The sequence below is a fragment of the Streptomyces sp. NPDC003943 genome, assembly GCF_053605265.1.
Genome location: NZ_JBSGIW010000033.1, coordinates 1 through 57,030 on the forward strand (window position 1 = coordinate 1; position 57,030 = coordinate 57,030).

Consider the following 57,030-nt stretch of genomic DNA (forward strand, 5'->3'; position numbering starts at 1 on the left):
CGGGTGTACTGCACGTGGCCCGGCGTGTCGGCGAGGATGAACCGGCGGCGCGGGGTCGCGAAGTAGCGGTAGGCCACGTCGATGGTGATGCCCTGCTCGCGTTCGGCCCGCAGGCCGTCGGTGAGGAGGGCCAGGTCGGGGGTGTCCTGGCCGCGGGAGCGGGAGGCGTGCTCGACGGCTTCCAGCTGGTCGGCGAGGACCGACTTGGAGTCGTGGAGCAGCCGGCCCACCAGGGTGGACTTGCCGTCGTCGACCGAACCGGCGGTCGCGAAACGCAGCAGGGTGGTCGCCGCGAGCTCCGCGTTGCCGGCGGTCGGCTGGTCGGTAGTCGTGCTCATTAGAAGTACCCCTCGCGCTTACGGTCTTCCATCGCGGCCTCGGACAGCTTGTCGTCCGCCCGGGTGGCGCCCCGCTCGGTGAGCCGGGACGCGGCGATCTCGGTGATCACGGCCTCCAGCGTGGTGGCGTCGGAGTCCACCGCGCCGGTGCAGGACATGTCGCCGACCGTGCGGTAGCGGATCAGCCGCGTCTCGACGGTCTCGGTGTCCTTCGGGCCGCCCCAGTCGCCGGCCGTCAGCCACATGCCGTTGCGCTGGAACACCTCGCGCTCGTGCGCGAAGTAGATCTCCGGAAGCGCGATCTTCTCCCGCTGGATGTACTGCCAGACGTCCAGCTCGGTCCAGTTGGACAGCGGGAACACGCGGACGTGCTCACCGGGGGCGTGCCGGCCGTTGTAGAGCTGCCACAGCTCGGGGCGCTGACGGCGCGGGTCCCACTGCGAGAACTCGTCACGGAGGCTGAACACCCGCTCCTTCGCGCGGGCCTTCTCCTCGTCGCGCCGCCCGCCGCCGAACACGGCGTCGAAGCGGTGCTGCTGGATGGCCTCGGTCAGCGGGACCGTCTGCAGCGGGTTACGGGTGCCGTCCGGACGCTCCTTGAGCGCGCCGCGGTCGATGTACTCCTGCACCGAGGCGACGTGCAGCCGCAGCCCGTGCTCGGCGACCACGCGGTCGCGGTACTCGATGACCTCGGGGAAGTTGTGCCCGGTGTCCACGTGCAGCAGCGTGAAGGGGATCGCCGCGGGGGCGAACGCCTTCAGCGCCAGGTGCAGCATGACGATGGAGTCCTTGCCGCCGGAGAACAGGATCACCGGCCGCTCGAACTCGCCCGCCACCTCGCGGAAGATGTGGACGGCCTCCGACTCCAGGGAGTCGAGGTGCGACAGCGCGAACGGGCTGTCGGTCTCCTCGTGGACGTGAGCCACGGTGGTGGTCATGCGAGACCCCTCTCGGTGAGCAGCGTGAAGAGCGTCGCTGCCGACTCCTGCACGGTCTGGGTGTGGGACTCGATCCGCAGATCGGGGTTCTTCGGCTCGTCGTACGGGTCGTCGACGCCGGTCAGCCCGCTGATCTCGCCCGCGGCCTGCTTGGCGTAGAGGCCCTTCACGTCACGCACCGAGCACACCTCCACCGGAGTGGCCACGTGCACCTCGACGTACGCGGTGCCCTCGGCGGCGTGCCGCTTGCGGACCGCCTCGCGGCTGTCCTCGTACGGGGCGATGACGGGCACGAGCACCTTCACGCCGTTGGAGGCGAGGAGCTCGGCCACGAAGCCGATCCGCTGCACGTTGGTGTGCCGGTCCTCGCGGCTGAAGCCGAGGCCCGCGGAGAGGAACTCGCGGATCTCGTCGCCGTCGAGCACCTCGACGCGGTGGCCCTCGCCCCGCAGCCGGCCGGCCAGCTCGTACGCGATGGTGGTCTTGCCCGCGCTGGGCAGACCCGTGAGCCAGATGGTGGCACCGGTCACGTGCTTCTCCTGGGTTTCCTGAGTGTCCGTCATCCGTGCAGCCCGCACTCGGTCTTGGCGCGCCCGGCCCAGCGGCCGGCCCGCGCGTCCTCGCCCTCGAGCACCCGGCGGGTGCAGGGGGCGCAGCCGACGGAGGCGTAACCGTCCATCAGGAGCGGGTTGGTGAGGACGCCGTGCTCCGTGACGTACGCGTCGACGTCGTCCTGGGTCCAGCGGGCGATGGGGGAGATCTTCACCTTCTGGCGCTTCTCGTCCCAGCCGACGACCGGGGTGTTCGCCCGGGTCGGGGACTCGTCGCGGCGCAGTCCGGTGGCCCACGCGACGTACGCGGTCAGGCCCTCCTCCAGCGGCTTGACCTTGCGCAGCGCGCAGCACAGGTCGGGGTCGCGGTCGTGCAGCTTCGGCCCGTACTCGGCGTCCTGCTCCTCGACCGTCTGGCGCGGCGTGATCGTGATGACGTTGACGTCCATGACGGCGTCGACGGCGTCCCGGGTGCCGATGGTCTCGGGGAAGTGGTAGCCGGTGTCGAGGAAGACGACGTCCACGCCCGGCATGGCGCGCGAGGCGAGGTGCGCGACGACCGCGTCCTCCATGGAGGAGGTGACGCAGAAGCGCTTGCCGAAGGTGGTGGCCGCCCACTGGAGGATCTCCAGCGCGGAGGCGTCCTCCAGCTCGCGGCCGGCCTGCTCGGCGAGTGCCTTCAGGTCGGCCGCGGTCAGCTCCTCGGCGGACTGATCGACCGTCATATCTCGTTCCTTCCAGGGTGATTGACCGGAAGTCCGGGGGCGAGCAGCCCCAGGAACTTCAGCTGGAAGGCTCGGCTGCACGCGGCGCATTCCCAGGCGCCATGGCCCTGCTCGTTCGGACGCAGGTCCTCGTCCCCGCAGTAGGGGCAGTGGAAGGGGGCGGCTCGCTCGCTCACGACAGCGCCTCCTCGGAGGCCCTGGCCGCCCAGGTGGCGAAGCGCTCGCCGTCCGCGCGCTCCGCCTGGAAGCGCTTGAGGAGCCGCTCGACGTAGTCGGGAAGCTCGGCCGACGTGACCTTCAGGCCACGGACCTTGCGGCCGAAGCCGGCCTCCAGGCCGAGCGCGCCGCCCAGGTGGACCTGGTAGCCCTCGACCCGGTTGCCCTCGTCGTCCAGGACCAGCTGGCCCTTGAGACCGATGTCCGCGACCTGGATGCGGGCGCAGGCGTTCGGGCAGCCGTTGATGTTGATGGTGATCGGCTCGTCGAACTCGGGGAGACGGCGCTCCAGTTCGTCGATGAGAGAGGAGCCGCGGCCCTTCGTCTCGACGATCGCCAGCTTGCAGAACTCGATGCCGGTGCAGGCCATCGTGCCGCGCCGGAACGGCGAGGGGGTGACCCGCAGGTCCAGCGCCTCGAGCGCGGCGACGATCGACTCGACCTGCGCCTCCTCGACGTCCAGGACCAGCATCTTCTGCTCGGCGGTCGTACGGACCCGGCCCGAGCCGTGCGCCTCGGCGATCTCGGCGATCTTCGTCAGCGTGGCGCCGTCGACCCGGCCGACGCGCGGCGCGAAGCCCACGTAGAAGCGCCCGTCCTGCTGCTTGTGGACGCCCACGTGGTCGCGCCACTGGCCGACCGGCTGCTCGGGGGCGGGTCCGTCGGTCAGCTTGCGCTTCAGGTACTCGTCCTCCAGGACCTGGCGGAACTTCTCCGGGCCCCAGTCGGCGACGAGGAACTTCAGGCGGGCGCGGTTGCGCAGCCGGCGGTAGCCGTAGTCGCGGAAGATCGAGATGACGCCCTCGTAGACGTCCGGCACCTCGTCGAGCGAGACCCAGGTGCCCAGCCGCACGCCCAGCTTGGGGTTGGTGGACAGACCGCCGCCGACCCAGACGTCGAAGCCGGGACCGTGCTCGGGGTGGTTCACGCCGACGAAGGCGATGTCGTTGATCTCGTGCGCCACGTCGAGCAGCGGCGAGCCGGAGACCGCGGACTTGAACTTGCGGGGCAGGTTGGAGAAGTCCTTGTTGCCGACGATCCGGCGGTAGATCTCCTCGATGGCGGGCGTGCCGTCGATGATCTCGTCCTCGGCGATGCCGGCGACCGGCGAGCCGAGGATGACGCGCGGGGTGTCGCCGCACGCCTCGGTGGTGGACAGGCCGACCGCCTCCAGGCGGTTCCAGATCTCCGGGACGTCCTCGATCCGGATCCAGTGGAACTGGACGTTCTGCCGGTCGGTGATGTCGGCGGTGCCGCGCGCGAACTCCTGGGAGATCTCGCCGATCACCCGCAGCTGCTCGGTGCTCAGCCGGCCGCCGTCGATGCGGACGCGCAGCATGAAGAACTCCGCGTCCAGCTCCTCCGGCTCCAGGACACCGGTCTTGGTGCCGTCCAGTCCCTCGCGGCGCTGGGTGTAGAGGCCCCACCAGCGCATGCGTCCGCGCAGGTCGTTGGGGTCGATCGAGTCGAATCCGCGCTTGGAGTAGATCGTCTCAATACGTGTCCGCACATTGAGACCGTCGTCATCCTTCTTGAACTGCTCATTGCCGTTCAGCGGGGTGAAGTGCCCCGCGGCCCACTGACCCTCGCCACGGTGGCGCCCGGTCTTGCGGCGGGCGGTGGCGGGAGTGGGGTTTTCCGGGGTGGCGGCCATGGCGATATGTCCTTCGGGACGGCGAGAGGGCGGCTCTGACCTGCACACTCGCGCGTGGGTCGGAGGGTGGCGCGGCAGTGCGCAGCGAAACAGGACGTCAGGAAGAGTGCGGCGGTGCTGGTTTTCTCAGCGCGCCGAACAGATGGCGCTGGACATGCGGCCGAGGTCGACGTGCCGCCGACTCACCAAGGCAGTTCCAGTTCCAGACATGACGGAAGCGTGTCACGGGACTTTGGACCCAGTCCAGCTTCGTCCAGGATGTGGACAGGAGTGTCTCGCTTTACGAGACGGTGTGGCATGGGTCACGTGAAAGGGGCCCAGTTCAGGGCCCCTTTCACGTGCTGTGTGCGGATGGCTCAGGCGTACGCGCCCGGCCACGGGCCCGGCGTCTCGGCCTCCTCGGTCTGTTCCACCTTGGTGTCGAAGAGCCGGAAGCCGCGCCGCTCGTAGTTCGCCATCGCGTGCTCCCCGTCGAGCGAGCAGGTGTGCAGCCACACCCGCTTGGTCGGCGTCCGCTCCGGCCAGCGCTCGGCCAGGTCCCAGGCGCGCTCCACCCCGTACGAGAGGAGGTGCCCGCCGATCCCGCGGCCCCGGAACGCGGGGATCAGGCCGAAGTAGACGATCTCCACCACGCCGTCGTCCTGCGGGTCCAGCTCCACGTACCCGGCCGGCGTCCCGTTCTCGTACGCCACCCAGATCTCGGCGCCCGGCTTCTCGACGATCTCCTGCCACTGCGCGTACGTGAGGGAGAGCCGGTCGGTCCACCTGATGTCGCCGCCGACCGCTGTATAGAGGAAGCGGCTGAACTCCGCCGACGGCTCCCCGGCGCGCACGACCTTCAGGTCCCGGCCCTCGGGGGCGGGGACCGGGCGAAGGTCGGACGGCGAGGTCTGTTCCAGGGACCAGGTGGTGAGAGTGATGCTCTTGGGCGTGATGGGCGTGCTCATGGGCTTATCGCATCATGCGGAGCGCCGGATTCCCAGGGCGTATCTCACTGCCGGGCGTCATTCGCGGGCGGCCGCGGCCTCGGTGAGCAGTTCCGCGGTACGGGCGTCCGCCGGAAGGAAGGCCTCCAGCCGCAGCTCGGCCACCGTCACGTCGGCCGCCGTGCCGAAGCGGGTCAGGGTGGTGAGCAGCCGCAGCTCCTCGTCGCCTGCCGCGGTGCGCAGTCGCAGCGGCACCGCGAAGCCCACGTACTCCGGGCCGGGGTCGCGGGGCCGCTCCGGGACGAGCGCGGTCAGCTCGGCGATCCGAGCCGTGAGCCGGTCGTCCGGATTGCGGACAGATTCGTTCCGCATCGAGTCCAGGATGTGCCAGGCCCACTCCTCCAGGTTCACGATCCGGGGCGCGAGCCCGCGCGGGTGCAACAGCAGCCGGGCCACGTCCACCGGGGCCCGCAGCAGCTCCGGATCGGCCGTCGCGGTCAGCGCGGCGAAGGCGGCGTTGGCCGCCACGAGGTCGGCGTAGCGGTCCACGATCACCGCCGGGTACGGCTCGTGCGCCTCCATCACGCTGATCAGCGCCGTGCGCACCGGCGCGAGCGCCGGATCGTCGAGCCGGGACTCGCGGTACGCGGGGGCGTAGCCGGAGGCCAGGAGCAGGGCGTTCCGCTCGCGCAGCGGCAGCTCGAGCGACTCGGCGAGCCGCACCACCATCGCCCGGCCCGGCACCGACCGGCCGCTCTCGATGAAGCTCACGTACCGCTGCGTGGTCCCGGCCCGCGAGGCGAGCTCCAGCTGGCTCATCCGCCGCCGGCTCCGCCAGGCGCGTAACGACGGACCCACGCCGCGTGCGGGTGTCGCCGTCCCGGCGGCTGCCGTCGTCACCGTGATCTCCGTCGTGGGTGTCGTCTGCGTCGTCACGGCCCTGTGTCTACCGGAGCGGGCGCCGCCCGGCCATTCCCTGCGGGGAATTGCCGGGACGCCCGGCAGTCCGGAATCTGGACGCACACACCGACCGGACAGCCGAACGAGGAGACCCAGCCATGTCGTACCCCGACCCGCAGACCGTCGCCGACCGCTACGCCGCCGCCTGGAACGAGCCCGACCCCGAGCTGCGCCGCCGCGCCGTCCGTGAGCTGTGGCACGAGGACGCCGTCCACGTCCTCCAGCCGCCGCAGGAGATGCGCGAGGCCGCCCGCGTCATCGGCTTCGCCGAGCCCGAGCTGCGCGCCCGCGGCCACGCCGAGCTGGAAGCACGGGTGAACCGCGCGTACGAGGAGTTCGTGGCGCCCGGCACCATGACCTTCCGCGCGACGCGGGACGCGGAGCGCCTCGGGAACGTGGTCAAGTTCCACTGGGAGGCGGTGCTCGGCGAGACCGGGGAGCCGGGCGGCCGCGGTCTCGAGTTCGTCGTCCTGGCGGAGGACGGCCGGATCGCCGAGGACTACCAGTTCATCGAGAGCTGAGCACGCTGGGCATCCTGTCCAGGATGTGGACAGCGGGGTCGATCTCCCATTGCCTCCGGGGTAATCGACCCCACCCCGGCCGGCCGCGAAAGTGATCACACCGGAACGGCGGAGAGCGAAGGACTGATGGGCTTCATGCCGGGCTCGCGACTCCCCCAGAGCTTCGCCTGGGAGGTGCCCCCAGCACCGTGCCTCGCACCGTTGTCGTCGGCCGCCGATGCTCCGCATGGACTCCCTCCGCCGCCTTGCGATGCGTCCCCCAGGCCCTGCGGGCCTGGGGAGACCCCATGCACCAGACGCCGCTCCCGGAGCCGCTACGCCGTCATCGCGGCACGGGCGGCCACCACCGCCGGGGCCGTCGACTGCGGGAGCAGGTCCGCGGGGTGGGCCGGGCGGTGCAGGGCGACCTCGACCTCCTCGCTGAAGCGGTACGGGCGGTGGGCCAGGACGCCGGCCAGGTTGCGGCGGACGCGGGACATCTCGGCCCGCACCGTCACCGTCCTCGTCCGGTCGCCGAAGACGTCCTCGGCGAGGTCGGCCGCCGTGCGCCCTTCCGGGTGCAGGGCGAGCACGTAGAGGAGTTCGGCGTGCCGGGGGCTGAGCTCCTGCGACCAGCTGCCGGCCGCGCCCGAGACGGCGATCGTCGAGCGGCGCGGGCGGCTGAGGTCGAGGACGACCCGGCTCGCCGCGCCGGAGGCGGGGTCGGCCGTCGGGGGCTCGTCGTCCACCCTGAGCAGCCAGCCCCCGGGCAGCGGCTCCACCCCGCACATGCCAAGGGACGGCAGCCAGACCCGCCCCGCCCGGAAGGACTTGGGCAGCGCCAGCCGGTCCACCGGCGCCATGCCGGTCACCGCCGCCGTCCAGCCGTGCGGGTCCACGGCGATGGCGCGGCCGCCGACCCGGCAGAGGATGGGCGCGGCGACCGAGCGGAGCCGCTCGATGGACCGCAGGTGGCGCTGCCGCATCTCCGCCTCGGCGAGCTGCGCGACGGAGGCGACGAGCGCGAGCGTCGTCGGGTGGAAGCTGGACGCCGGGCCGCTGACGTCGACGATCCCGAGCAGGCGCTGGTCGCGCGGGTCGTGGACGGGGGCGGCGGCGCAGGTCCAGTTGTGCAGCTGCTGGACGTAGTGCTCGGCGGAGTGCACCTGGACGGCCCGGCCCATCGCGAGGGCCGTGCCCACCGCGTTGGTCCCGGTGTCGCTCTCGCTCCAGGCGGCGCCCTCCTCCAGGCAGATGCCGTGGGCCTGGCGCATCACCGACAGATTGCCCTCCCGCCACAGCACCCGGCCGTGCTCGTCCGTCACCACCATCATCTGCATCGAGGCGTCGGCGATCCGCGCGAGCCCGGCGCTGAGCGTGCGCATCACCTCGCCGAGCACGGTCGTGCGGCGCCGCTCCTCCAGCTCGTCGCGGCGCAGCAGCACGCTGCTGGTGCCCTGGTCGGGCTTGAGGCCGAGCCGGAACATGCGCTGCCAGGAGGCGTCGATGACCGGCCGGGGCGCGACCGGCGGGGTGCGGCCGGCCAGCGTCTCCTCGCGGACCCGGTGCAGCAGGCGGGTCGCCTGGGCGGCGTCCATGGTGGTCAGCCGGATCAGGTCGAGCTCGGTGTTGTTCAACGGTCCCTCCCAGCCACCCGCGGTGCGGTAGTAGGTGCGGTGGTGCGTGGTGTGGTGCGTGTGTGGTGCGTGCCGTGTGGCGTGCTGCGGTGCGTGCGGTGTCGTCGCGGTGGTGCTGCCGTATCGGTTCTGCAGGGTGCGCGCCACCCCGTGGCGCGCGTCCAGGCGCCCATCGTGCCGCTCCGCGGGGCGACACGCCGGGTGCTTCCCGTAATCCTGCAACCCCTTGCAACTCTGGCAACCCCCGCCCTCGTGCACGAGGCTGGAACCGAAGCGGAGGGTGGTGCCGTGTCGGCGCAGCACCACCCTCGGCTTTTCCGCGCGTGCCGACCCCCTCAGGTCCACCCCTGGCGCGCGCGGCACAGCGCCTCACTCACCTGAACGAGGGGCCCTCCGTACAGGCGTTCACGCCAGCGGCCGGGCCCGCTCCACCACCGCGCCCAGGTCCAGCGTGTGCGGCAGCGTCCCGAACGACGCGCCCCAGTCCCCGCCGAGCCGCGACGCGCAGAACGCGTCCGCCACCTCCGCCGGCGCCCACCGCACGAGCAGCGCGCCCTGCAGCACCCGCGCCATCCGCTCCACCAGCCGGCGCGCCCGTGCCTCGATCCCGTCCAGATCGGCCAGCTCGGCCAGCAGGTCCCGGATCGCCCGGTCGAGCCGGTGGTCCGCGCCCCGCGCCCGCCCCACCTCCGTCAGGAACGCGTTCAGCGCGCCCGGCTCCCGCTGCAACGCCCGCAGCACGTCGAGCGCCTGGACGTTCCCGGCGCCCTCCCAGACGGAGTTCAGCGGCGACTCGCGCAGCAGCCGCGGCAGGCCCGACTCCTCCACGTACCCGTTACCGCCCAGGCACTCCAGGGCCTCCGCCACCACCGGCGTGCACCGCTTCGTCACCCAGTACTTCGCCACCGGCACCGCGATCCGCAGCAGCGCCCGTTCGTCCTCCGTGCCGGAGTCGGCGGCGTCGTACGCCGCCGCGAGCCGCATCCCGAGCACCGTCGCCGCCTCCGACTCCAGGGCCAGATCGGCGAGTACGTTGCGCATCAGCGGCTTGTCGACGAGCAGCCCGCCGAAGGCGGCGCGGTACGAGGTGTGGTGCACGGCCTGCGCGACCGCCTGCCGCATCAGCGCCGCCGAGCCGAGCACGCAGTCGAGCCGGGTCGCCGCCACCATCCCGATGATCGTGTGCAGGCCGCGCCCCTCCTCGCCGACCGGGCGCGCCCAGGTCGACCCGTCGAACTCCACCTCGGCGGAGGCGTTCGAGCGGTTGCCCAGCTTGTCCTTCAGACGCTGGATCGCGAACGGGTTGCGCGTGCCGTCCGGCAGCACCCGCGGCACCAGGAAGCAGCTCAGTCCCCCCGGGGCCTGCGCGAGGACCAGGAACCCGTCCGACATCGGCGCCGAGCAGAACCACTTGTGCCCCGTCAGGACGTACCCGCCGTCGTCCGCCAGCGGCTCCGCCCGGGTCGTGTTCGCCCGTACGTCGCTGCCGCCCTGCTTCTCCGTCATGCCCATCCCGAGCAGCACGCCCGTCTTCTCCAGCGGTGGCCGCAGCTCCTGCTCGTACACCCGGGAGGCGAGCAGCGGCTCCCAGACGGCCGCGAGCTCCGGATCCGCGCGCAGCGCAGGCACCGCCGCGTGCGTCATCGACAGCGGACAGCCGTGCCCCGCCTCCACCTGCGAGGCCAGCAGGAACGCCGCCGCCCGGCGCACATGGCCGCCCGGCCGGCCCCACGCGCTGCCGCTGAGCCCCGCCGCCACCCCGCGGCCGAGCAGCCGGTGCCAGGACGGATGGAACTCCACCTCGTCGATCCGCCGGCCGTACCGGTCGTGGGTCCGCAGCCGCGGCGGGTTCTCGTTCGCGAGCCGCCCCCACTCCAGGGCCTGCGCCGAACCCGCCGACACCCCGAGGGCTGTCAGCTCCTCACCGGCCTCCGCCGCCGTCTCCGGCGGCAGGTGCCGCCCGACGGCCTCGACGAGTGCCCGGTCGCTCGCGTACACGTCGTACCCCACCAGCGGGGGAGCCTGGTTGGTCACGGTGTGGGTCCTTGGTGCCATGCCGATACGGTAAGGAGGTGCAGGCAGCAAACGAAACACCCGGCCGTGGCGATCGGGGCGAGGAACCGGAGCGGACGGGGCGGTCCGACCGGCGCCGGTGGCGCAGGCTCCAACGGGCCCGCGTCCTCTACCGCAACGTGTCCAAGCGGAAGATGGTCTGGCTGCTCCTCAAGGACACGGTCAACTCGTGCATCGAGTACCGCATCCTCGGCCTCGCCGCCGAAGCCGCCTTCTTCACCCTGCTCTCGCTGCCGCCGCTGCTGCTCGGCCTGATCGCCCTGCTCGGCTACGCCGACGAGTGGACCAACACCGACACCGTCGCCAGCATCCAGCAGAACATCCTGCACGCCGCCGGCACCGTCCTCTCCGACAAGGGCGTCAACGAGATCGCCCGCCCGCTCCTGGAGGACGTCACCAAGGCCAAACGCCCGGAGATCATCTCCCTCGGCTTCGCCATCGCGATCTGGTCCGGCTCCCGCGCGGTCAACGTCTTCATCGACACGATCACCGTGATGTACGGCCTCGACGGCCACCGCGGCATCGTCAAGACCCGGCTGCTGTCCCTGCTGCTCTACATCGTGGCCCTGCTCATCGGCGCGGTCGTGCTGCCGCTCGCCGTCGTCGGCCCTGACCGCCTCGTCCAGATCCTGCCCTGGGGCACCGAGGTCGTCTCGGTCCTCTACTGGCCGACGGTCATCCTGCTGTCCGTCGTCTTCCTGACGACCCTGTACCACGTGTCCGTGCCGGTCCGCTCGCCGTGGATCGAGGACATCCCCGGGGCCTTCGTGGCCCTCGGGATGTGGGTCCTGGGCAGCTTCCTGCTGCGCATCTACCTGGTCAGCCAGGTCGAGGGCCCCACCATCTACGGCTCCCTCGCCGCCCCCATCGCCGTCCTCCTCTGGATCGGCATCTCCGCGTTCGCCGTCCTCGTCGGCGCCGCCGTCAACGCCGCCATCGACCGCGTCTGGCCCTCCGTCGCCACCGCCGCCGCCCGCGAGGCCGGCGAACGCGCCCGCGCGGCCCAGGCCGCCGACCTCGTCGCCCGGCTGCGCGCCGAGGAGGACGACGTGGACGAGGACGACCCCGACATGCCGTCCGAGTTCCCGGAACGCTGGTCGAAGTTCCTGCCGCCGGACGACGTGAAGTCGCGGCTGCACGCGACCCGCGAGAAGGAATAGGCCCCGCGGCCTACTCTGGGCGGGTGTACGAGGAACGCCCCTCGCGGCTCGCCGGAGCGGTCGTCTGGACCCGGGCCGTCGCTCAGGAGACGGTCGTCCGCCCGGTGCTGCCCGACGGGTGCATGGACCTGATCTGGGCCGACGGCCGACTGCTCGTCGCCGGGCCGGACACCCGGGCGTACGTCCCCGGCAACCCCGCCGCCGGGTACGCCGGCGTGCGCTTCGCGCCCGGCGAGGCGCCCGGGGTGCTCGGCGCGGAGGCGAGCGAGCTGCGCGACCGGCGCGTGGACCTGGCGGAGCTGTGGGGCGCCCGGGCGGCGCGGCGGCTCGCCGACGAGGTGACCGGGGCGGCCGACCGGGCCGCCGCCCTGGAGGAGCTGGTGCTGCGCCGGGCCGCCGGGGCGCCCGCGCCCGATCCGCTGCTGCGGGCGGTGGTGGCCCGGCTGCGGGCGGGCGGCTCGGTCGGGGCGGCGGCGGACGAGGTGGGCCTCGGCGCGCGGCAGCTGCACCGGCGCTCGCTCGCCGCGTTCGGCTACGGGCCGAAGACGCTGGCCCGGATCCTGCGCCTGCAGCGGGCCCTCGCCCTGGTGGCGGCCGGGGTGCCGTACGCGGAGGCGGCGTACCGCGCGGGCTGTACGGACCAGGCCCATCTGGCCCGCGAGATGCGGGCCCTGACGGGAACGACCCTGACCGGCTACCTCTCCGGCTACCAGTCCGGTTACCGGTCCGCGTACAGCGAGACCGCCGCGCCGTCCGGGTCGAGCACCACCGCGTAACGCTGCCCCCAGACCGCGTCCCAGGGCTTCAGGTGCCCGCGGTGACCGGCGGCCGTGACCGCCTCGTACACCGCGTCGACCTCCTCCGGGCCCGCGCAGCGGAAGGCGAGCGCCACCCGGTCGCCGCCCGCGGGCCGCGACCGCTCGGGGTCGAAGGAGCGGACGACGTCCTCGGTGTCCCACAGCACCCGGAGACCGCCGGGCAGCGCGACCTCCACGTGCGGGGCGCTCTCGGCCCCGGCCGGGACGTCCAGCCCCAGCAGGCGGTAGAAGGCGAGCGAGGCGGCCATGTCGGCGGTGACCAGGCCGATGACGTCGAGGCGGGGCACGGGGCGTGCGGGTCGGTTCGTGTTCGCGTTCATGGCCCCATGCTGGAAGGCCCCGGGCCGACCCGTCTTGTACGGATCGGACACCGGGGCCTTCTGGCTGCCGGGAGCGGACCGGGCTACTTCAGGTAGACCAGGCCGTCCGTGGTGACCGTCGGCCGGCCGTACGTGCCCACGACCACGATCTTGACCGTGTGCTTGGCGCTGGACGCCCAGGTCTTGGTCCAGATCGCGTTGCGGTACATGGTCGTCGCCGACTTCAGGTCGACCGTGGTGACCTTGACCCCGTCCACGTACACGTACGCCTGGCCGGAGGTGGTGGACCGGGAGACCACCCAGGCCGCCGAACGGCCGGTGAAGGTCCAGGTCAGGGACGCGTTCTTGGTACCGCTCGAGTACGAGTAGCCGCCCAGGTAGCTGGACGAGGAGCGGGACGACCAGGTGCTGTACTTCGCCGCCGCGCTCTCCTGGAGGATCGCCGGGGTGGCGCCGACGGTGGCCGCGCCCTTGTTGCCCGCCTGGTCGTAGGCCGACAGGGTGAAGTAGGTCGTCACGCCCGGCTTGGCGCCGAGGACGCCGGAGACGGTCGTGGCCGGGCCGTAGGTGACGGCCGGGGTGGTGAGCCGGACGTCGCGCAGGGCCAGCGCGTCGGTCGCCTTCCAGCGCAGCTTCACCGGCGCGGACGTGGTGTTCACCGTGCCGCCCGTCAGTTCCGCGGTCGGCTTGGTGGAGAAGTAGGGCGCGGTGGTGTCGCCGACGACGGTGACGGCCGCGCTGGTCGCCGTCTTCCCCGACTGGTGGGTGGCGCGCACCTGCACCGTGTGGGAGCCGGCCGCGACGGCCGTGGAGGCCGAGGTCGCCGAACCGGCGACGGTGGCGACGGCCTTGCCGTCGACGAGCAGCTCGTTCCTGGCGATCAGCGTGGCGGGGGTGGTGGCGCTCCAGCTCACGGTGACCGGGCCGCGGGTGTAGTACTTGCCGCCGGCCGCGCCGGCGCCCGAGACGGACTTGACGGTCAGTCCGGCGACCGGGCCCGCCGCCCAGGAGCGGATCGTGCCGAGCTGGCCGTACAGGTTGTTGCCCGGGCACTCGGTGTTGTAGCCGTCCCGGTGGCCGAAGACCGTCGGGAAGGTGAGCTTGTCCCCGGAGGCCCAGGTCTTGCCGAAGTAGTTGCCGCCGGCCGCACCCGGGGTCAGCGTCGTGGTGCTGTTGGGGTCGATCCCGTACTGGCCGAGCTTCCACGCGGCGAGCCGGGCCACCGAGGTCAGCGCGGCGGCCGTCGGGGCGGCGGTGTTGTAGTCGCCGAGCATGGAGATGCCGGCGGTCTCGGAGTTGAAGCCGTAGGTGTGCGCGCCGAAGACGGGGCGGTCGACACCGCCCTTGCGGCCCTCGTAGAGGACACCGCACTTGTCGACCAGGAAGTTGTAGCCGATGTCCTTCCAGCCGTTCGACTTCACGTGGTACGTGTAGATGCCACGCACCAGCGCGGGGCCGTCGGCGCACGTGTACGTGTTGGAGTCGACGGTGTGGTGGACCACGACCGCCTTGACCGGGCCCGGCAGATAGGCCGGGGCCTCGGGGCTGATGGACTCGTCCGCGCCCCACTGGGCGCGGGACATGATGGGCGGCTGCGGCACCGTGGACGGCGGGGCCGGCGGCACGGAAACGGTCGGGGTGGCGCTCGCCGTCGCCGAGGCCGAGTCGGTCGGCGCGGGCGAGGTGGTCGCCGTGTCGGTCGGGGCCGCCGTGTCCGTCGGCGTCGCGGCGGTGTCCGACGGCGAGGCCGTCGCGGTGTCCGTCGGGGCGGGGTCGGTCGTCTGGTCGGGCGTCGGCTCGGTGGTCGTGCCGGTGCCCGGGTCCGTGGTGGTCGGAGTGTCGGTCGGGGTCGGGTCCGTGGTCTCGGCGCCGGCCGCGCCCTCCATGACGTACGCGGCCGTGTCGATCGAGCTCGTCCTGGACCTGCCCGGGTCGATCATGTCCAGTCGCAGCCCGGCCGGGAGCTTGGCCGTGGTCTTGCCGCCCGCGACGACCCGGACCTCCACGCCGTCGGACGGGCCGACCCACGCGGGCTCGGTGCCACCGCGCCGCGCGCCCTTCTCGACCTGCTCGTTGTCGCCGTCGAGGTGCACCCAGCGGCCCCACGTGTCCGTGCCGGCCTTGCGGGCGCGGGCCTCCACGCTGCCGGTGATCTTGGCGGACGGATCGGACCAGGTGACGCCGAGCATGCTGAACGGCTTGGTGTCCTGCTGTGCGAGGGTCGCGCTGTGCCCGTTCGCGTCCGTCTTCAGGCCGAGTGACCTCGCCTCGGTGTGGACCGGTCCGGAGCCGCCCTCGTCGTCGAGGGAGCCGGTCGGGTTACCGGTCACCCCCTGGAAGACGAGGATCCCGGACAGACCGGCCGCGACCGCCGCAGCCGTACCCCATATTCGACGCCGCCGCATGCGGCCCCACCCCATCGTTGTGTCAGTGGCTGGATAGGTACGTTCGATTGCCTGATCGGCGGGAGGAACATACCGGAGGGTCGAACTTCGGTTGCCACCGGGGGAGGTGCTGGGGAGGTGTCGGGGAGGGCGGCGGGAGATTAGGGGGAATAGGGGAGGTTATGAGAAGGGGTTACGTCAGGGGTTCGGCCGGGTCCGGGTCCGGGGCGGCGACCGCCCCGGCGCCGGCCGGCGGGGTTTTCAGCGCGCAGCGGCCAGTGCGGTGACCGTGTCGGCGGTCCGCCGGGCGTAGCCGGCGTCCAGGGTGGTGCGGTCGAACAGCAGCCGGTACCACATCGGCCCGTAGACGAGGTCGATGAGGAAGTCGGTGTCGTCGTAGGCGATTTCACCGCGCTCGCGGGCCCGCTCCATCAGTGACCGCACCACGTCGCGCCGGGGCAGGATCAGGCGCTCCCACATCGTGCGGGCGAAGGTCTCGTCCTGGATGCCCTCGGCGGCGAGCGCCCGGTTGAGGACGCCGCTGACGCCCTGCTGGGCCTCGAAGGTCGCGGTCAGCAGCTCGACCAGGTCGCCGTGGAGGGTGCCGGTGTCCGGGACGGGCAGCCGGCCGGCCGCGATGTCGGTGAGGACCTCCAGGATCGCCTCGCCCTTGCTTCGGTAGCGCCGGTAGACCGTCTGTTTCGAGACGCCCGCGCGGGAGGCGATGCCCTCCATGCTCACCGCCCGGTAGCCGTTCTCGCTGACCAGGTCCTTGGTCGCGCGCAGGATGGCGTCGTCCACGCCGGGGTCTCTGGGTCGTCCGCTCATGGCCCCACCTTAAGTCATTGACATACGGACCGCTCCGTATTGTAATGACATTACGAACCGAACCGCACCGTATTGAAATGGGGGTGGATGGGATGGCCGCGATGCCCGCCCGTCGTTCCGGGCCGGCCCTGTGGGCCCTGGCCCTCGGCTACTTCTCCTTCGGCACGTCCTCGCTCGCGGTGGTCGGGCTCGGCGCCCCCATCAGCGCGGACCTGCACGTCACACAGGCCCAGGTCGGCCTGCTCGTGACGGTGTTCGCGCTCACCTTCGCCGTCACCGCCCCGCTGGCCCCCGTGGTCCTGGGACGCCTGGGCCGCAAGAGCGTGCTGCTCGCCGGCCTCGCGGTGATGGCCGCGGGAGGCGTCGCCGCCGCGCTCGCCCCCGGCTACGGCGTGCTGTGCGCGGCCCGGGTGCTCACCGCGCTGGGCGGGGCGGCGTTCGGCCCGGCCGCCTCGGCGGCGGGCTCGCTCCTCGTCCCCGAGGAGCGCCGCACCCGTGCGCTGGCCACCGTCTTCGCCGGGATGACGGCGGCGACCGTGCTCGGTGTGCCGCTGAGCACGAGCCTCGGGCAGAGCGCCGGATGGCGGTGGACCACGGCCGGCATAGCCGCCCTGACCCTGCTCTCGCTGGCCCTGGTCGCCGTCCTGGTGCCCGCGCTGGAGCGCGGCACCCCGGCCACCGCTGCCGCCTTCCGGCCGGTGCTGCGGACGAAGGGTGTGCTGCCCGTGATCGTGACGACGCTCGCGTTCATGGCCGCGCAGTTCACGGTCTACGGCGTCGCCGGCGCCTACCTGGTCGACCGCTTCCACGCCACGACCGGGCAGGTCGCCCTGCTGCTGCTGGTGTTCGGCGTAGCCGGCGTCGTCGGCAACGCGGTGGCCGGCCGGGTCTTCGAGCGCCTCGGCGGCCCCGTCACGATCACCGTGGCCCTGGCCGGCCTCGCCGTCGCGTTCGCCGCCCTGCTGCTCGCCCCCGCCGGCTTCCCGGCCGCCGTCGCCGCCTTCACCGTCTGGGCCGTCTTCAGCCAGCTCTTCCAGGCCCCCCAGCAGGCCCGGCTCGTGGCCCTCGTCCCCGACCAGCGGGCCCTCGGCCTCGCCCTGAACGCGTCCTCCCTCTACCTCGGCATGAGCGTGGGAAGCCTCCTCGGCGCCACCCTGCTGCCCGCCACCGGTGCCGCCTGGCTGCCGGCCGCCGGACTCGTCCCGCTCGCCCTGGCCGCCTGGGCCCACCGGGCCTCCGGCCGCCACCAGCCCAGCACGCCCGCGTCGCCCCAGCCCACCGCCAAGGCCCCGGCGACCGCCGCCGGCCGCTGACCGTCCCGTAGCCACCCCCAGAACCGAACCGAGACAGGAGCATCCACATGACCAGCGAGAAGAACGCCGCCCTCGTCACCGAATTCATGGAGACCGTCTGGAACCAGGGCCGCACCGAATCCGCCGCCACCTACGTCGCCGCCGGTCTCCTCCAGCACAACCCCAACCTTCCCGACGGCCTCGACGCCCTCACCGGCCTGATCGACATGCTGCGGGGTCAGATGCCGCAGCTGCGCTTCGACATCCGCCGCACCGCCGCTGACGGCGACCTCGTCTTCGTCCACAGCCACTTCACCCCGGCCCCGGGCGAGGCGGGCCAGGCCGTCGTCGACATCTTCCGCGTCGAGGACGGGCTGATCGTCGAGCACTGGGACGTCCACCAGGAGATCCCCGCCACCACCGCCAGCGGCCGGCCCACCGTCTGACACCCCATGCAGTTCGGCATCTTCACCGTCGGGGACGTGACCCCCGACCCCACCAACGGTCGCACCCCGACCGAGCACGAGCGCATCAAGGCGATGGTCGCCATCGCGCTCAAGGCCGAGGAGGTCGGGCTCGACGTCTTCGCGACGGGCGAGCACCACAACCCGCCGTTCGTGCCGTCGTCACCGACCACCATGCTCGGCTACATCGCCGCCCGCACCGAGAAGCTGATCCTGTCCACGTCCACCACGCTGATCACCACCAACGACCCGGTGAAGATCGCCGAGGACTACGCGATGCTCCAGCACCTGGCCGACGGCCGGGTCGACCTGATGATGGGCCGCGGCAACACCGGTCCCGTGTACCCGTGGTTCGGACAGGACATCCGCCAGGGCATCAACCTCGCCAAGGAGAACTACGCGCTGCTGCGCCGGCTGTGGCGCGAGGACGTCGTCGACTGGGAGGGCACGTTCCGCACGCCGCTCCAGGCCTTCACCTCGACACCCCGGCCCCTGGACGGCGTTCCGCCCTTCGTCTGGCACGGCTCCATCAGGTCCCCCGAGATCGCGGAGCAGGCCGCCTTCTACGGCGACGGCTTCTTCCACAACAACATCTTCTGGCCGGCCGACCACACCAGGCGCATGGTGCAGCTCTACCGGCGCCGGTTCGCCCACCACGGCCACGGCACCCCCGAGCAGGCGATCGTCGGCCTCGGCGGCCAGGTCTTCATGCGGAAGAACTCCCAGGACGCGATACGGGAGTTCCGTCCCTACTTCGACAACGCGCCGGTGTACGGCCACGGCCCGTCGCTGGAGGACTTCACCGAGCAGACCCCGCTGACCGTGGGCTCGCCCCAGCAGGTCATCGAGCGGACCCTGTCGTTCCGGGAGACCGTCGGCGACTACCAGCGCCAGCTGTTCCTGATGGACCACGCGGGCCTGCCCCTGAAGACCGTCCTGGAACAGCTCGACATCCTCGGCGAGGAGGTCGTGCCCGTCCTGCGGAGGGAGTTCGCGAAGGGACGTCCGGCCGACGTGCCGGAGGCCCCCACGCACGCGTCGCTCCGCGCCGTCGGGGAGGTGTCCGCCGCATGAGGCTGACCGTGGTCTCCGCCGGGCTGAGCACCCCCTCCTCCACCCGCCTGCTCGCGGACCGGCTGACCGAATCGGCCCGCGACGAACTCGCCGCCCGGGGGCACGAGGCGTCGACGGAGGTCGTGGAGCTGCGCGAACTGGCCGGCGACATCGCCAACCACCTCGTGACCGGATTCCCGCCCCCGCGACTGAGCGCCGCGATCGACGCGGTGACGGCGGCCGACGGCCTGATCGTCGTGACCCCCGTGTTCGCGGCTTCCTACAGCGGACTCTTCAAGTCCTTCTTCGACGTGATCGACCCGGACGCCCTCACCGGCAAACCGGTCCTGACCGCGGCGACAGGCGGTACGGCCCGCCACTCCCTGGTCCTGGAACACGCCGTCCGCCCGCTGTTCGCCTATCTCCGCGCCGTCGTCGTCCCCACCGCCGTGTTCGCGGCCTCCGAGGACTGGGGCTCGGGCGGAGACGAGTACACCGACGGCCTGCCCGGCCGGGTCCGGCGCGCGGGCGTCGAGCTCGCCGCGCTCATGGCGGCGCGCCCGGTCGGGGAAGAACCCGAGGACGACGTCACCGCCCTCGAACGGCAACTGGCCGACCTGCGCTTCGACTGAGACGGGCCCCCGGACCGGGCGACGCCGGGGTGATTCACATGGTTCATACTGTTCCGCCGTATGAGCGTGAACCGAGTGACGACCAGGACCGCGCCCGAGGAGCTCGACGGCGTACGGACACCCCTCCGGGGCAGGGACGCCGAACTGGCGTTCATCGAGGAGCGGCTCGACGCGCTCGGCCGGGGCCAAGGCGGGATCGTCCGCGTGGAGGGCCGCGCCGGAATCGGCAGGTCCAGGATCCTCGCCGAAGCCGCGGCGGCCGCGAGGCGGCGCGGGACGCGGGTGTTCGAGGGGGCGGCGGACCCCGACGAACAGTTCGTACCGCTCGGCCCGCTCCTGGAAGCCGTACTCTCCGGCGACGAACCGCTGTCGGGCGCCCAACGTCTCCGGGACCTCGCCACGACACCCGGCCAGCGGTTCTGGCTGCTTCAGGAGCTGGGGGACCGCCTGCGGGAGGCGGCTCGGAAGGGACCCCTGCTCGTCGTCCTCGACGACCTCCAGTGGTGCGACGACCTGACCCTCCTCACCTTCCACACCCTCGCGGCGGGACTCTCGTCGCACCCGATCCTGTGGCTGGTCGCCGTACGCGGCGGCAGCGTGCCGTCCGGGGTGCGCACCACCCTGGACCGGATCCGCCAGGCGGGCGCACACGAGCTGGTCCTGGAAGCGCTGGAGGACCGTGCGATCGCCCGGATCACCGAGGACGTCCTCGGCGTCCCTCCCGGCCCGGACGTCCTCCGCCTCGCCCGGCGCGCCGAGGGAGTGCCCCAGCTGCTGGTCGAGCTGCTCGGCTCGCTGCGGGAGGAGGAGGCGGTGACGATCGAGAACGGCATGGCCGGGCTGCCGGCCGGACCTCCCGCGCCACGGCAACTCCCCTCCGTCGCGCGCCGCCTCGACCAGCTGTCCGACGAGGCGCGGGAGCTGGTGCAGACCGCGGCCGCCGTGGGCGGCACGGTCACCGTCGCGCTGCTCGCCGAACTGCTCGGCAGGTCCTCGGCGGCGCTCATCACAGCCGTACGCGAATCCCTCGACGCCGATCTGCTCGCCGAGAGCGGCGATCGCCTCGCCTTCCGCCACGACCTGATCCGCGAGGCGGTGGAAGCCGGCCTCCCCCTGCCCCTGCGTCGGGCCCTGCGCCGACAGGCCGCCGGGCTGCCGCAGGGGACACCCGCCGATGCCGCGGAGGCCGAGGGGTCGGCGCCGGGGGAAGCCGCGGAGGCCGACCGGCTGCGCACCGAAGCGGCGGAACTCGCTGCCACCGCTCCCGGACCCGCCGCGGAGCGCAGCCTCGAGGCCCTGGAACTCGCCGGCGCGGACGCTCCGGAGCGGCCGCGGATCATCGCCGAGACGATTCCGCTGCTCTGGCAGACGGGCCGGGCCGCCCAGGCGCGTGAGCTGGGCGCCTCCGCCCTGGCGGCCGGCGGTCTCGGACCCGAGGACGAGGCGCTCATACGCCTCGCCCTGGCCCGCCTCGCCGGACCCTTCGACTTCTCCGAGGCGGTCCGGCAGGCCCGCGCCGGCGCGGCACTGCCCGGGATCTCCGCGACCGTGCGGGGACGACTGCTCGCCATGCTCGCCGTCGGCCTGTCGATGTCGGGCGAGCACGCGGCGGCCGAACAGGTCGCCGCGGAGGCGTGGGAGACCGCGGCGGCGGCGGGGGACCGCAGCGCCGAGGCCACCCTGACGACGGTCCGCTCGGCCATGAGTTTCCACCGCATGGACCTGACCGAGGCGTTCCGGCAGGCCGAGCGGTCGGCCGCGCTGGCCGACGCCCTGGGCGTCAGCACCTCGCTGTGGGTGCCGGAGGCCTTGTGGCACGCCCTGCTGTCGAACACCACCGGACGCACCGCGGAGGCGCTCGCCGTCGCGGAGGAGGGCATCCGGATCACCGCGGAGCAGGGCCGGACGGTCGCCACCCGCATGTGGCTCATGACCCGCTCCCGCATCCTGCTGGAAGCGGGGCGGCTGGCCGACGCCCGGGCCGACTGCGAAGCCGCGTCCGCGAGCGACGATCCCGGTCCGGGCAACCTCGCCGACGTCACGCTCCGGTACGTGATGCTGCGCGTCGCCCTCCATACCGGCGACCGGGGGACCGCACAGGCGTACGCGGCGGAGGCGAGGCGCATGCGGAGCGACGGCGCACCCGTCGTCCGGCACTTCGGCTCCTGGATGCTGGCACTGGCGGCCGACTTCGAAGGCCGGCCCGACCGTGCCATGGCCGAGCTCGACGAGGTGATGACGTCACCCGCCGAGGACCGGCCCGCGTACGCCGGTCTGATCGACCCCGCCGACGCCCCGGCGCTCGTCCGTCTGGCGCTGCGGGCGGGCGCGCTCGAACGGGCCGCGCAGGCGGTCGCCCAGGCCGAGCGGCGAGCCGCACTCAATCCCGGCCTCACGTTCCTCGCCGCCACCGCAGCGCACGCCCGGGGGCTCCTCGACAACGACCTCGCCCCTCTCGTCCGCGCCGTCCGGCTCTACGAGGACTGCCCCAGGGTGCTGGCCCGGGCGTCGGCACTGGAGGACGCCGGACGCAAGCTGGCGGGCACCCGAAGGTCCGAATCGGTGCCCTACTTCGAGACGGCCCTCGCCCTCTACGAGCGCGCGGGCGCCGGACGGGACGTCGCCCGGGTGCGCCGCCGCCTGCGGGCCGCCGGGGTCCGCAAGCGGCCCACGCCGGCCGGACTCGACAATGCATGGCCCGAGCTGACGGCCGCGGAGACACGCGTGGTACGGCTCGTGGCCCGAGGGCTGACCAACCAACAGGCCGCCGAGCAGCTCTCCCTGTCACCGCACACCGTGAGTTCGCACCTGCGCCGGGCCTTCACCAAGCTGGACGTCACCTCGCGCACGGAGCTGAGCCGGCTGGTCAGACATCGCGACAGCGGAGAGTAGTCGCTTCGTATCCCCTGTGGGCGTCATGGCAATGGACGATTCATGCGATGTGCCGGCCTCGTCGTTTCCTCAGACTGATCAAGAACCGCGGAGTGGAGGAGTCCGCGGGGACAGTTTGATCGAGAGAGGAACAACGCATGACCGTAAGGCTCCAGCGAGCCCGCCCCGGCAGCCCCGAGCTCCAGGCACTCGTCGACGAGCTCGCGGAGCGGCTCGGCCGGTCCGTCGCCGTCGACGACCCGCTGGTCCGCATGGTCTGCACGAGCCGCCACTTCGGCGACGAGGATCCGGTGCGCATCGGCACCCTGCTGCAGGGCCGCGCCGACAACGCGGCCATCCGCTACGTCCTCGCCCAGGGCGTGACCCAGTGGTCGAGGCCCGGCTTCATCGACGGCCGTGACGACCTCGGACTGCTGCCCCGGTACGTCGTGCCGCTGCGCGAGCGCGGGCACCTCCTCGGGCTGCTCATGGTGGTCGTCCCCCAGAAGACGCTGGGGGAGGAGGAGACCCGTGCCATCGCCCGGGCCGCGGACGCCATGTCGGCCCAGATGTACGGAGAGCAGATCGCCGCCGACACCCGCAAGACCGACGAGCGGGACCTCGCCCTCGCACTCGTCGGCGCCGACGTCGCCGCACGCACCACCGCGCGTCGGCGCGGCAAGGAGACGGGGCTGCTCGGCGCGGCGGAGCACGTCCTGGTCACCGTCGTCCAACTGAGCTGCGGGCCGGAGCCCGTACGCCGGTCCGAGGCCGCCCTCTGGGCCGCGCTCGAGGGGTATCGGCAGACGCGCTCCGCCCAGGGCCTCGTCGCGATCGGCAAGGAACGGGCGCTCCTGCTCCAGCTCCGCGACCGCCCGCCGCGCCCGGACGAGGTCGCCACCCAGTCCGCCCGCATCCTCGACGAACTCCGTACCTTCCTGGACCCGTCGGCGGACCCCGTGATCGGCGTCGGCGGCCGGCACTCCGGCCTGGACGAGGCGTGGACGTCGTACGAGCAGGCGCTCGTGGCGGCCCGCGCGGCCCGCCGACTGCCCTCCCTGAACAGCGTCGGCGACTGGGAACTCCTCGGGGAGCTCGCCGTGCTGCTCCAGCTCCCCGAGCCCGCCCTGAACGCGTCCCTGGTCCCGAAGCCGCTCCGTAACCTGACCGAGGCTCACGGCGGCGACCGGCTGCGGGACACCCTGCGCTGCTTCCTCGAACACGCGGGGTCGATCCCCAAGACCGCGGAGACCCTGGGCATCCATCGCACCTCGCTGTACTACCGCCTGCGCCAGATCCAGGAGATCACCGGACTCGACCTCGACGACGGCGCCCACCGGCTCACTCTGCACCTCGGCCTCAGGGTCGGAGAACTCCTCGCCGCGGGCGACGACAGGGCCTTCTGACCCGGACTCGCTTCGACAAAGCGAGGAGGATCCACGGCCCGATTCCTACAGCTCGCGGTGGTGCGGGCGACGGGCCCCATTCGATGATGTTCGGGACGGGCGGGGCCGACGTACCGCCCCTGACCAGGGGAGAGGTCATGAAGCAACTGATCACGACGGACGGCGCACGGCTCGCGTACCAGGACACCGGCGGCGACGGCGTCCCGCTGGTGATGCTGCACGGCTGGGGGCAGACACAGGCGATGTTCCGCCACCAGATCGAGGGGCTCGCACCCGCCCGTCGGGTCGTCACCGTCGACCTGCGCGGCCACGGGCGGTCGGGCAAGCCGCGCCACGGCTACCGCATCGCCCGGCTCTCCCGCGACGTGCTCGAACTCGTCGACCATCTCGGTCTCGACCGGTTCGACGCACTGGGCTGGTCCATGGGCGTCTCCGTGTGGTGGAGCTTCATCGACCAGTACGGGACCGGCCGGATCCGGCGATTCGTCGCCGTCGACCAGCCCGCGGCGGTCGCCGCCGTGCCCTGGATGACCGAGCGGGAACAGCGGGACTCCGGCGCCATCTTCGACGTCTCCGGGCTGCTGTACCTGGGCGCGGCCCTCGCGGGTCCCGAGGGCGACACGGTCCGCGCCGACTTCGTGGGCAGCATGTTCTCCGGCGAACCCGACCCCGAGGTGCTGGCCTTCGTCGCCGAGGAGATCAGGTCGACACCCGCCCACGCGGCCGTGCCTCTGCTCTTCGACCACTGCGCGCAGGACTGGCGGGACGTGCTCCCCCGGATCGACGTGCCGACCCTGGTGATCGGCTGCGAGGGAAGCCATGTGCACCCCGATTCGCAGCGCTTCGTCGCCGAGCGGATTCCCGGCGCACGCCTGCACGTCTTCTCCTCCGACGTGGCGAGCTCACACTTCCCCTTCCTGGAGAACCCGCCGGCCTTCAACGCCGTGGTGGAGAAGTTCCTGGCCGAGGAGCCGCCGAGAGGGGCCTGAGCCCGCCCTCCGTCTGCACGAACCCACGGCTAGGAATCACCATGACCCTCACACTCATGTCACGGGCGCCCGAACAGGTGCCCCGGCAGGCGACTGCTCCGACCGCGCCCTCCTCCGGCTCGGGGTGGCTGGTCCAGATGCTCTCCGAGATGCCGGACACGAACGACCGGAACCACATCTACCTCGGCGTCCACGTCCGTGGGCCCGTCACCGTCGTCCGCGAGCGTGCCAAGACCCTGCTGGAGCCGAACGACCTGGTCTTCTGCGACCCGGCTCGGCGGCAGCTGCTGCGGTTCGGCGAGGACTGCCAGATGATCTTCTTCCGCGTGCCCCGCTGCTATCTGGGCGTCTCGGAGCCGGAACTGGACCAGGTGCTCGGCGTCCCCGTACGCGGCGGGGAGGGGATCGGGGCGCTGGTGTCGGACTTCCTGACCGCGCTGGCCGCCAAGGCGGAATTCCGCCGGTCCACGATCGGGGACCGGCGGGCCCGGACTGCCGTACACCTCCTCTCCGTGCTGGTCATGGAGCTCCTCGAAGCGGACACGACGGACACGGTCGACGACGGCCTCGGAGGCGGTAACGAGATGCTGTCCCGTATCCACGCCCACATCGAAGAACACCTGATGGACCCGGACCTCTCGCCGGAGTCGATCGCACGCGCCCACCACATCTCCGTCCGGTACCTGCAGAGGCTGTTCCAGAAGGACGGCAGCACGGTGAGCCAGTGGGTGCGGCAGCGCAGGCTCGAGTCCTGCCGGTTCGAGCTGGGCCGCTCCACCCGGAGAATCACGATGGCCGCGATGGCACACCGCTGGGGCTTCAGCAGCCCCTCTCACTTCAGCCGCACGTTCCGCGGCGCCTACGGCATGAGCCCCAGCGAATGGCAGGCCCTGGCGACCTCGGCCTTCGCACCGACGACCGCCGACGCCCAGGACGGGCGACGGCGCTGAGACGCGCGCGCTCCGTCATGCCCGAGACCGAGAAGAGAACTCCCATGCCCCACCCCACCGTCGTCCTCGTGCACGGTGCCTTCGCCGACGCGACGGGCTGGATAGGCGTCATCGCGGAACTGCGGAGCAGCGGTATCCCGGTGATCGCCCCGTCGAACCCGCTCCGGGGCCTGGCATCGGACGCCGCCTACCTCGCCTCCGTGCTGACGCAGCTCAAGGGTCCGGCCGTACTCGTCGGCCACTCGTACGGCGGTGCGCTGATCACCGTGGCCGGCACCGCGGAGAACGTCGTGGGTCTCGTCTACGTGGCCGCCTACGTGCCCCATGAGGGCGAGACCCTCGACCAGCTCCAGGGAAGCTTCCCCGATCCGCCACTGACGGGCAACCTGAAGGAGTGGACCTACCCGCTCCACGACGGCGCCCAGGCGGTCGAGGTCACCATCGAGGAGACGGCGTTTCCCTCCGTCTTCGCGGCGGACGTGCCCGAGGACGTCGCCGGCGTCCTGGCGGCGGCCCAACGCCCGCTCGCCGCAGCCGCGTTCACCGAGACCGCAGCCGTGGCGGCATGGCGGACGAAGCCGTCCTGGGCGCTGGTGGCCGGGGCCGACCGCACGATCGGCCCCGAGGTCCAGCGCTTCGGCGCCGAGCGCGCCGGAGCCGTCGTCGTCGAACTCCCCGACGCCTCCCACGCCGTCGTCCTGTCCGAGCCCACTCTGGTCGCCGACCTGATCAGGGACGCGGTGCGGGCGACGAGCTGACCCCCCGGGGCCTGTCCGGCGGGACGCTGCCGGCGCCGGTCCTGCGGTCCCTGCTGGACGGCGGCTGAGGGCGGCGGGCGACGAGGCCGGAGGACCTCCTGTAATCCGGGGCGACCGCCTGGAAATTTTCGTTCAAGAGTGGTTGTCGCAGGCGTGGGCGCAGTTGATCGCACCTAGGGTTCACACGATCAACTTCCTTGCAACTTCCTTCGAGACAAGGGTGTTCCATGTCGATTGCGCGCAGGACATTACTGACCGGCTCGACGGCCGGTGCGGCCGCCGCCGCCGTCGGCGGTGCGGGAAGCGCCGAAGCCGCCGGGCGGCCGGCGGCCGCGGCGTCGCCGCTGCTGCAGCGCACACCCAGCCGCATCGGGGTGCCGGGCGTGGCCGGGCTGCACCTCCAGTTCGGTGCCGATCCCGCCACCGAGATGACCGTCTCCTGGATCAGTCCCCAGTCCGTCCGGCGTCCGCGGATCCACCTCGGGTCACCGGACGGGGGCACCGGGCGGGTCGTCGACGCCGAGACCCGTACCTACCGCGACGGACTCTCCCAGCAGGAGGTGTACGTCCACCACGCCCGCATCACCGGACTGCGGCCGGACACCACCTACCTCTACTCGGCCGGGCACGACGGTGCCGCACACGAGACCGGGTCGTTCACCACGGCACCGCGCGGTCGCACCGCGTTCACCTTCACGAGCTTCGGCGACCAGGGCACGCCCAATCTGCGCCGCACCCTCACGTGGCCCACGCCGGACACACCGCCGCCGCTCGGTCACTTCCCGCTCTACACCAGCACCCAGGGCGGCACCGAGGCGTCCGCCGACATCGTGGCCGCGGTGGAACGGGTCGCTCCGCTGTTCAACCTGGTCAACGGCGACCTGTGCTACGCGGGCGTGGCCGGTGCCATCGGCGAGGACCGGGTGGCGACCTGGGCCGACTGGTTCATCAGCAACAGCCGCTCGGCGCGGCTGCGCCCCTGGATGCCCTGCGCCGGCAACGGCGAGACCGAGAAGGGCAACGGTCCCCTGGGCGTCACGGGCTACCAGACCTACTTCGCGCTGCCGGACGCGACGACCGCCACCGACCCCGAGACCAGCGGCCTCTGGTACGCCTTCACCGTCGGCGCCGTCCGATTCATCAGCCTGGCCAACGACGACGTGGCGATCGTGGACAGCGGCGACATCTATCTGCGCGGATACTCCGGTGGTGCGCAACGCCGCTGGCTGGAAAGGGAGCTGAAGGCGGCGCGGGCCGCCAGTGACATCGACTGGATCGTCGTCTTCATGCACCACCCGATGATCTCCAGCCACCGCAGCGGCGGCGCCGACCTCGGTGTCCGCCAGGAGTGGGGCCCGCTCTTCGACGCGTACGGGGTCGACCTGGTGCTCTGCGGCCACGAGCACTACTACGAGCGCTCGCTGCCGCTCCGCGGCACCCTGCCGAACGACGTCCGCACCCCGGTCCCGGTCTCCACCAGGACCGACGTCGCCGACACCGGCGACGGCACCGTGCACATGATCATCGGTGGCGGCGGCAACTTCGCCACCACCCAGGACGACCTGTTCGAGGAGCCCAGGGGCCGGGTCGTGGTCGACGTGGGCAAGGTGCCCGAGGGCCGCCACCGCAAGGCGGTCTACGTCACCGAGGACGCCCCCTGGCGCGCCGTCCAGGACCGCGTCCACAGCCACGGCTTCGCCGCCTTCGACGTCGACCCGGGCACCCGCGGCACCGGACGCACCCGGATGCACGTCACGTACTACACCTTCGACGGCCCGTACGGAGACCTGACCCCGGTCGACACCTTCACCCTGGAGCGCCCCCGCGCCGACGCCCGGCACTGACGCCGGCCCGCTCCGGGTCCGGCCTCGCCGGACCCGGAGCGGGCCGCACCCGGCCTTCGTCCGGTACGGTCACTTCGAGGGCGGGGTCAGGACGACGAAGTCGGCGTCGTTCGGGTCGACGCAGACGGCGAGGCGGCCCACGCCCTCGGTGTCGACCGGGCCCATCTGGACGCTGCCGCCGTGCTCGGTGACCTTGGCGATCGCGGCGTCGCAGTCGTCGACGTCGAAGACCGGGTGCCAGTACGGGCGGCCGCCCGTGAGGACGAGATTCTCCCGGGAGAGCTCCAGGAGGCCGCCCTGCATGCGCTCCTGAGGCAGCCCCGCCGGCGTGATCAGGGTGTACGTGCCTTCGCCGCCCGGCATCTCCATGTCGCTGTACTGCCAGCCGAAGACGCTGCCGTAGAACTCCCGGGCGGCCGCGGCGTCGCTCGTGTAGAGCTCCGTCCAGGACAGCGAGCCGGGCGCGTCCACCAGCTCGACGCCCGTGTCCTTGCCGGGCTGCCAGACGGCGAACTGCCCTCCCAGCGGGTCGCTGTACTGGGCCATGCGTCCCCACTCGCCGAGATCCCGCGGTGCGACCCGCACGGTCCCGCCACCGCGTTCCACCGCCTCGGTCGTGGCGTCCGCGTCGGCGACGTGGTAGTAGATCATCCAGGCGGACCGGGCGCCCTGCTCGGTGAGCTTGCCCAGACCGGCGACGATCTTGCCGTCCTTGCGGAACATGCCGCCTTCCATGTCCTCCCCTGCCTCCCCGCCGCCGCTCATGGGCTCGTAGTCCCAGCCCAGCACCGCGCCGTAGAAGGTGGCGGCGGCGGGGAGGTCGGGAGCGCCGAGGTCGAGCCAGCAGGGGGAGCCGGGCACGAAGTCGGTGGTGATCATGGGCATTCCCTTTCAGCGATACCGTCGAACCGGTCGGCCCAACGTGACCACGCGGTGGCCGTGTGTGCGCGCTGTCCGGTCGGAACGGGTGACGGGCCGCCTGGAACGTCAGACCGTGCTCGCCGCGAACCGACGTTGCGCCTGCGGTGTGGCTCCCGTCAGGCCGAGGGGGATGCCCAGGCTCGCGCACATGCGGCGGGCCCGCCCCATGGCGCTGAGCGTGGCGGGCGTCGGTTCCCCGGCGGGGATCCGGACGATGAGGCTCCGGGGCTTGTGCGCGCGGACGAGGACCTCGATCGCCAACGTCGCGGCGGCGCGGGTGGTGACATCGAGATTCCGGTGCAACGTCACGCGCAGGGCGTCGCCCTCGACCCTGTGGCTGATCAGCATGATGCCCTCCGCTCGGCGGGGTCCTCGCACCGTGCCCCGGCCCCGGGCTCCAGAGTGACAGTCGGGACGTGGCATCGCATTTCAGGCCCGCCGACATCTCCCGCCGACTCTCCCGGCGACTCTTCCGGCGGCCGAACGCGTGCCCACGGCGTTTCGGGGTAGCCGCAGACCGGTCCGGCCGGAGTGCGGTGCCGCCGCCCCGCCATGCGCGGAGCGCCTCACGACCGCCCCGGCGACGGCACCCGAGGAGGTCTTCATGCCCGGTGACAACACGCTCCCCCTGCTGGTGAAGGGCTACACATGGCTGCCCGGGGTCTCCCGGCGCCAGGACGCCGACGGTCTCGTGAAGACGCGTCTGATGGGACGCCCGGTGCGCGTGCTCCGGGGCCCGGAACTCGTCGCGTTCTTCTACGACGAGAGCCACGCCCGCCGGAACGGGGCGCTGCCGGGTCCGGTCCTCGACACCCTGTTCGGCCGGGGCGCCGTGCACACCCTCGACGGCCCGGAGCACCGCACCCGCAAGGCGCTCTTCCTGTCGCAGCTCACCGAGACGGCAAGGGTGCGCGCGCTGACGGCGTGCGTGTGCGCGGAGTTCAGGGAGACCTTCGACGGTCTGCGCGGACGCGAGGTCACGCTCTTCGACGAGGGCGCGCGCGTCCTCGCCCGCGCGGTGGCCCAGTGGGTCGGCCTGCCGGGGTACCGCGCCGCCGAGGCCGAACAGCTCGCCCGCGACTGCGTGGCGATGGTCGACGGCTTCGCCACACCGGGGCCGCGCCATCTTCGCGCCCGGCGCGCCCGGGCCAGACAGGAGGCGCTGCTGCGCGGGGCCGTCGTACGGGCTCGCGGCGCCCGCGAGCCGGCGACGCCGCACAGGCGCCAGGGAGCGCCGGGAGCACACCACGAGCCGGGCGACCCCGCCCGTACCCCCTTCGAGGCGGTCCTGGCCCATCGGGAGGCCGACGGATCGCTGCTCGATCCCGCCACGGCCGCCGTGGAACTGCTCAACATCGTGCGGCCGACCGTGGCGATCACCTGGTTCACGACCTTCGCCGCCCACGCCATGCGCGACGCCCCGGAGCTGCGGCGGCGCCTGGCGGACGACGAGCCCGCCGGCCTCGCCACCTCCTTCGCCCACGAGGTACGCCGCTTCCACCCGTTCGTGCCGTTCCTCGCCGCGCTCGCCCCCGACGGTCTCGAAGTCCAGGGGGAGCGTGTGCCACACGGCACGATGCTGCTGCTCGACGTGTACGGCCAGAACCACGACCCCGAACTGTGGGACGAGCCCTTCCGCTTCGTGCCCGGCCGGTTCCTCGGAGCCGCGCCCCACCCCGACAAGCTCATTCCGCAGGGAGGCGGTCCGCGCGAGGGCCACCGCTGCCCCGGCGAGGACATCACGATCGCCGTGCTGTCCGCGCTGACCCGCGAACTCGCCCGGCTCGACTTCACGGTGCCGGACCAGGACCTGCGCATTCCGCTGCACCGGATCCCGACCCGGCCCCGCGACGGCTTCCGGCTGCGCATCCCTGATGAGCAGTGACCACTGATGAGCAGTGACCAGTCAGCTACTCAGGCAGACCGCACTCAGGCGGCGTGACGCGTACCCGGCTGTGTCCGCTCGCGCGTGCCGGGGGCGCGTTCCTCGAGTGTGCTGACGACGGCCGCGCAGAACGCGTCCAGGTCGCCCGGCCTGCGGGAGGTGATCAGAGGGAAGCCCCCGGTGGTGTCGACGACGACCTCCTCGTCCCGCCACCTGCCGCCTCCGTTCTCGATGTCGGTGCGCAGTGAGGGGTACGACGTCAGCCGACGCCCCCTGGCGACCTCGCTCTCCACGAGGAGCCACGGGCCGTGACAGATCGCGGCCACCGTCTTGCCGGACTTGGCGAAGGCGCTGACCAGCTGCTGGGCGTCCTTCTCCATGCGCAGCCGGTCGGCGTTGAGCGTGCCACCCGGCACGAAGACCGCATCGTACTCCTGAGCCGTGACTTCGTCCAGGGCGGCGTCCGCGACGACGACGGTGCCGGGCCGCCGGTCCGAGACAAGGGTCAGGACCGGCGCGGCCTTCTGGGCGGCGACCGTGACGGTCGCGCCGGCTTCGCGCAGGGCTGCCGTGGGCCGCGTGAGTTCGTCCTGTTCCACGCCGTAGTTGGTGGTGAGGACGAGAACTTTCGTTCCGTGGAGGGTCACGATGCTGTGCTCCTTCCCGTTCTTCGAGCTCCTTCGACTCCGCGGAGAGCTTCAACGGCCACCAAGGGAGCGCTTCGGATTCCCGGCGCTCCTCTCGTCGGGTGCAAAAGCCTTCCATCAGCCGCTGCCCCTGCCGTGCGGGTTCATGCGGGCGGCGGGCGGGAATCGGCGCGCACCCGGACACCGGCCACGCCGCCCGTGCCGACCCGGCCGCACGTTTTCCCCTCGGTCACCCGGGCAGGCGCCCCCTGTGGCCCGGACCGCCCTGGAGGTGTGATGACCGAGTTCGGATACTTCCTCTCCTGCGAGGAGTTCGATCCCGCCGACCTCGTCGAGCAGGCGCGCATGGCCGAGGACGCGGGCTTCCGCTCGCTGTGGATCTCCGACCACTACCATCCGTGGAACGACGAGCAGGGCCACAGCCCGTTCGTCTGGTCCGTCATCGGCGCGCTCTCGCAGTGCTGCGGACTGCCCGTCGAGACCGCCGTGACCTGCCCCACCGTGCGTCTCCACCCCGCGCTCGTGGCCCAGGCGGCCGCCACCTCCCAGGTCATGCTCGACGGGCGCTTCCGGCTCGGCGTCGGCAGCGGGGAGGCGCTCAACGAACACATCCTCGGCGACACCTGGCCGTCGGCCGACGTGCGCCTCGACATGCTGGAAGAGGCCGTCGAGGTCATCCGGAAGCTGTTCACCGGTGACCAGGTCACGCACCGCGGCCCCCACTACACCGTCGAGAACGCCCGCCTCTACACCCTTCCCGACACCCCGCCGCCGATCGACGTCTCCGCCTTCGGGCCCAAGGCCGCCGAGCTCGCCTCGCGCATCGGTGACGGCCTCGTCCTCACCACCCCCGACGACGAGCTGATCGACACCTTCCGGTCCGGCGGCGCGGCGCGCCCCGTGTACGCCGCGACCAAGGTCTGCTGGTCCCGCTCGCGGGACGAGGCCGTCCGCACGGCCCACCGGCTCTGGCCCACCGAGCACCTGCCCGGCGAACTCAACCAACTCCTGCCCACACCGAGCCACTTCGAGCAGGCCTCGCAACTCGTGACCGAGGACACGGTGTCCGACGCGGTGCCCTGCGGCCCCGACCCGGAGGAACACGTCCGGCGGCTGCGGGAGTACGGGGACGCCGGCGTCGAGCGCGTCCACATCGGGCAGATCGGGCCCGAACAGCGCGGTTTCTTCGACTTCTACCGCACCGAGGTCCTGCCCCTGCTCGACGGCGGGGGCCCCGACCGTACGAACGGAGGCGAGCGGTCATGAGCAGCCCGACCGTCGGCGACCACCTGCTCGAACGGCTCCGCGCCTGGGGAGTCAGCCATGTCTTCGGCTACCCGGGGGACGGCATCAGCGGCCTGCTCGCCGCCTGGTCCCGGGCCGACGACGACCCACGGTTCATCCAGGCCCGGCACGAGGAGATGGCGGCCTTCGAGGCCGTCGGCCACGCCAAGTTCTCCGGCCACGTCGGCGTCTGCGCCGCGACCTCCGGACCCGGCGCCGTCCACCTCCTCAACGGCCTCTACGACGCCAAACTCGACCACGTGCCCGTCGTCGCCGTCGTCGGCCAGACCGACCGCAGCGCGATGGGCGGTTCCTACCAGCAGGAGGTCGACCTGCACAGTCTGTTCAAGGACGTGGCCTCCGCCTACCTGGAGACCGTCAACGTCCCCGAGCAGCTCCCCAACGTGCTCGACCGGGCCGTGCGCACCGCCTACGCCCGCCGCGCCCCGACCGCCCTGATCATCCCGGCGGACGTCCAGGAACTCGCCTACTCCGCGCCGGAACACGCCCACAAGATGGTGCCCTCCAGCCTCGACGTGAGCGGCTGGGCCCCGGTCCCCGACGACGCCTCGCTCGCCCGCGCCGCCGAGGTCCTCAACGCCGGTACGCGGGTGGCCCTGCTGATCGGCCAGGGCGCGGCCGGCGCCGCCCGCGAGGTCGAACGGGTCGCCGACCTGCTCGGCGCGGGCGTCGCCAAGGCGCTCCTGGGCAAGGACGCGCTGAGCGACGAACTGCCCTACGTGACGGGCTCGATCGGGCTGCTCGGCACCCGCCCCTCGTACGAGCTGATGCGCGACTGCGACACCCTGCTCACCATCGGCTCCAACTTCCCCTACTCCGAGTTCCTGCCGCCGTACGGGCAGGCCCGCGCCGTCCAGATCGACATCGACGCCCACATGGTGGGGCTGCGCTACCCCTACGAGGTCAACCTGGTCGGCGACGCCGCCGCCACCCTCGGCCGGCTGCTGCCGCTGCTCACGCGCAAGGAGGACCGCGGGTGGCAGGAGTCCGTGACCGCCGGCGTACGCCGCTGGCGGACCGTGATGGAACGCCGGGCCGCGCTCTCCGCCGATCCCGTCAACCCCGAGCTGGTGGCCCGCGCACTCGACCCGCTGCTCCCAGACGACGCCATGATCACCTGCGACTCCGGCTCGGTGGCCAACTGGTACGCCCGGCACCTCACCATGCGCCGCGGCATGCGGGCCTCCCTCTCGGGGACCCTCGCCACCATGGGCAGCGGGGTGCCGTACGCGATCGGCGCCAAGTTCGCCCACCCCGACCGGCCCGCGATCGCCCTGGTCGGCGACGGGGCGATGCAGATGAACGGCCTGGCCGAGCTGATCACCGTCGCCAAGTACGCCACCGAGTGGACCGACCCGCGGCTCGTCGTCGCCGTGTGGAACAACCAGGACCTCAACCAGGTCAGCTGGGAGCTGCGGGCCATGGCCCACACCGCCCCGTTCAAGGCCTCCCAGATCATCCCCGACGTGCCGTACGCCGACTTCGCCCGCTCCCTCGGCATGGACGGGCGCCGGATCACCGACCCGGCCGACGTCGAGGACGCCTGGCGCCAGGCCCTGGCCGCCGACGGGCCCACCGTCCTGGACTTCCGCACCGACCCGGACGTACCGCCGATCCCGCCGCACGCCACCTGGGACCAGATCGAGTCCACCCTCGCCTCGCTGGCCCACGGCGACGGCCACCGCCGCCACCTCGTCGTCCAGGGCCTCAAGGCCAAGGCACAGGAACTGCTGCCGCGCCGGCCCGGCGGGCGGTGAACGGCCGTGCGGATGCTCCTCGACTCGCTGCGTGAGGGACGCCTCCAGCGCACCCTGTCGCTCGCCACCGGGCTCGGAGCCGCGGTCTCGGGCGCCGAGATCTACCTGGAACACGACCGGGCCTCCTTCGGCAACCGCGTGATGTGGTGGCCGGTGTGGCTCGGTCCGCTCGGACTCGGCGCGGGAATCGCCGGCTGGGCCGACCCGAGGGCCGCGCGCACCGTGCTGCCCGTCGTCTCCGCCGCGCTCGTCGCCAACGGCCTGCAGGGCGCCTGGCTGCACGTGCGCGGCATCGCCGCCAAACCCGGCGGCTGGCGGATGATCCGCTACAACCTGGAGCTCGGCCCGCCGCTGTTCGCGCCGCTCATGGTCAGCGGCGTCGGCGGGCTGGGCCTGCTCGCCGCCGTGTCCCGGAGAGAACTCCACGGAGGACTCCGGAGCGCACGATGACGGGCGGCCACCCCGACCGGCCCCGGATCCTGCGGCAGGCCGGCGCCTGGGACCCGGTGACCCGGGCGGTGGTGCTGGCACGGCTGCAACCGCCGCCGTGCCGGTTCCTCAGCCCGGCCGAGCAGGCCGTCGCGGGCCCTCTGCTGGACCTGCTCGTCGGCCAGGCGCACACCCCCGACAGGCTCCCGCTGCTCGAACTCGTCGACCAGCGGATCGCCGCGGGCGACAGCGACGGCGGAGGCGGCGAGGGCTGGCACCACGCCGATCTGCCCGAGGACGGCGCCGCCTGGCGGCTCTCGCTCGCGGCACTCGACGCCGAGGCCCGGCTCCGCCACCACGGCACCGGCTTCGCCGGCCTGAGCGTCGGCGACCGGCACCGGCTGCTGAGCGTGCTGGCCCGCCGGGCCCGGAAGCCCGGCCCCGCACCGCCCTGGCACGGCCTCCCCCTGCCCCACGTCTGGGAGCTCTGGCTGCGCCAGGCCTGCGCCGGCTACTACTCCCACCCCCTGGCCTGGGACGAGACCGGCTTCGGCGGACCGGCCTTCCCCCGCGGCTACGTACGCCTAGGCCGCGGCCTGCGCGAAGCCTGGGAGGACCCGCCCCCGACCCCGCCCTCCGACGAACCAGGACCGGCCCGCGGCCCGACCGGGCCCGCCCTGCCCTCCGGGGCCGCGGCGCTCGGGCGGGAGCGCGCGGCCGCCGGGCCGCACCGGGCCTCGGCCTCTGACGAACCGGGGCCGGGCCCCGGCCCGACGGGGTCCGCTCTGTCCCCCGAGCCCGCGGCGCCCCGCCCGGACCGTTCCGTCGGCCGGACGGCTGCCGACCCGGGCCCCACGCCCGCGGTGTCCCGTCCGGCTCGCCGTGTCGGCCTGCGCGCCGCCGCTGCGACCCTTCGGGAGACGTTGCGTCCCCAGGGCGCGCTGCGTGCCCGTAACGCCTCCGCGTGGTTGCCCGCAGCACGTGAGCTGCTCCCGGACATGCGCCGGTTCGACGACGAGGACGAGGTCGACCTCGTCGTCGTCGGGTGCGGCGCGGGCGGCGCCGTGCTCACGCAGCGCCTGGCCCATGCCGGCTGGCGGGTGGTGTGTCTGGAGGCCGGCCCGTTCTGGGACCCGCGCCGGGACTGGGTCAGCGACGAGGAAGGCTCGGGCCGGCTCCACTGGACCGAACCGCGGGTGATCGACGGATCCGACCCGGTGCCGCTCGGCGCCAACAACTCCGGCCGCGGCGTGGGCGGTTCCATGGTCCACTTCGCCGGCTACGCGCCCCGGCTGCACCCCTCCGACCTGCGCACCCGAAGCCTCGACGGCGTCGGCGCCGACTGGCCCCTCGACTACGCCGACCTCGCCCCGTACTACGCCCGCCTCGAACAGGAACTCCCCGTCGCCGGACAGTACTGGCCCTGGGGCGAACCGCACGCCTACCCGCACGCGCCGCACCCGGTCGGCGGCAACGGCGAGGTCATGCTGGAGGGCTGCGCCGCCCTCGGCATCGAGGCCCGGGTCGGGCCCGTCGCCATCGCCAACGGCCGTTTCGGCGCCCGCCCGCACTGCGTGTACCGCGGCTTCTGCCTCCAGGGCTGCACCGTCGGCGCCAAGGCGAGCCCGCTCATCACCCATGTCCCCGACGCCCTCGCGCACGGCGCCGAGATCCGCGCCGACTGCATGGCCACCGAGATCGTCACCCACCGGGGCCGGGCCACCGCGGTGCGTTACGTACGCGGGGGTCGCGAACACCTCCAGCGCGCTCGCGCCGTGGCCCTCGCCTGCTACTCGATCGAGACCCCGCGCCTGCTGCTCAACTCCGGCCTCTGCAACGAGTACGACCAGGTCGGACGCTATGTGATGGTGCAGGGCGCACCGCAGGTCGCCGGCCGCTTCGACGACGAGATCCGGATGTACAAGGCGCCGCCGCCCGAGGTCTCCACCGAGCAGTTCTACGAGACGGACCCGGCCCGCCCGTACCGTCGCGGCTTCTCCGTGCAGACCGTCTCACCGCTGCCCGTCGTCTTCGCCCGGCACCTCGCCGAGCACGGCCACTGGGGCGTCGACCTCCGCGACCGGATGCGGACCTACCCGTACTGGGCCACCCTCGGCGCCCTGTGCGAGTACCTGCCGCAAGCCGGCAACCGCGTCACCCTCGACACCCAGACCGACGCGCACGGACTGCCCGTCGCCCGCTTCACCCACGGCAAGTGCGGCAACGACGAGCTCATGACGGAGGCCGCCGTCGGCGTCATGAGCGACATCCTCACCGCCGCCGGGGCGCGCGAGCTGGTCCCCGTCGAGCGCTACGCGCATCTGGTCGGCGGCTGCCGGATGGCCACCCGCCCCGAAGACGGCGTCGTCGACGCGGACCTGCGCACCTTCGCCGTACCCAACCTCCTGGTGACCGACGGCAGCGTGCTGCCGACCCAGGGCGCCGCCAACCCGGCCCTCACGATCATGGCGCTCGCCGACCGGGCCGCGGCCCGGTTGATCGCCGGCGCCCGCGCCGGCCGGCCGCTCACCACCAGGGCGTGAGCCCGCCGTCGGCGTGGCGCGGCGCGGCGCGTCCGGCCGCCGGCCGGCCCGTGATCGCGGGAATCCGCCACGGCACGGCGCTTGTGTCATGCTCGTCCTATGACGGGTGACCGCGACGCGGCGGCACGCTCCGAGCGGGCAGGCGGCAGCCCCGGTAACGAGGCCGGAGCTTCCGTCTTCTCTGCGAGCCGTCTCGCGGCCCGCAGAAAGGGACCGGTCCCGGCAGCAGACCAGACCGCGGCCCTGCCGGTGTCCGCCGTTCAGGAGGTCCTCGACGGCCTTTCCGGTTCGGCGATCTTCCTCGTGCCCGAGTTCGACGCGGACGGCGCCGTCGCGGACTTCCGGATCATGGCGGCGTCCCCCGACGCGTACGACACCGAACAGCGCAGGGGCAAGGAGCTCATCGGGCTGAGCATCCTGGAGACGTACCCGGCGCTGGCCGGCACGGAGCTGTGGCAGGGATACCTGCGGGTCCTGGAGACCGGCGGCCGGTACGTGGGGGAGCCGTTCGAGTACGAGGAGGGCGTCGCCGGCAATCCACGGGTGTCCCGGTTCGCGGTCCGGGTGGCGCCCTGCCGGCAAGGGCTGATCGTCTCCTGGACGAGCCTGGACAGCGGCGAACGCGAGCAGAACCGGCTGGCCGTGATGCAGCGGCTCGGTCACATGGGCTGGGTGGAGCGGGACCTGGTCCGGAACGTCATCACCTGGTCGGACGAGGTCTACGCCATCTTCGACAGAGATCGTTCGCTCGGTCCGATGACGCTGGAGGAACTCTCGACCCACGCCGTCCCCGAGGATCAGCCCATGCTGAGGAGGGGCGTGAGGGGTCTTCTGCGCGACGGCGAGGCCCTCGACCTCGTCGTCCGCATGGCAGCCGCCGCCGGTGGGGAGGTCCGGCACGTGCGGATCATCGCCGAGGCCGAGGTCGACGTCGAGGGCACCCCGGTGCTCGTCCACGGCTTCTTCCAGGACCTGACCGCGGTGAAGAGGACCGAAGAGCAACTGCTCGACCAGGAGAAGGCCGTCCTGGCCGGGCGCAGCCTGCTGGCTGCCGAACGCGACCTCGCCGCCCGGCTCCAGCATGCGCTGCTGCCGCTGCCCGAGCAGTCCCTGCGCCTGGCCGGCCTCACCGTGAACGTGGCCTACCAGCCTCTGCAGACCGGGCTCAATGTCGGCGGCGACTGGTACAGCGCCATCGAGCTGCCCGACGGCAGTGCCCTGCTCGTCGTCGGCGACGTCGCCGGTCACGGACTCGAAGCGGTCGCCACCATGGCCCAACTGCGCTTCATGGCCAAAGGCATGGCCATCACCGGCACGCCCCTGCCCAGGATCCTCGCCCGGCTGAACACCCTGCTCCTGCACGACTGGGAGCAGACCTACCGGACGGCCACCATGATCATGGCCGGCTACGAACCCTCGACCTCCCAGCTCACCTGGGTGCAGGCGGGCCACCCGCCCCCCTTGTACCTGCACAAGGGCCGAGCCCGCTATCTTCCCGCCCCCGAAGGCGTCCTGCTCGGCGCGGTGGCGGCAGCACGGTACGAGGCGTCCACCCTGCGCCTTGAGCCCGGTGACCAGCTGCTGCTGTACACCGACGGTCTGGTCGAGAGGCCGGGCGAGGACATCGATGTCGGCCTGGACCGCCTGGCCCGCGCCGCGGCGGAGTCCGCCGGCGGCACCGGGTCGCTGGACGACGTCCTGGCCACCCTCCTCGGTCCGGACGCCCGCCGCGACGACGTCTGCGCCGTGCGGATCAGCCTCTGAGAACCTCCTCACCGTGAGTCGTCGTCGAGGAGGTCCAGCACCGCTCGCTCGACGGCGCCATGGGTCGCGGGAAGGCCGAACCCGCGGTGTTCGCCGAGCCGTCCGAGATCGGGGGCGACCGTGACGCCGTCCGCGTACAGTTCCAGGACACGGGGCGCGATGTAGGAGTCCCGGCAGACCGCCGGCGTGTTGCCCAGGTAGTCGCTCACCTCCCGCACCGCCCGCCGCACGGCCTTCCGGCGCGCCGTCGCGGATTCGTGCCCGGCCTCCTCGGACACCGCGAGAGCGACGGCCGCGAGGACGGTCGCGTGCCAGGTGCGGAAGTCCTTGGCGCTGACGTCGGCGCCCGAGCGGTCGCGCAAGTAGGCGTTGAGGGCGTCGGCGTGGACGTCGTGCCAGGCCCTTCCCTCCCAGTAGGCGAAGAGCCGCGGGCCGTCCCCGCCCCTGCGCAGGAGGGATCGCACCACCCGGTAGGCCGCGTCGTCGACCAGGCTCCCCGTCACCTGCTTGCCGGACTTGCCGGGATAGTCGAAGTCGACCCGGCCGCGCGCGCAGTGGACCTGGGACCGCAGAAGGGTGGTCAGGCCGTACGACTCGTTGTCGCGGAGGTGGCGGTCGCCGCCGACGCGGAAGAAACCCAGGTCGAGCAGGCGGGCCGCACAGGCGAGCACGCGTTCCTGGCACAGCCCGCGAAGCCCGAGATCGTGCCGGACGGCCTCGCGCAGCACGGGCAGGGCGGCGGCCACCTCCAGCACGTGCGTGTGCTTGGCGCGCTCCTGCCGGGCGCGGTACTCGCTGTGGTACAGGTACTGCCTGCGCCCCGCGTCATCGGTGCCCACGGCCTGGATGTGCCCGTTCGGCCAGGGGCAGATCCAGACGTCACGCCAGGCGGGAGGGATCACGAGCGCCCGCACCCGCTCCCGGTCGGCCGGACCGAGGGGCCGGCCCTCCGTGTCGAGGTAGCGGAATCCGCGGCCGTGCGGCAGCCGTCGCCATCCCCGTCCGGCGGGATCACTGGTTCGAAGTCGCACGCCCTTCGTGTTCCCCGGATCGGGCGGGCCACGCGGCGCGCCTCCGCGACGCCGCTCAGGCCGTGGCCTCGGGGTGTCAGCGGGGCGCCTTGTTGCCGGCTTCCGGCGCGCGATCGCCGTCGACGGACGGTCCGTCCCCGGCGGTCCGGCGTACCACCTGGCCGTCACCCGCTGACCCGGCACACACGCGGCGGATGACGTCGACGACGTAGGGCGGGGCAGGACCGTTGCCGGCCTGCCCCGCCCGGTGTGTGGTGGCCGATGGGTCAGGAGACCTTGATCAGCCGCCACTGCTGGTTGGTGCCGCCGGTGGTGATGTACTGGTCGACGGAGGCGCCGCTGGAGGTCGACGCGCCGCGTACGTCGAGTGCGTAGCCGTTGGTGCGGGACTCGATGGTGTACGTGCCGTTGTTCGCCGGGGCGATCACCCACTGCTGCTCGGGGCCGCCGGTGCCGGTCCGGATGCCGAGCTGGGTGCCGGGCCAGGTGGTGGCCTGGGGGACCGTGAGGGGCTTGAGGCCGGCAGCGCCGGTGACGGTGTAGTAGCCGTCGCTGTCACGGGCCAGGGTCCACTGCTGGTTGGCGCCGCCGTTGTCGGGCCACTGGATGACGGGGGTGCCGTCGGCGGTCTGGCCGCCGGAGGCGTCGAGGAGCTGGCCGCTGTTGGCGTTGACGATCTTGTACGTGCCGGAGAGCGCGGTCGTCGTGCCGGGGGTGACGCGGAAGTCGGCGTACTGGACGGGGTAGTAGCCGGCGGTGCCGAGTCCCACCTGTCCGCCGCCGAAGCTGCTGTCGGTGACCGTGGCCCGGGTCTGGCCGTCAATGGCGACGGTGATGGAGTCGCCCTGGAAGGTCAGGGCGAGGTTGTGCCAGGTCCCGGTGCCGGACGCGGGCACGGTTCCCTCGGCGAGCGGCGGGGTGATGGTGTTCCAGTCGCCCCAGGGGCGGCCGGACTTGAGGAGCTTCCAGGTGCCGGTGTCGCTCAGGCGCAGGTGGTAGGCGTTGAGCCCGTTGTTGTTCTTGTCCTGCGTGCCGGTCCGGCCGAGGAGTTCGGCGGCGCTGCCGCCCTGCTCCAGGAGCACGTCCGCGCTGACCGTGTAGTCGCTCCAGCTCTGCTCGCCCATGATCGTGTAGGGCTGGTTGGACGTCTCGTCGGTCCACTGGATGGGCGAGACCGGCGCCATCTGGCGCAGGCAGGAACCGGTGCGGCCGCCGGCGCAGGGCGCCGACTCGAAAGCCCCGTTCATCGTGGAGAAGTACGTCGCCTCGCGGCCCTGGGGGTAGCCGCCGAGGGAGTCCGTGTACGGGAGAGCCAGCTGCTTGCGCTGCGGCGGTGTCGTGACGCCCGCGCCCTGCCCGGTGGTGGTGGTCACCGTGTAGACGCGGCCCGGCTCCAGCGTGAGGCTGTACGTGCCCGCGCTCGCGGTCAGATCGGCGCCGCGCACCATGCGCGGGGTGGCGCCGCCGTTCTGGGAGAGGTCGGTGGACCACACGTGCAGGGTGCCGCCGGGGAGGCCGCCGGCGACCTTCAGGTTCACCGTCTGCGCGGCGGTGGCGTCCATCGTCTCGAAGACGGTGCTCCAGGCGGACTTGTCGGGCGCCGCGTAACTGACGTAGCTGCCCTCGGTGCCGTTGCGCGCCCCCAGGTAGCCGGTGGCGGTGTCCACGTACTTCCAGCCGGGCGAGGTGAACTGGGTGGTCTGGGCGATGGACCAGGTGGTGCGGCCGACGCTGTAGTTGCCGGACCACGGCTGGTTGGCGGTGATCAGTCCGGTGTCGTGGAAGCCGAGGTTCTGGTAGAGCGAGGCGACGAGCGGCCAGTTGATGTACGCCGTCATCTTCGCGTCGATGTAACCCCTGTTGATGGCACGGGCGACGGGGCCGGCGCCGACCTCCGCGCCCTCCGAGCCGTTCTCGCTGGCCCAGATCGGCTTGCCGAGGTTCTGGGCGTCGGCGGACGAGGAGCATTGGGTCATCGCCGACATGTACCCGCAGTTGTAGTGGGAGCCGGCGACGTCCACCGCGTCGTAGAGGGCCGGGTCGTTCTTCATGGCCGTGGCGATCGGCCAGCCCCACGACTCACCGCCGAGGATCTTGGTGGAGCTGTAACCCCGGCTGATCAGGGCGGACTTGAGGGACTTGTACCAGGCGGCGTCGAAGTCGCGCTCGTTCCAGCCGCCCATGTAGTCCACGGTCAGACCGTGCTGCCTGGCACAGCCGAGCCAGGTGGTCAGATAGTCGATCATGTCCTGGGAGTAGAAGGTGTGGTTGCCGATCCAGCCCGGCGCGCCCCAGGACAGGGCGGCGAACTTGATGTTCGGGTTACGGGACTTGGCCTGCTCCATGAGCCACCACTCGTAGCCCGCGTTGCAGTCGACCACACCTCTGCTGTGCTCGATGCTGGCCTCGGCGCCGTCGGTGGAGTTGGTGTCGCCGCCGACCTCGACCTTGAGGATCTGCAGGCTCGCCCCGTAACCGGGCTTGAAGAGGTAGTCGAGGATCTCGCCCTGCTGGGCGGCCGGATAGTCGCGCAGCAGACGGGTGTTGCCCCCGCCGCCGCTGATCGCCCCGATACCGTCGAAGGTCCGGCCGGCACTGGTGCCGTCCACGGTGATCGTCGGCTTCGGGGCGGCCGCAGTCGCCGGTGTCGAGGCCTCGCTGCTCACGGACGCGATGGTCAGGAGCGCGGCGGCGACGGTGGCCACGCGCCTGACGAGTCGGCTCGTTCTGGGGGATGTGCGCAAGGTGCGGTCCCTTCTGGGCACGGTTCTGTTGCGCGGACGCACGGCTCCGGCCGCGAGGACAGTGGTGCGCGTGCGGTGTTCGAGGGGCCGCCGTGAGGTCGGGCCCCGGAGTGGAGAGAGGCTCCGTCCGGCGGTCGGCGTCGATGGACGGACGGAGCCGATGGACGGACGGAGCCGTGAGCCCCACGGCTGACCGGATGGATTCTCACCACTCGATTCGACCGCTGTCCAGAGGATGGACAACAAAATCGCACATTGAATGATCGGTTCTGCTCGATCGGTTGATCAGCAAGCGCCATCGCGCAGAACGATCGGTGAAACTCGAGGGGATCGCGTCATGTTGCGCTCGGGTTTGTTTGGATGTGTTGACACGGTGCACGGTCCCGGCCGGCCGCGGATCAGGCGCAGGCGCTCCCGTTGAGCGTGAAGGCCGTGGGGGAGGGATTCGAGCCCGTGTGGGTGCCCTGGACGCCGAAGCTCGCGGTCGCGCCAGGGGCGATCGTGCGGTTCCAGTCGGCGTTGCGGGCGCTGACGGCGGTGCCGTTCTGGGTGACGGTGGCGTTCCAGGCGCTCGTGACGCGCTGGCCGCCCGGGTAGGCCCAGGCCAGCTGCCAGCCGTCGACGGCCGTGGGGCCGGTGTTCTTGACGGTGACGGTCGCGGTGAAGCCGCTGTTCCAGGCGTTGTTCACCGTGTACGTCACCGCGCAGGCGGCGGTGGGCGGTTCGCCGCCGGTGGAGGTTCGCTCGGCGGCGTAGGCGGCGAGCCAGGCCAGCGGGGCGTTCCAGTTGACCGCCACCTCGTTGGTCGAGTACGAGCCGATGTCGTCGATGTAGCAGGCGGCGGGCGCGCAGCCGGTCAGTTTCTCCTGCGCGACCGGGTCCTGGAGGCCGCTGTTGGCGCCGCCCGCGAGCGAGCCGGCCGGCGGGTGGGGCAGCGAGGCGTCCAACTGGTGGGCCCAGAAGCGGTGGTGCTGGTTCTGCGAGGACGTCTCGCCGTGGCCGGTCACGTACGACACGCCGAGCGCGTTACGGCCGAGCAGGTAGTCCATGGTCTCCAGCGCACCGGCGCGGTAGCGCCCGTCGCCCGTCAGCTCGCCGGCGACGGCCATGACGATCGCGTCGCCGGCGACCTCGCCGTTCGAGCCCCAGAAGTATCCGTCAGCCGGGACGGGTACGGCGTAGCCCTGGGCGGCCATCCTGGACAGATAGCCGTCGGCGGCTGCCGTCACCGAGGCCCTGATCCGGGCCAGGTCGGACGCGGGAAGCCCGTTGGGGACGGTGGCCAGGGTGAGCCGGCCGAGCGCGGCCGTGTCGGCCCAGCCGAAGCCGTACGGGCCGAAGGCGTCGGCGGAGGTGTGCCAGGACGAGGAGGTGACCGCGTCCCGGTAGGCGCTCTCGCCGGTCGTCGCGTACAGCTCGGCGGCCGCCCAGTAGAACTCGTCGGTGACCCGCGTGTCTTCGTAGGCTCCGCCGCCCGTGCTGTCCGAGCTCGGCGCGTACAGCGCGGGGTTGGCCTGCGCCGCGCTCCAGGCCCGGCGGGCGGCCGACAGGCACCTGTCGGCGTACGCGGAGTCGTACGGGCGGAAGACCCGGGCGCACTGCGCGGCGGCCGCCGCGAGGTTGAGGGTCGCCGCCGTGGACGGCCGGTGCAGCTCGCGGGGCTGCGCGTCCTGGTCGGGGCGCAGCGGCATACCGGTCCAGGCCGCGTCGTGGACCTTGTGGAAGGCCATGCCCGCGTACGGCCTTCCTTCGGGCACCTGCATGCGCATCAGGAAGTCGAGTTCCCAGCGCGCCTCGTCCAGGACGTCCGGTATGCCGTTGCCGCGCTCCGGGACGCGCAGGGTCGAGTCGCCCAGCGCCGCGTCCCCGCCCGCCCGCTTGGCCCGTTCGAAGGAGTTGACGACCAGCCAGGTGGCGATGCCGCCGTTGACCACGTACTTGCCGTGGTCGCCCGCGTCGTACCAGCCGCCCCTGACGTCCTGCGTGTAGTCGCACACGCCGGCCTGGCACGGGACGGACGTGTCGCCCTGGTTGGGCGCGACTCCGGCGTGTCCGGCCGGGCGGGCGTAGGCGGAACCCACGAGGGAGGCGTCGATCGCGATGCCGCTGCGCTGGTGGTAGAAGAACGCCATCGAGTCGGAACGCAAGGTGTCGTAGAGGTCGGCGCGGATGTCGAAGGGCGCGCTGCTGTCGCCGTCCACGGACAGGACGTATCCCGAGCCCGTGCTCCGGTACGAGGAGAAGTCGGCCACCTGGACGGACTGCCCGGAGGGGGTGTCCGCGCCGCGCGGGACGGTCGATCCGGAGGCGACCACGGCGCCGGACGCGTTCCGCAGCTGCCAGGAGAGCGCCTGCGTCGCCGTGGTGACGACGGTGGCGCGCTTGGGCCCGTCCGGCAGATAGCCGACCTGGTTGACGCGTACGGCCGTGGTCGCCGCCGTGGCGGAGGCGTCCGCGGCGGCCGGTGCGGAGACGAGACCGCCGAGGAGGAGGGTGCCGGTCAGCAGGGCGGTGGGGAGGCGTAACAAACGAGAGGGTGGCATGTGCGGCTCCTGTATGCGTCGGGAGAATCGGCAGGTCAGGTGGGAGTGGGAGCGCTCCCAGACGAGGGAAGTCCGAACACCGGTTGAGGGGGACGGAGATCTGAGCGCAGGGTAGTGATGCCCGCCCATACGGTCAACGGGATCGACGCGGTGGCGCGGGGCCGACCGCCACGCCGGGCCCGTACCCACGAGCCTTGTCGCCGCCGTACTGGCACTGTGGCTCTCGCTGACCGCCATCGGAGGAGGCTGAACCCCATGACCGTGGTCGTCTGGATCGTCGAAGGCACGTGGCGAGCCTGCGTGGACGCCGCCCGCGCCCACACCCCGGCGGACGCCGACATCGTCCTCCTGCACGTCACCCCCGCAGACGTCCCGGGCGCCGCGCACGGCGCCTTCGCCGGGCTCCTCGGCCGCGGCCACCCCACGGGGCACCGCCCGGCCGAAGGCTGGGGGCGGGACCCCGGGACGCGCCTGGAACACCTCGCCGCCACGTCCGCGCGGCAGCTGCTCCAGGACGCCGCCGACCGCCTGAGCCGCCCCTGCACGCGTACCGAACGCACCGGGCGCGTCGAGCGCGAGGTCGTCGCCGCGGCCGAGGGCAGCGACCTGCTGATCCTGGCCCGGGACGGCGACCGCACCCACCTCGGCCCGCACAGCCTCGGCCCCGCCGCACGCTTCGTCGTCGACCACGCCCCCTGTCCGGTGCTGCTCGTGTGGCCCGAACCGGCGCCGGGGCTGCCCACCATGCCGCCCCCTCCTCCGCGTCACACCGCCTGACGGCGGCGAACCGTCCCCGGTCATCGGCTGAACGTCACCGGCGGCCTCGGCCGTGACCGCCGGTCAGGACCGCGGGGCGCGCGGCTCCAACCGGAACCCGAAGCCGAGGGTGCCCGGATCGAGTGCGGTCGCGCCGCCGTCGACGGTGAGCACCGCCCCGTTCACGAACGAGGCGGCGGGCGACAGCAGCCAGGTGATGGCCTCCGCGACCTCGTGCGGCTCGCCGGGCCGCCCGGCGGGAAGAACCCGGGTCACCTCCTCGTACGCCGCTTCCAGACCGCTCCCGTCCGGACCGCTCCCGTCCAGACCGTTCCCGTCCAGGCCCGCCTCCTCCGCGAACCGGCTCATCCGGCGGTCCGCCATGTCGGTGCGCACCCAGCTCGGGCACACGGTGTTGGCACGCAGCCCCGCGCCCCCGTAGTCGACCGCGAGCGAGCGGCACAGCTGGAGCAGCGCCGCTTTGGAGGTGGCGTAGGCGGCGTTCCCGACCCCGTTGCGCAGGGCGGACACCGAGGCCACCGCGACCACCGCGCCGCGGGCGTCGAGCAGGTGCGGGAGCGCGGCGCGCAGCAGCAGGAACGGACCGGTGAGGTTGGTCCGCATGACCTCGTCCCAGTCCTCCAGGGTCACCTCGCCCACCCCGCCGCCCCGCCCGATGCCGGCGTTGAGCACCAGACCGTCGAGCCGCCCGTACGTGCCGACCACCGTCTCGACGAGCGAGGCCACCGCGGCGGGGTCCCCGACGTCCGAGGGGACGGGCAGGGCGCCGGTCTCCTCCGCGACCAGCCGCAGCGGCTCGGGGCGGCGCCCGGACACCGCCACCTTGTGCCCCGCCCGGGCCAGTGACCGGGCGGTCGCGGCCCCGATCCCCGTTCCGCCTCCGGTCACCAGGTACACGCGCTCGTCCGACATGTCCCACGCCTCTCCCGTGCCTCGTCCACCGCCCCCGTCCCGGTGATCTTAGGCATGCGCGGCGCCCCGGACCGGATCGAGCGCACTGCGGTCGCGACCACTCGGAAGGATGATGGGACCATGGAAGGGCTGCCATTCACTCCTCCCGCCGGGGCGGACGAAGGCGGGCACCTCGGCCCGCCCCGGGCCGCCCTCGCCCTGCTCGCCGCGGACGGAGTGCTCGTCGGGTGGAGCCGTGAGGCCGAGGCCCTCCTGGGATATCCGGCTTCGCAGGTACTGGGACGCCCGGCGGCGGACCTGATCGCAGGCTCGCACGGCGATCGCGACGGATCGCAAGGGCCACGGTCGGATCAGCTGCGGATCGGCGGGACGCGCAGTGCCGTCGTGGACGTGCGCCACCGCAGCGGACGCACCGTGCGTGTGGCAGTGACCCTGCATCCCCTCACCCCCGCCTCCGACGCGGTCTCATCCGGCCGGGCACCCTCCGCCGTCCTCATGGCGGCTGAGCTGGAAGGGCTTCGCTGGTGGGAGACCCGACAGGCGATGCTCCAGGGGCTCGTCACCCAGTCGCCGGTGACACTGACCATCTACGGTCCCGGGGCGCGCCTCCTGTGGGCCAACGCATCCAGCGTCCGGGAGCTCGGCGGCGACCTCACAGCCCTGCTCGGCCGCTCCATGACCGAACTCTTCCCCGGCGATGTCCTCACCACCCAGCATCTGGCGCCGCCGGAGGACCTCGTCCAGCAGATCCTCGACACCGGTGAGCCGATCATCGACGTGCATTTCCGAGGGCGCTCGCCGGCCGACCCGCGGCGTGAGCACGTCTGGTCCTCGTCCTACTTCCGGCTCCTCGACGGCCGCGGGGAGCCGGTGGGCGTGTGCGAACAGTCCATCGACGTCACCGACCACTACCGTGCGCAGCAGCGCCTCGCGCTCCTCGCGGAGGCCGGCGCTCGGATCGGCTCGACGCTCGACCTGTCCGGAACGGCAGCGGAGCTCGCCAGGATCGCCGTACCGCAGTACGCCGACGCCGTGCTCGTCGACGTGGCGGCAGAAGTGCTCGAAGGAGAGGAACCGAAGCCCGTCACGGCATGGAACCTCGTACGCGTGGCGGACTCCGACGGGGAACCGTCCCAGGTGGGTGAGACGGTCGCGTACGCCGCCGGATCGTCGCAGGCCGAGAGCCTCGCCAGGGGCCGGCCGACCACGGACGCCGCGGTCGCGCCGACACGGCTGTACGTCCCGCTGATCGTGCGGGGAACGCCGTTGGGCCTCGTCACCTTCGTGCGGGGCGAGGACTCGGAACCCTTCGACGACGGCGACCGGGCAGTGGCCGAGGAACTGGCGTCGCGGACCGCCGTCTGCATCGACAACGCCCGGCGGTACCGCCGGGAGCACACCGCCGCGTTCATGCTCCAGCGCAGCCTGCTGCCACGATCGCTGCCCGAGCTGAGCGCGGTCGAGGCGGCGAGCCGCTACCTGCCCGCCGACAGCCACCTCGGCGCCGGAGGCGACTGGTTCGACGTCATTCCGCTGTCGGGGGCACGTGTCGGACTCGTCGTGGGGGACGTCGTCGGCCACGGACTGGGGGCCGCTGCCACCATGGGGCGCCTGCGCGCGATGGTGCGCACCCTGGCCGAGCTGGACCTCGCGCCCGACGAACTCCTGGCCCGGCTGAACGATCAGGTCGGCAAGGACGCGTCGGACCAGGACGGGACAGGCGCGGACAGCAGTGGCGCCGTCGGAGCGACGTGCGTCTACGGGATCTACGATCCGGCTTCCCGGACGAGCACCTGGGCGGCGGCCGGACACCTCCCGCCGGCGGTGGTGCAGCCGCACGGCCCCGTCAGCTTCCTTCGTCTGCCGCCGGGGCCTCCGCTGGGCGTCGGACGGCTTCCCTATGAGGGCGCGGAAGTGGAGCTCGCCGAGGGAAGCCTGGTCGTCCTGTTCACCGACGGCCTGGTGGAAGCCCGGGGTCAGGGCATCGACGTGGGGTTGGACCGGTTGGCGGCCGTACTCGGCGAGCAGCGAGGATCGTCGGCCGACCGACTGTGTGCCCAGATCGTCGCGGAGCTGGCATCGGACCAGGTGCAGGACGACGCGACGCTCCTCGTCGCGCGCACCCGTGCGCTGGGCGCGCGTCAGGTGGCGACCTGGGAGCTGCCCTCGGACCCCGCGCTCGTCGCACGCGCACGCGCGATGGCAGCGGAACAGCTGGGGCGCTGGGGGCTGGACGATCTGGTCTTCACCACGGAACTGGTGGTCAGTGAACTGGTCACCAACGCGATCCGGCACGCCTCCGGCCCGATCGGCCTGCGGTTGATCCGGGACCGTTCTCTGATCTGCGAGGTCTCCGACTCGCAGCACACCTCACCGCATGCCCGTTACGCCGGCAGTGACGAGGAGGGCGGGCGTGGACTGTTCATGGTCGCCCAGCTCACCGACCACTGGGGTACGCGCTACATGCCGGCAGGGAAGACGATCTGGGCGGAACAGGCCCTGCCCACGGCCTGACGGCCACGCGCCGCGCTTCCCGCGTGGGCGGCTCGGGTCTTGGTGCCGCTCCCGTCGGCCGAGCGCGCCTGCTCGCGGCCCCCGTCAGTGCGCGAGTTCCTCCCTCTCGGCACCGCCGGACCGGGCACCGTCGCCGTCACCGTCGCTGTCCGTCTGCAGGCGTACGGCCAGGGCGGCGATGTCATCGTCGAGGCTGCCTTTGCTGTGACGGAGGAGGTCGTGGTGCAGGGCCGTGAGCAGAGCACGGGGAGGTGCGGGGGGCTGTCGACTCATCCATTCCGTCAACGGGAAGAACTCACCGTCCCGGGCACGGGTTTCGGCGACCCCGTCCGTATAGAGGAGCAGGATCTCGCCGGGAGCGAAGTCGAAGGTGTCCGCACGGTAGTGGTCACCGATCAACTCCGCGAGGCTGAGCAGGGGCGAGGGGGCGGACGGCTCGAGGACGCGGACGCTCTTCAGGCTGTGCACCAGGGGAGGCGGGTGTCCGCAGTTGACGATGGTGATGCGGCTTCCTTGATGCGGGATCTCGACGAGCAGCGCGGTGGCGAAACGTTCCATCGGCGCTTCGGGTGGATGGGCGGCGTTGTGCCGGGCGCAGCTGGCGTCCAGCCTGCGGGCGATGTCGGCCATGGAGGCCTCGCCGTGTGCCGCCTCCCGGAAGGCGTTGACGATCGCCGCAGCCGCCCCCACCGCCGGCAGGCCCTTGCCCCGCACGTCGCCGATGAGCAGCCGTACCCCGTACGGGGTGTCGACCACCTCGTAGAAGTCGCCGCCGATGCGGGCCTCCGCGGCGGCAGCGAGGTACAGCGATTCGATCTCGACGTTCCGGAAACGGTGCGGAAGGGGCCGCAGCACCACCTGCTGGGCCGTGTCGGCGACGAGCCGTACCTGAAAGAGCGTGCGCTCCCGCTGAAGCCGGACATGGCTTCCGTACGCGGCGGCCACGGTGACCGCGACGATCCCCCCGCACGTCCACCACGTCCCCAGACCGGGGAAGACGAGGCTGAGGCCGATCATCAGGAAGAGGCAGACGGTCCCGATCAGGACGGTCGGGAGGACCGGCCACATGGCGGCGGCCAGAGCCGGCGCCGCGGGCAGGAGGCGGCTGAAGGCCATCTCCGGCGGGGTGGCGTAGGCCAGGCTGGCGATCACGATGGTCAGAACCACCGGCGACAGCCGCACAAGCCTGCCGTAACCGTGGTTCCGACGGAGCCGCGGCCGTCCAGACTCGATCATGAATCCCAGAGTATCCGCGAGGGGCCCGCTCAGCGACGTGACGAGCGGGCAGAGCACCGGGCTCGCCGTGACGGGGAGACCGGAGGGAGGGGGAGCTATCGCACGGGGCGACGCCCGGAACGCCGGAATCGGACGGCCCCCAGGGCCAGCGCGGCGAGGAACACCAGCACGCCGATCACCAGGAGATAGAGAAGTCCGTGAGCGACCGCACCTACGATGCCAAGGACGATCGCAGCCACAACGAGCAGCAGTATCCAGACCATCACGGCCACTTCTTCCCACTGATCAGCGCCGGGCCAGACGGCGCTCGCCGCCGGCGCCGGGCTGGTACTCCAGTTTGTAGTGCGCGAAGACATCCGGTTCTCGCTCGGCCGGCAGCACGCCGTCGGTGTCGATGGCCGGTGCGTCTTTCACCAGGGACTTGCCGAAGGGGACCTTCAGGTAGCCAGGGCCGACCGTGGCCTCGTCGAGGGGCACGAACACCAGCCGGTGCCGCGTGGGAAGACCGACGGTCACGGTCGCGAACGACGGTTCGTCGGTCGCGGTGTCCACGTAGACCGACTCGAGCGTGCCGATCTTCTTCCCGTCCGCGTCGACGACGTCGTGCTCGCGCCACTCCCGGATGTCGGCGACGTTGATCATCGATCAGCCTCCGTTCGCTTCCCGGACTCCATCATGTGGCCGAATGTGGCATTTCGCCCGTGGGTGGTTCCGGACGACACCGAACCACGTGCGAGCGGTGCGGTCGGCGGCCGGGACTACCGAACGCGTACGGGCTCCGGAGTCCGTACGGACTCGGGCGGCAGGCTCCTGGGCTCCGGCTCGTGGCTCTCCGAAGCGCCGAACCACGCCACCGCCACCGCGCCGGTGACCGCCAGCACGAAGCCGAGGGCGGCCGGCCAGGCGAAGCCCGGGCGGGAGGCGTCTCCCAGCCACCACACACCGATCATCCCCGGCAGCACGGTCTCGCCGACCACGAGCGCCGCCGTCGCCCCGTTCACCGAGCCGACCTGCAGCGCGACCGTGTGGAGGTACATGCCGCCGAACCCGGCCACGACGATCGCGTACAGCGCCGGGTCCGTCAGGACGGTGCCCGGATCGAAGGGGGCTATGCCGTTCAGGATCCGCACCCCGACCCCGAGCGCGCCGAAGCCCAGACCCGACAGAAGACCCGCGAGGATCGCCGCCCGGGCGCCGAGCATCCGCACGAGGAGCGTGCCGCCGACCATCAGCAGCAGCGAGACCGCGAGCAGCCACCAGTGCGTGGCGACCGGGGTGCGCCCGCTGCCCTCCGGGCCCGCCGCGCTCGCCAGCAGCACCAGGGCCGAACAGACCACACCGATCGAGGTCCACTCCGCGCGGGTCAGCCGAGTGCCGAGCAACCTCACGCTCAGGACGGCCGTGATGACCAGGTTGGCGCTGATCACGGTCTGGGAGAGGAAGAGCGGGAGCAGGCGGGCGGCGAGCGCGCCGAGGCCGAAGCCGACGAAGTCCAGAATCGTGCCGGCGATGAACTCCCAGGTCATCGCAGCTTTCGCGGTCGACGACAGGCTCGGCCCGCCGTGCTGGGTGAGCTGCCCCGCCGCAGCCGCCTCGCGCCGGGCGGACCTGCGGGAGCCGAGCGCCTGCAGCACCGATCCCGTGCCGTAACAGATCGAGGCGGCGACGGCGGTCAGCAGTCCTATGAGCACCAGCAGGCTCCCTTCACACGGCGGGGGGTCGGTCCGCCCGGTTCGTTCTCCGCTTGGCAGACGTCGGATCGGGCTCCCGCGTTGCCTCCGACCTCCGACCGCGGGTGGCGCTGTCGCTGTTCCTGCGGCGGGGGCAGTGGGAGACGTCGGCGTCCCCGTCTGCCCCCACGCCGACGGCGTCGGGCTGCGCGAGCTTGTCCAGTCACCTGCGCCTGCGCCCGGTGACGCGGGGCTGGAGTTGCTGCGTACCCCCGCCTCCCCGGCATGCCCTCGAAAGGCCTCGCCCGTCGTCGACCGAACGGCGAAGCACCCCTTGTGTCAGGGAGGTTGAGCGCGTGTGCGCCGGAGGCGGGGGTGGTCGGCCGCTCTGCGGGAGCGAGATCCCTCACGGCTGGTGACGAAGGGAATTCACGAGGTAGTAATTAGGTGAATCCCAAACTGAATTACCGTCAACAGACTCGATCCCTATATTTCGATTCGATAACGAGATTCCTGGAATGGCCTGGACCTTTCGCACCTCATTTGCCAACTCGCCTTCTTTTAAAGGTAACTGAGTGTTCATCAGATCTATCAGGCAAGGTAACGGTCTGATATCTCGACGGCCATTCCTGTTTGCCCGAATTCTCCACCGTGCGCGTCTGGCAGGCTTCCGCCACCCACTCCTCCGACCAAGGATTTGAGGTGCGCATGACCAGACATCGCAGGAAGCGTGAACACAGGCGCAAGCCCAGGGGGTTGATGTTCGCCACCGTCGCCGTGGCATCAGCGGCGGTGATCACAGCAGGTGTCGCCTACGTGGGCATAGGGGGTGACGCTCAGGCAGGGACGCCCGCACGGGGCATACCCGCGCAGGCCGGCTCCGCGACGGCCCCCCTCGCGCCGGCCGCCATGCCGGCCAGGGACGAGGAACCGGCGCCCATCGTCGGGAAGCCGGCCAACGACGCCCGGCGGGGCATGGTCTACGACGGGCTCAAGGCGGCCGCCAAGGGGGACCGCTGTACGGGCGTCTACCGCACGGCCGCCGGACTGTGCACCCACGGGCCCGACGCTCCGCCCAAGGGCGTGAACATCAAGGCGGACGTGGCTCCGGCCGTGAGAGCCAAGGCGCCCGCGGCCGGACGCCCGCAGGACGCGCCCGCCGCCGACGCGGCCGGAGCCCGTACCGCGGCCGCATCGGCCCCGGAGCCCGCCGCCACGTCCGGAAGCCAGGTCGTCGCCGCGGGCCCCGCGGGCCAGACCGTCCAGTGCGACGGTGACGGCAGCACCGGCAACCGCGTGCAGGTCGTGTACGTGCACGGCTCCGACCGTGACCGGTACGCCGAGTACGCCGCCTCGTTCCGCAAGTGGGCGGCCGACGCCGACCTCATCTACGCGACGAGCGCCAAGGAGACCGGCGGCATCCGCCACATCCGCTATGTGACCGCGGCCGACTGCACGCCGACCGTCCTCGACATCGAGCTTCCGGCGTCCGCGCTCGCCGAGTTCAACGCGACCAACAGCGCGCTCGCCGACAAGGGCCTCAACCGGCGCGACCGCAAGTACATGATCTTCGCGGACACCAACGTCTACTGCGGCATCGGCACCTTCGCCGGCGACGAACGCCCGGGCCAGAACAACCAGAGCAACTTCGGCCCCTCCTACGGACGCACCGACGCCGGCTGCTGGGGCGGCCACACCGCGGCGCACGAACTGGGGCACAACCTCGGCGCGGTCAACAACAGCGCGCCCAACACCAGTCACGGCGCACACTGCACGGACGAGTACGACGTCATGTGCTACTCGGACACCCCGTACTACCCGCAGATGCGGTACGTGTGCTCCAACCAGGCCGCCGAGAACATCCTGGACTGCAACCACGACGACTACTTCCACACCAACCCCAGGGCCGGCAGCTATCTGGCCACGCACTGGAACATCGCCGACAACCAGTTCCTGATGCGGTCCGAGGGCGGTACCACCCCCGACCCGAACCCGAACCCGACCCCGACGCCGACCCCGACACCCACCAGGCAGCCCACCGGCGGACCTGACGTGACGGTCGGCCAGATCCAGTCCACCGCCGCCGTCGTGAGCTGGCCCCAGGTCGACGGCGCCGCCTGGTACCAGGTCCTGCTGAACGGCAGGCACCTGACCTGGGTGCAGTCGCAGGCGCTGCGCATCTACAACCTCCAGCCCGGCACCGAGTACAAGGTCGCCGTCTCGGTCCGCGACCGGTCCGGCCGCGACAGCGGGGCCGGACGCACGACCACCTTCCGTACGGCCGACGCGGGCGGTGGCGCGACCACCCCCGGCGCCCGCTACACCCTCGGCAACGCGGGTACCGGCATGGCCGCCGAGATCTGGGGCGGACGCTCCGCCGACGGCACCGTGCTCGTCGGCGCGCGCGCCACCGGCTACGCCCAGCAGCAGTGGCTGTTCGACGACGCGGGCAGCGGACTCGTCCGTATCCGCTCCGCCGTCTCCGGCAGGTGCCTGCAGACGGGCGGAGCCCCGGCCCAGGGCATGTGGATCGCCCAGCAGGCATGCGGCAACGCCGCCACGCAGCAGTGGAAGCTGTCCAACCGCAACGGAGCGATCACCGTGACCGACCCGAGCGGCGGCTACGCCCTGACGGTGAGCAACCGCCCGTACTACGGAAGCTGGCTGCTCGACCTGCAGCGCACCGACGGCGGTGCGACCCAGTCGTGGACGGTCCAGAAGGTCTCCTGACCTCGACCCGAACCGCGACGACGGCCTCCGGGCCGACCCGGCGCCGGTGGACGGCCACCACGGCCGTTCACCGGCGCCCCCGCACCGCACCCACGCACCAGGAGCACCGCAACGATGCGTACACACCGCGCCTTCCGCGCCGGTACGGGCCTCGGCCTTCTGCTCATGCCCTTCGCCCAGGTCCTGGCCCTGCCGGCCACCGCCCAGGCCCACGGCGACACCGTCAAGGCGGTGGTGACCGGCCAGCGTGCCGGTCATGTCACGACCGAGATCACCTGGGAGAACGACGGGGACGCCGTCGAAGAGGCCGTCGCCGCGACGGTGAACGCGACCAGCCCCGACGGATCTCGTTCCCTGGGCCCGTGGCCGCTGGTCCGCGACCCCGGGACCCGTACGGGCTGGAGCACCGTCGAGGTCCTCACGCCCGGCACGTGGAAGGTCACCGTCAACGTGGGGTTCCCCTCCCTCGGCCACGGGGAAGCGGAGATCTCGGTCCCCGTGGTCGACCCGTCACCGCCCGGTCCCCGGACGACTCCCACCACCCCCGCTCCGGTCCCGTCCGCGTCCCCCTCACCCTCCGCGAGCCCGGCGGCCGACCGGGGAGACCGTACGGTCGGGTGGTCCGTGGCCGGTCTGGCCGGGTTCGGGCTCGTCGGCGCCGTAGTCGGCGTGCTCGTACGGCGGACCCGCGCCCGCAGGGTGCAGTCTCGCCCACCGTGCCGAACGCCCGCTCCCGGCAACCCGGTTGAGCGTCTGCGCTGAGACCGGGTGAGACCGAGCGTCACCACCTCCCTGCGCAGTGGCGGCCGGCGGCTTCGGTCACAGCTCGCCCCTGTTCCGTACGGAAGCGCCGTCCGGCGGGTGTTCGCCTTCGTCGTCGGGCTCCTCGCCCATGACGGACGCCCTGGCCCGGCGCCGCTCTACAGGAATGGCTGCGCGGGTGCCGGTCCGAGCGTGGTGGTGCCGGCCGTGCGGTGGCCGAGGCCCTTGCGGTACGCGTCGAGGGCTGCCTCCACCCGGCCGGTGCGGCGCAGCAGGTCGCCGAGGAGCCGGCACAGGTCGGCGAGGTCGCCCGCAGCGCCCGCTCGCTCCAGGAGGCCCAGTGCGCGGACGTAGTGCTGCTCGGCCGCCTCGGTGTCGTGGGCGTCCTCGGCGATGATGCCCAGCAGCCGGTGGGCGGCGGCCGAGTGGACCGTGCCGCGTTCCGGGGAGAGGCCCCCGAGCACCCCCCGAAGGAGGTCCGATGCCTCCTCGGACGCGCCGCGCCGGTGCAGCACGTCGGCGAGCTCGACGGCGACCTGGCTGCTGTAGAGGGTGGCGTGGTGGGAGGCGAGC

General features: G+C 72.3%; 49 protein-coding genes (1 of these 49 only partly in view). 23 read left to right on the plus strand and 26 right to left on the minus strand.

Annotated elements, in window-relative coordinates:
- From ACWEV0_RS16130 to ACWEV0_RS16170, 9 genes are all read right to left on the minus strand, one after another.
- The coding region (locus tag ACWEV0_RS16130) for a GTP-binding protein (protein ID WP_453149914.1) at positions 1-338 on the minus strand (338 nt) is incomplete at its 3' end.
- Positions 338-1,276 carry a sulfate adenylyltransferase subunit CysD gene (cysD, locus tag ACWEV0_RS16135; RefSeq protein ID WP_453149915.1) on the minus strand — a complete coding sequence of 313 codons (939 nt, stop codon included), beginning with the start codon at positions 1,274-1,276 and terminating at the stop codon, positions 338-340. The genes ACWEV0_RS16130 and cysD, both read right to left, overlap by 1 nt.
- Positions 1,273-1,839 carry an adenylyl-sulfate kinase gene (gene cysC / locus ACWEV0_RS16140; RefSeq protein ID WP_451610556.1) on the minus strand — a complete coding sequence of 189 codons (567 nt, stop codon included), beginning with the start codon at positions 1,837-1,839 and terminating at the stop codon, positions 1,273-1,275. Before cysC ends, cysD begins: the two co-directional genes overlap by 4 nt.
- Positions 1,836-2,552: a phosphoadenylyl-sulfate reductase gene (locus ACWEV0_RS16145; RefSeq protein WP_453149916.1), complete on the minus strand. Its 717-nt coding sequence runs from the start codon at positions 2,550-2,552 to the stop codon at positions 1,836-1,838. The genes cysC and ACWEV0_RS16145 overlap by 4 nt, the downstream gene beginning before the upstream one ends.
- Positions 2,549-2,728: a hypothetical protein gene (locus ACWEV0_RS16150; protein ID WP_453149917.1), complete on the minus strand. Its 180-nt coding sequence runs from the start codon at positions 2,726-2,728 to the stop codon at positions 2,549-2,551. Before ACWEV0_RS16150 ends, ACWEV0_RS16145 begins: the two co-directional genes overlap by 4 nt.
- Positions 2,725-4,422, minus strand: coding sequence for a nitrite/sulfite reductase (locus tag ACWEV0_RS16155; RefSeq protein ID WP_453149918.1), 1,698 nt, complete (start codon positions 4,420-4,422; stop codon positions 2,725-2,727). The genes ACWEV0_RS16150 and ACWEV0_RS16155 overlap by 4 nt, the downstream gene beginning before the upstream one ends.
- Before the next feature lie 126 nt (positions 4,423-4,548).
- The gene (locus ACWEV0_RS16160) at positions 4,549-4,632 is read right to left on the minus strand and encodes a putative leader peptide (protein ID WP_389208060.1); all 84 of its coding nucleotides are present in this window, start codon (positions 4,630-4,632) and stop codon (positions 4,549-4,551) included.
- Positions 4,633-4,778: 146 nt separating this feature from the next.
- Positions 4,779-5,369 carry a GNAT family N-acetyltransferase gene (locus ACWEV0_RS16165; protein ID WP_453149919.1) on the minus strand — a complete coding sequence of 197 codons (591 nt, stop codon included), beginning with the start codon at positions 5,367-5,369 and terminating at the stop codon, positions 4,779-4,781.
- Positions 5,370-5,426: 57 nt separating this feature from the next.
- Positions 5,427-6,167 carry an MmyB family transcriptional regulator gene (locus tag ACWEV0_RS16170; protein ID WP_453149920.1) on the minus strand — a complete coding sequence of 247 codons (741 nt, stop codon included), beginning with the start codon at positions 6,165-6,167 and terminating at the stop codon, positions 5,427-5,429.
- 239 nt (positions 6,168-6,406) lie between these two features.
- Here ACWEV0_RS16170 and ACWEV0_RS16175 point away from each other — a divergent pair, with 239 nt between their 5' ends.
- Positions 6,407-6,829, plus strand: a complete 423-nt coding sequence (locus tag ACWEV0_RS16175) for a hypothetical protein (protein ID WP_453149921.1) — start codon at positions 6,407-6,409, stop codon at positions 6,827-6,829.
- Positions 6,830-7,143: 314 nt separating this feature from the next.
- Here the strand turns inward: ACWEV0_RS16175 and ACWEV0_RS16180 are convergent, their stop codons facing one another.
- Complete coding sequence (locus ACWEV0_RS16180; protein ID WP_453149922.1) at positions 7,144-8,445, minus strand: GAF domain-containing protein; 1,302 nt, start codon at positions 8,443-8,445, stop codon at positions 7,144-7,146.
- A gap of 405 nt (positions 8,446-8,850) precedes the next feature.
- On the minus strand, positions 8,851-10,500 hold the full coding sequence (locus ACWEV0_RS16185; RefSeq protein WP_453149923.1) for an acyl-CoA dehydrogenase family protein: 1,650 nt from the start codon (positions 10,498-10,500) through the stop codon (positions 8,851-8,853).
- A 17-nt stretch (positions 10,501-10,517) separates the two neighbouring features.
- On the opposite strand from ACWEV0_RS16185, the gene ACWEV0_RS16190 reads away from it, so the two are divergent.
- A complete protein-coding gene (locus ACWEV0_RS16190; RefSeq protein ID WP_453149924.1) occupies positions 10,518-11,678 on the plus strand; it encodes a YihY/virulence factor BrkB family protein in 1,161 nt (386 codons plus the stop codon).
- Between the two features lie 23 nt (positions 11,679-11,701).
- On the plus strand, positions 11,702-12,454 hold the full coding sequence (locus tag ACWEV0_RS16195; RefSeq protein ID WP_453149925.1) for a helix-turn-helix domain-containing protein: 753 nt from the start codon (positions 11,702-11,704) through the stop codon (positions 12,452-12,454).
- Here the strand turns inward: ACWEV0_RS16195 and ACWEV0_RS16200 are convergent.
- From ACWEV0_RS16200 to ACWEV0_RS16210, 3 genes are all read right to left on the minus strand, one after another.
- Positions 12,397-12,816, minus strand: coding sequence for a VOC family protein (locus ACWEV0_RS16200; RefSeq protein ID WP_453149926.1), 420 nt, complete (start codon positions 12,814-12,816; stop codon positions 12,397-12,399). The two genes, ACWEV0_RS16195 and ACWEV0_RS16200, sit on opposite strands and share 58 nt — an antisense overlap.
- Positions 12,817-12,899: 83 nt before the next feature.
- Positions 12,900-15,221, minus strand: a complete 2,322-nt coding sequence (locus ACWEV0_RS16205) for an N-acetylmuramoyl-L-alanine amidase (protein ID WP_453149927.1) — start codon at positions 15,219-15,221, stop codon at positions 12,900-12,902.
- Positions 15,222-15,461: 240 nt separating this feature from the next.
- On the minus strand, positions 15,462-16,028 hold the full coding sequence (locus ACWEV0_RS16210) for a TetR/AcrR family transcriptional regulator (protein ID WP_453149928.1): 567 nt from the start codon (positions 16,026-16,028) through the stop codon (positions 15,462-15,464).
- A gap of 92 nt (positions 16,029-16,120) precedes the next feature.
- On the opposite strand from ACWEV0_RS16210, the gene ACWEV0_RS16215 reads away from it, so the two are divergent.
- From ACWEV0_RS16215 to ACWEV0_RS16260, 10 genes are all read left to right on the plus strand, one after another.
- Complete coding sequence (locus tag ACWEV0_RS16215; protein ID WP_453149929.1) at positions 16,121-17,341, plus strand: MFS transporter; 1,221 nt, start codon at positions 16,121-16,123, stop codon at positions 17,339-17,341.
- 47 nt (positions 17,342-17,388) lie between these two features.
- Entirely contained in the window at positions 17,389-17,766 is a 378-nt protein-coding gene (locus ACWEV0_RS16220; protein WP_453149930.1) for a nuclear transport factor 2 family protein, read from the plus strand.
- A 6-nt stretch (positions 17,767-17,772) separates the two neighbouring features.
- The gene (locus ACWEV0_RS16225; protein ID WP_453149931.1) at positions 17,773-18,858 is read left to right on the plus strand and encodes an LLM class flavin-dependent oxidoreductase; all 1,086 of its coding nucleotides are present in this window, start codon (positions 17,773-17,775) and stop codon (positions 18,856-18,858) included.
- Positions 18,855-19,469 (plus strand): FMN reductase, encoded by a 615-nt coding sequence (locus tag ACWEV0_RS16230; protein ID WP_453149932.1) that lies wholly within the window; start codon positions 18,855-18,857, stop codon positions 19,467-19,469. The genes ACWEV0_RS16225 and ACWEV0_RS16230 overlap by 4 nt, the downstream gene beginning before the upstream one ends.
- 60 nt (positions 19,470-19,529) lie before the next feature.
- A complete protein-coding gene (locus ACWEV0_RS16235) occupies positions 19,530-22,361 on the plus strand; it encodes an ATP-binding protein (RefSeq protein WP_453149933.1) in 2,832 nt (943 codons plus the stop codon).
- Between the two features lie 137 nt (positions 22,362-22,498).
- Positions 22,499-23,746 (plus strand): PucR family transcriptional regulator, encoded by a 1,248-nt coding sequence (locus tag ACWEV0_RS16240; RefSeq protein ID WP_453149934.1) that lies wholly within the window; start codon positions 22,499-22,501, stop codon positions 23,744-23,746.
- A gap of 137 nt (positions 23,747-23,883) precedes the next feature.
- Complete coding sequence (locus ACWEV0_RS16245) at positions 23,884-24,735, plus strand: alpha/beta fold hydrolase (RefSeq protein ID WP_453149935.1); 852 nt, start codon at positions 23,884-23,886, stop codon at positions 24,733-24,735.
- Positions 24,736-24,776: 41 nt separating this feature from the next.
- On the plus strand, positions 24,777-25,685 hold the full coding sequence (locus ACWEV0_RS16250) for a helix-turn-helix domain-containing protein (protein WP_453149936.1): 909 nt from the start codon (positions 24,777-24,779) through the stop codon (positions 25,683-25,685).
- A gap of 44 nt (positions 25,686-25,729) precedes the next feature.
- Positions 25,730-26,443 (plus strand): alpha/beta fold hydrolase, encoded by a 714-nt coding sequence (locus ACWEV0_RS16255; protein ID WP_453149937.1) that lies wholly within the window; start codon positions 25,730-25,732, stop codon positions 26,441-26,443.
- Between the two features lie 227 nt (positions 26,444-26,670).
- The gene (locus ACWEV0_RS16260; RefSeq protein WP_453149938.1) at positions 26,671-28,287 is read left to right on the plus strand and encodes a purple acid phosphatase family protein; all 1,617 of its coding nucleotides are present in this window, start codon (positions 26,671-26,673) and stop codon (positions 28,285-28,287) included.
- Between the two features lie 69 nt (positions 28,288-28,356).
- On the opposite strand, the gene ACWEV0_RS16265 is transcribed toward ACWEV0_RS16260, so the two are convergent.
- Both ACWEV0_RS16265 and ACWEV0_RS16270 read right to left on the minus strand, forming a co-directional pair.
- Positions 28,357-29,166 carry a VOC family protein gene (locus ACWEV0_RS16265; RefSeq protein WP_453149939.1) on the minus strand — a complete coding sequence of 270 codons (810 nt, stop codon included), beginning with the start codon at positions 29,164-29,166 and terminating at the stop codon, positions 28,357-28,359.
- A gap of 108 nt (positions 29,167-29,274) precedes the next feature.
- Entirely contained in the window at positions 29,275-29,556 is a 282-nt protein-coding gene (locus ACWEV0_RS16270; RefSeq protein WP_453149940.1) for a hypothetical protein, read from the minus strand.
- A gap of 256 nt (positions 29,557-29,812) precedes the next feature.
- Between ACWEV0_RS16270 and ACWEV0_RS16275 the strand changes: the two genes are divergently transcribed.
- Complete coding sequence (locus ACWEV0_RS16275; protein WP_453149941.1) at positions 29,813-31,093, plus strand: cytochrome P450; 1,281 nt, start codon at positions 29,813-29,815, stop codon at positions 31,091-31,093.
- Positions 31,094-31,137: 44 nt separating this feature from the next.
- Here the strand turns inward: ACWEV0_RS16275 and ACWEV0_RS16280 are convergent, their stop codons facing one another.
- Positions 31,138-31,740 carry a type 1 glutamine amidotransferase domain-containing protein gene (locus ACWEV0_RS16280; protein WP_453149942.1) on the minus strand — a complete coding sequence of 201 codons (603 nt, stop codon included), beginning with the start codon at positions 31,738-31,740 and terminating at the stop codon, positions 31,138-31,140.
- A 276-nt stretch (positions 31,741-32,016) separates the two neighbouring features.
- Between ACWEV0_RS16280 and ACWEV0_RS16285 the strand changes: the two genes are divergently transcribed.
- The 5 genes from ACWEV0_RS16285 (at position 32,017) to ACWEV0_RS16305 (ending at position 39,538) form a co-directional block, all read left to right on the plus strand.
- Positions 32,017-33,006 (plus strand): LLM class F420-dependent oxidoreductase, encoded by a 990-nt coding sequence (locus ACWEV0_RS16285; protein WP_453149943.1) that lies wholly within the window; start codon positions 32,017-32,019, stop codon positions 33,004-33,006.
- Positions 33,003-34,802: a thiamine pyrophosphate-requiring protein gene (locus ACWEV0_RS16290; protein WP_453149944.1), complete on the plus strand. Its 1,800-nt coding sequence runs from the start codon at positions 33,003-33,005 to the stop codon at positions 34,800-34,802. The genes ACWEV0_RS16285 and ACWEV0_RS16290 overlap by 4 nt, the downstream gene beginning before the upstream one ends.
- A gap of 12 nt (positions 34,803-34,814) precedes the next feature.
- On the plus strand, positions 34,815-35,252 hold the full coding sequence (locus tag ACWEV0_RS16295) for a hypothetical protein (protein WP_453149968.1): 438 nt from the start codon (positions 34,815-34,817) through the stop codon (positions 35,250-35,252).
- The gene (locus ACWEV0_RS16300) at positions 35,249-37,774 is read left to right on the plus strand and encodes a GMC oxidoreductase (RefSeq protein WP_453149945.1); all 2,526 of its coding nucleotides are present in this window, start codon (positions 35,249-35,251) and stop codon (positions 37,772-37,774) included. Before ACWEV0_RS16295 ends, ACWEV0_RS16300 begins: the two co-directional genes overlap by 4 nt.
- A gap of 249 nt (positions 37,775-38,023) precedes the next feature.
- A complete protein-coding gene (locus ACWEV0_RS16305; RefSeq protein WP_453149946.1) occupies positions 38,024-39,538 on the plus strand; it encodes a PP2C family protein-serine/threonine phosphatase in 1,515 nt (504 codons plus the stop codon).
- Between the two features lie 8 nt (positions 39,539-39,546).
- Here the strand turns inward: ACWEV0_RS16305 and ACWEV0_RS16310 are convergent, their stop codons facing one another.
- The 3 genes from ACWEV0_RS16310 to ACWEV0_RS16320 all read right to left on the minus strand — a co-directional run bounded on the left by ACWEV0_RS16310 (position 39,547) and on the right by ACWEV0_RS16320 (position 45,856).
- The gene (locus ACWEV0_RS16310) at positions 39,547-40,569 is read right to left on the minus strand and encodes a DNA topoisomerase IB (RefSeq protein ID WP_453149947.1); all 1,023 of its coding nucleotides are present in this window, start codon (positions 40,567-40,569) and stop codon (positions 39,547-39,549) included.
- Between the two features lie 266 nt (positions 40,570-40,835).
- Positions 40,836-43,235, minus strand: coding sequence for an RICIN domain-containing protein (locus ACWEV0_RS16315; protein ID WP_453149948.1), 2,400 nt, complete (start codon positions 43,233-43,235; stop codon positions 40,836-40,838).
- A gap of 476 nt (positions 43,236-43,711) precedes the next feature.
- Positions 43,712-45,856: a glycoside hydrolase family 9 protein gene (locus ACWEV0_RS16320; RefSeq protein ID WP_453149949.1), complete on the minus strand. Its 2,145-nt coding sequence runs from the start codon at positions 45,854-45,856 to the stop codon at positions 43,712-43,714.
- Between the two features lie 255 nt (positions 45,857-46,111).
- On the opposite strand from ACWEV0_RS16320, the gene ACWEV0_RS16325 reads away from it, so the two are divergent.
- Entirely contained in the window at positions 46,112-46,633 is a 522-nt protein-coding gene (locus ACWEV0_RS16325) for a universal stress protein (protein ID WP_453149950.1), read from the plus strand.
- A 63-nt stretch (positions 46,634-46,696) separates the two neighbouring features.
- On the opposite strand, the gene ACWEV0_RS16330 is transcribed toward ACWEV0_RS16325, so the two are convergent.
- Positions 46,697-47,545, minus strand: coding sequence for an SDR family NAD(P)-dependent oxidoreductase (locus ACWEV0_RS16330; RefSeq protein WP_453149951.1), 849 nt, complete (start codon positions 47,543-47,545; stop codon positions 46,697-46,699).
- 120 nt (positions 47,546-47,665) lie between these two features.
- Here ACWEV0_RS16330 and ACWEV0_RS16335 point away from each other — a divergent pair, with 120 nt between their 5' ends.
- The gene (locus ACWEV0_RS16335; RefSeq protein WP_453149952.1) at positions 47,666-50,059 is read left to right on the plus strand and encodes a SpoIIE family protein phosphatase; all 2,394 of its coding nucleotides are present in this window, start codon (positions 47,666-47,668) and stop codon (positions 50,057-50,059) included.
- Between the two features lie 84 nt (positions 50,060-50,143).
- Here the strand turns inward: ACWEV0_RS16335 and ACWEV0_RS16340 are convergent, their stop codons facing one another.
- The 4 genes from ACWEV0_RS16340 to ACWEV0_RS16355 all read right to left on the minus strand — a co-directional run bounded on the left by ACWEV0_RS16340 (position 50,144) and on the right by ACWEV0_RS16355 (position 52,986).
- Complete coding sequence (locus tag ACWEV0_RS16340) at positions 50,144-51,295, minus strand: PP2C family protein-serine/threonine phosphatase (protein WP_453149953.1); 1,152 nt, start codon at positions 51,293-51,295, stop codon at positions 50,144-50,146.
- Between the two features lie 95 nt (positions 51,296-51,390).
- Positions 51,391-51,558, minus strand: coding sequence for a hypothetical protein (locus ACWEV0_RS16345; protein ID WP_453149954.1), 168 nt, complete (start codon positions 51,556-51,558; stop codon positions 51,391-51,393).
- 22 nt (positions 51,559-51,580) lie between these two features.
- Positions 51,581-51,937, minus strand: coding sequence for a PRC-barrel domain-containing protein (locus ACWEV0_RS16350; protein ID WP_453149955.1), 357 nt, complete (start codon positions 51,935-51,937; stop codon positions 51,581-51,583).
- A 116-nt stretch (positions 51,938-52,053) separates the two neighbouring features.
- The gene (locus ACWEV0_RS16355; RefSeq protein WP_453149956.1) at positions 52,054-52,986 is read right to left on the minus strand and encodes a hypothetical protein; all 933 of its coding nucleotides are present in this window, start codon (positions 52,984-52,986) and stop codon (positions 52,054-52,056) included.
- Between the two features lie 738 nt (positions 52,987-53,724).
- On the opposite strand from ACWEV0_RS16355, the gene ACWEV0_RS16360 reads away from it, so the two are divergent.
- Entirely contained in the window at positions 53,725-55,695 is a 1,971-nt protein-coding gene (locus tag ACWEV0_RS16360) for an RICIN domain-containing protein (RefSeq protein WP_453149957.1), read from the plus strand.
- Positions 55,696-55,809: 114 nt separating this feature from the next.
- The gene (locus tag ACWEV0_RS16365; protein ID WP_453149958.1) at positions 55,810-56,457 is read left to right on the plus strand and encodes a hypothetical protein; all 648 of its coding nucleotides are present in this window, start codon (positions 55,810-55,812) and stop codon (positions 56,455-56,457) included.
- Positions 56,458-56,615: 158 nt separating this feature from the next.
- Here the strand turns inward: ACWEV0_RS16365 and ACWEV0_RS16370 are convergent, their stop codons facing one another.
- Positions 56,616-57,030, minus strand: the 3' portion of a protein-coding gene (locus ACWEV0_RS16370) for a helix-turn-helix domain-containing protein (RefSeq protein WP_453149969.1). Its footprint extends 926 nt past the window's final position; the window shows 415 of its 1,341 coding nt (coding positions 927-1,341); its start codon lies beyond the right edge, outside the window — the gene reads right to left on this strand; the stop codon is at positions 56,616-56,618.

Bases quoted from the DNA above. Each gene is read 5' to 3' on its own strand.
- cysD (WP_453149915.1), bottom strand. From the start codon at position 1,276: ATGACCACCACCGTGGCTCACGTCCACGAGGAGACCGACAGCCCGTTC.
- cysC (WP_451610556.1), bottom strand. From the start codon at position 1,839: ATGACGGACACTCAGGAAACCCAGGAGAAGCACGTGACCGGTGCCACC.
- ACWEV0_RS16145 (WP_453149916.1), bottom strand. From the start codon at position 2,552: ATGACGGTCGATCAGTCCGCCGAGGAGCTGACCGCGGCCGACCTGAAG.
- ACWEV0_RS16155 (WP_453149918.1), bottom strand. From the start codon at position 4,422: ATGGCCGCCACCCCGGAAAACCCCACTCCCGCCACCGCCCGCCGCAAG.
- ACWEV0_RS16160 (WP_389208060.1), bottom strand. From the start codon at position 4,632: ATGTCTGGAACTGGAACTGCCTTGGTGAGTCGGCGGCACGTCGACCTC.
- ACWEV0_RS16165 (WP_453149919.1), bottom strand. From the start codon at position 5,369: ATGAGCACGCCCATCACGCCCAAGAGCATCACTCTCACCACCTGGTCC.
- ACWEV0_RS16170 (WP_453149920.1), bottom strand. From the start codon at position 6,167: ATGAGCCAGCTGGAGCTCGCCTCGCGGGCCGGGACCACGCAGCGGTAC.
- ACWEV0_RS16175 (WP_453149921.1), top strand. From the start codon at position 6,407: ATGTCGTACCCCGACCCGCAGACCGTCGCCGACCGCTACGCCGCCGCC.
- ACWEV0_RS16185 (WP_453149923.1), bottom strand. From the start codon at position 10,500: ATGGCACCAAGGACCCACACCGTGACCAACCAGGCTCCCCCGCTGGTG.
- ACWEV0_RS16200 (WP_453149926.1), bottom strand. From the start codon at position 12,816: ATGAACGCGAACACGAACCGACCCGCACGCCCCGTGCCCCGCCTCGAC.
- ACWEV0_RS16205 (WP_453149927.1), bottom strand. From the start codon at position 15,221: ATGCGGCGGCGTCGAATATGGGGTACGGCTGCGGCGGTCGCGGCCGGT.
- ACWEV0_RS16210 (WP_453149928.1), bottom strand. From the start codon at position 16,028: ATGAGCGGACGACCCAGAGACCCCGGCGTGGACGACGCCATCCTGCGC.
- ACWEV0_RS16215 (WP_453149929.1), top strand. From the start codon at position 16,121: ATGGCCGCGATGCCCGCCCGTCGTTCCGGGCCGGCCCTGTGGGCCCTG.
- ACWEV0_RS16220 (WP_453149930.1), top strand. From the start codon at position 17,389: ATGACCAGCGAGAAGAACGCCGCCCTCGTCACCGAATTCATGGAGACC.
- ACWEV0_RS16225 (WP_453149931.1), top strand. From the start codon at position 17,773: ATGCAGTTCGGCATCTTCACCGTCGGGGACGTGACCCCCGACCCCACC.
- ACWEV0_RS16230 (WP_453149932.1), top strand. From the start codon at position 18,855: ATGAGGCTGACCGTGGTCTCCGCCGGGCTGAGCACCCCCTCCTCCACC.
- ACWEV0_RS16235 (WP_453149933.1), top strand. From the start codon at position 19,530: ATGAGCGTGAACCGAGTGACGACCAGGACCGCGCCCGAGGAGCTCGAC.
- ACWEV0_RS16240 (WP_453149934.1), top strand. From the start codon at position 22,499: ATGACCGTAAGGCTCCAGCGAGCCCGCCCCGGCAGCCCCGAGCTCCAG.
- ACWEV0_RS16245 (WP_453149935.1), top strand. From the start codon at position 23,884: ATGAAGCAACTGATCACGACGGACGGCGCACGGCTCGCGTACCAGGAC.
- ACWEV0_RS16250 (WP_453149936.1), top strand. From the start codon at position 24,777: ATGACCCTCACACTCATGTCACGGGCGCCCGAACAGGTGCCCCGGCAG.
- ACWEV0_RS16255 (WP_453149937.1), top strand. From the start codon at position 25,730: ATGCCCCACCCCACCGTCGTCCTCGTGCACGGTGCCTTCGCCGACGCG.
- ACWEV0_RS16260 (WP_453149938.1), top strand. From the start codon at position 26,671: ATGTCGATTGCGCGCAGGACATTACTGACCGGCTCGACGGCCGGTGCG.
- ACWEV0_RS16265 (WP_453149939.1), bottom strand. From the start codon at position 29,166: ATGATCACCACCGACTTCGTGCCCGGCTCCCCCTGCTGGCTCGACCTC.
- ACWEV0_RS16270 (WP_453149940.1), bottom strand. From the start codon at position 29,556: ATGCTGATCAGCCACAGGGTCGAGGGCGACGCCCTGCGCGTGACGTTG.
- ACWEV0_RS16275 (WP_453149941.1), top strand. From the start codon at position 29,813: ATGCCCGGTGACAACACGCTCCCCCTGCTGGTGAAGGGCTACACATGG.
- ACWEV0_RS16285 (WP_453149943.1), top strand. From the start codon at position 32,017: ATGACCGAGTTCGGATACTTCCTCTCCTGCGAGGAGTTCGATCCCGCC.
- ACWEV0_RS16290 (WP_453149944.1), top strand. From the start codon at position 33,003: ATGAGCAGCCCGACCGTCGGCGACCACCTGCTCGAACGGCTCCGCGCC.
- ACWEV0_RS16295 (WP_453149968.1), top strand. From the start codon at position 34,815: ATGCTCCTCGACTCGCTGCGTGAGGGACGCCTCCAGCGCACCCTGTCG.
- ACWEV0_RS16300 (WP_453149945.1), top strand. From the start codon at position 35,249: ATGACGGGCGGCCACCCCGACCGGCCCCGGATCCTGCGGCAGGCCGGC.
- ACWEV0_RS16320 (WP_453149949.1), bottom strand. From the start codon at position 45,856: ATGCCACCCTCTCGTTTGTTACGCCTCCCCACCGCCCTGCTGACCGGC.
- ACWEV0_RS16325 (WP_453149950.1), top strand. From the start codon at position 46,112: ATGACCGTGGTCGTCTGGATCGTCGAAGGCACGTGGCGAGCCTGCGTG.
- ACWEV0_RS16330 (WP_453149951.1), bottom strand. From the start codon at position 47,545: ATGTCGGACGAGCGCGTGTACCTGGTGACCGGAGGCGGAACGGGGATC.
- ACWEV0_RS16335 (WP_453149952.1), top strand. From the start codon at position 47,666: ATGGAAGGGCTGCCATTCACTCCTCCCGCCGGGGCGGACGAAGGCGGG.
- ACWEV0_RS16340 (WP_453149953.1), bottom strand. From the start codon at position 51,295: ATGATCGAGTCTGGACGGCCGCGGCTCCGTCGGAACCACGGTTACGGC.
- ACWEV0_RS16345 (WP_453149954.1), bottom strand. From the start codon at position 51,558: ATGGTCTGGATACTGCTGCTCGTTGTGGCTGCGATCGTCCTTGGCATC.
- ACWEV0_RS16350 (WP_453149955.1), bottom strand. From the start codon at position 51,937: ATGATCAACGTCGCCGACATCCGGGAGTGGCGCGAGCACGACGTCGTC.
- ACWEV0_RS16360 (WP_453149957.1), top strand. From the start codon at position 53,725: ATGTTCGCCACCGTCGCCGTGGCATCAGCGGCGGTGATCACAGCAGGT.
- ACWEV0_RS16365 (WP_453149958.1), top strand. From the start codon at position 55,810: ATGCGTACACACCGCGCCTTCCGCGCCGGTACGGGCCTCGGCCTTCTG.